Here is a 57,086-nt window from a genome sequence, read left to right as displayed (position 1 = left end):
GGTTGTTGGTAGAGAACAGCATTACATCCAGGTATTCTGCCTGTTCTTCGCGCGGGTTGCCTTTAAGCAACAAATGGGTTAAGCCAATAACAGCGTTCAACGGGGTACGAATCTCGTGCGTCATGGTGCTTAGAAAATCGCTTTTTGCTCTCGAACTTTCTTCTGCAACCTGCTTAGCCACATTTAAATTAAATGATACATGGTAAGATAAGATGAGCGACTGCAGGAAGAAGAAGATCATGTAGCAGCAAAAGCTGATAAATGCCAATGGCGGCAGATAACCCCAGTAGTGACCCAATGATATCGCGAAAACGATCATAAGTACAGATACACTCAGCATGGCATATTGCGAACCCGGACGGCGCCGCTTATACGCTTTGTAGTAGACCCAGGGTGTGTAAATGAGGCAGTAGATCATTACCACCAAAAAAGGGTTAATAAGCTGCGTAAAATAATAAGGAGGTAATACCAGCGCTGCTAAAGTAAAGCCGAAACAGAATGCAGCAATAGCATAAACCACTTTGCGGTTAACATCAAGCGGGTACAGGTGAACGGTGTATAACGCGTATAAGCCAATGCTCGAGAACAGCGTCATGTACTCCAGGCGGATAGTGATGTACCAGCTTAGTGTGGGGAATATAGTGTGCAGCACGTAATTGTCAGACCCCATAATGCGGTAACTATACGTCATGCAAAAAAGCGAGAACAGCAAAATGGTCTTGTCGCGGTGGCCTAACAGGTATAATCCTAAAAAAAAACAGGCCGCCCATAAACAGGCAGCCGGTAAGCAAAAGGTCTATAGCAGTAGTGCGGTAGCGGGCCAGCTCTATCGCTCCTTTTTCGCCAAGTATTAAAGGTTCTGATACGCCCGCTTTGCTATGCACAAAATTGGCGATCTGCAACAAAATGTGCAGCGTATCAGTATTAGGTACGTTAGCCCCATGATATAGCCAGTGCGGTTCAAACTTATCGGCAGTGGTATCGGTTATGCCGTTTATTGCCATTTTCTCTCCGTTGAAGAAAAGGTTGTATGACGTATATACGTCCGGCATGGCCAGCCTTAGCTGAGGTTTGTTCTTTGGCAGCAGTACGATCAGCTCATAAGTGGCATAACCGAAAGATGGCAGCTTCTTGCCATTCAACTTATAGCCGTTCCATTTAAAAGGGAAGTCGACAATGATGGGTTTTTCATTGGGTTTTTCGCCTGGCGCCAGCAGGCGGTGCCAGTAGAATTTCCATTGGCCGTTAAGCGATATCTTGTCTGAAAAAGATTGATTGCGCAGGTCTAAAACGCCATTTATGGCCTCGGGAGAGGGCTTTGAGGTATCGTTAGCTCGGCACGTATGAATGCCAAACAGCAATACAACGAAAGTGCAAAGCAGTCTAAAGTTCATCAAGGGGGGCGTTTACGCAAACATAAATATTTAAGAATTAATTATTTGCAAAATTTTAATTACGATGCGTGTTCAGACATCGAAGACAATAACAGTATAGTTTGTTTGATAATGCATTATAATTTTGGGGCTTAGGCTCGATTTTTGTTGCTGATAATCAACACCTAAACTCATTGTTCAATTTAAATTACATTTATGAAAACTGCTGTTCAGCCAAGTAAAGGCATTTTTAAGAGATATCTTTTGATCATCCCGGTTGCCGCTGCTGTCTTGGTAGCATCAACTGCTAATGCGCAAACATTGCCTGCACCGCCTGCGCCGCCGGCGAACGCGCCTGCCAATGCACCGACACCGCCGCCATCGCCCGGCGAAATGTTCAACAAGATCAATCCGTTTAAAAAGAATAAGAGTGCCAAAAGCACCAAAAAATCATCAAGCTCTTCGGTAACGCCGCCTGCACCGGCAGACGGTCCGCCGGCGCCGCCAGACCCGCTGGGTCTATTCAGGAAAAAGAAGAAGTCATAACGCATTAAACAAGGAAGCCCCGCAATTGCGGGGCTTCTTTACTTCATCATGTCGACAAAATCGTCAAACAAATAGCGGCTGTCATGCGGGCCGGGCGACGACTCGGGGTGGTACTGCACAGAAAACGCCTTTTTGCCTTTAACACGTATACCTTCTATAGACTGGTCATTTAAGTTAACGTGGGTGATCTCCACCTTATCGCTCGCGCGCACAGCTTCCTGCACCACACCAAAGCCATGGTTTTGCGAAGTAACCTCGCAATGGTCTTTTATGATATTTTTCACCGGGTGGTTTAGACCACGGTGGCCGTTGAACATTTTTTTAGTTGGGATTCCGTTGGCCAAAGCCAATAACTGGTGCCCAAGGCAAATACCAAACATCGGTTTTTCCGATTTCAGGATATCTTTTACTGTGTCAATGGCATAGTCCATTGCCGCAGGGTCGCCGGGGCCGTTAGATATAAAGTAGCCATCGGGCGCGATGTCTGCCTCGATGTCTTTAAATGATGTTTTTGCGGGATATACTTTGGCAAAAACGTTACGCTCAGAAAAGTTACGCAAAATGTTCTTCTTCACACCCAGATCGAGCACCGCCACACGGTAAGGCGACTCGGGGTTGCCTATCGTATAAGTTTCTGTGGTAGATACCTGTGATGATAATTCTAAACCATCCATCGATGGCACGGCGGCCAGCTTTTCTTTAAGCTGATCGATGTCCAGTATTTCAGAAGAAATAATGGCGTTCATGGCACCCTTATCCCGGATGTGGCGCACCAGCTCGCGGGTATCTATATCTGATATACTCACCAGGTTTTGCTCCTGAAAGTAATCCTGGATAGATTCATCGGCTTGTTTGCGGCTGTACGCAATGTTATAGTTCTTACAAACCAAACCTGCTATCTGTATTTTTTCAGACTCAACCTCCTCATGCGCGATGCCATAATTGCCGATGTGCGCATTGGTCGTTACCATGATCTGCCCGAAATAAGATGGATCGGTAAAAATTTCCTGGTAACCCGTCATGCCGGTATTGAAGCAAATTTCGCCGGTAGTGGTGCCTATCTTCCCCGCGGCTTTACCATGGTAAACGGTACCATCGGCAAGTAACAAAACGGCCGGTAACTTGGTGTAGTTGGTCATCTGTTTAAAAAAGTAAAATGATTAAATGTGGAGCAGCCGGATTGAAACAAAGCTCCGTGAACATCGGCAGAATGCAAGAAGAGAAATATCCCCTTATTCACGCCGCAAAACTACGATTTTTAAAAATGCCTGCGCAGTAAATTTTCAATAATTTGTTAAATGAGTTTCTACCTTTGTTCACCAATTAAACTTTACCCATGTCTGTAAATAAAGAGGTTAAGCGTATTACTACTCACCAGCTGCAGGAGATGAAAAACCGTGGCGAGAAAATTGCCATGCTCACCGCGTATGATTACTCGATGGCAAAAATCGTAGATGAGGCTGGTATAGACGTGATCCTGGTGGGCGACTCGGCCTCTAACGTTATGGCAGGCCATGAAACCACGCTGCCCATAACCCTCGATCAAATGATCTACCACGCATCATCTGTTGTGCGTGCTGCGGAGCGGTCGTTGGTTGTTGTCGACTTACCTTTTGGTTCATATCAGGGCAACTCTAAAGAAGCATTGGCATCTGCGATACGCATTATGAAGGAAAGCGGCGCGCACGCGGTAAAATTGGAGGGTGGGGTAGAGATCGCTGAATCTATTGGCCGTATTCTAACCGCGGGCATCCCGGTGATGGGGCACCTTGGCCTTACACCGCAGTCTATCTACAAGTTTGGAACATACACAGTTCGCGCAAAGGAGGAAGCCGAAGCGCAGAAACTTAAAAGCGACGCCTTGAAATTGCAAGAATTAGGCTGCTTTGGTGTGGTGCTGGAGAAAATCCCTGCTACGTTGGCCAAAGAAGTAACAGATAGCCTTCAGATACCAACAATTGGTATTGGGGCTGGGCAGCATTGCAGCGGGCAGGTATTGGTAATACATGACATGCTCGGGCTCAACCATGGCTTTAAACCACGTTTCCTCCGGCAATATGCCAACCTTTACGAAGTTATGAATGGTGCGATCAAAGGCTACGTAAGCGATGTAAAGTCAAACGATTTTCCAAACAATAAGGAGCAGTATTGATTTTAGGTTCATGGTTCATAGGTAATAGATTATGGTAAAAACCACGCTATTTGATTTTTTGTTATTTGCCATGAACTATGAACCATCAACTATAAACTAAAAGTGCAATCCATCCCTTCAAACATCACCGATGCCGATGTCCTTTTTGAGGATAATCACCTGATTGTGATCAATAAGCGCGCAGGTGATATTGTGCAGGTAGACGATACCGGCGACGAGCCGCTCGACGAAAAGGTCAAACGCTACCTCGCGGCAAAATACAACAAACCCAACGGCGCATTTTTAGGTGTGGTACACCGTTTGGACAGGCCCGTAAGCGGAGTGATCTTATTTGCCAAGACCAGCAAGGCGCTGGAGCGCATGAACGAGTTGTTCAAGATCCGCCAAATGCGTAAAACCTATTACGCCGTGGTACGCAACCGACCTGAGCCGCCTTTTGGAGATTTAGTACACTGGCTGGTAAAGAACCCCAAAAAGAACGTAACCACGCCGCATAATAAAGAGGTACAAGGCAGCCTGCGGTCGGAGCTGCATTACCGGCTGGCCGGCGAGCTTAATGGTTACTATTTGCTGCAGGTTAACCCCGTGACCGGCCGCCCGCATCAGATAAGGGTGCAATTATCCACGCTTGGTTGCCCTATAGTCGGCGACAATAAATATGGTTACCCCCGTGGCAGTTTGCGTAAAAGCATTTGTTTGCACGCCCGCCGCCTGCAATTTATTCACCCCGTAAAAAAAGAACCTGTAGATGTTATCGCCCCGCTGCCCAAGGACGGTTTCTGGGAAAAATTCGCGCACCTGGTGCAAGAGGGCGATGAGCAGGTGAGACTGAAAACTGAAATTTAACGGTGCAGCACCTTCTCTCATAAAGGGTTTGGAGAGTGGTCACTTTCATATGACAATTGCATGTATCTTCTCATGTAACTTTTCCTTTGAAAATCGGTCTTATATTCAAATACAAACCATAAGTTTGTACTAACCAACTAGACCAAATGAACTCTTTCGAACAATTTACGGTGATCATCGGCCTCCTGGCTGTAGCCTTCGAGGGATGGGATCATGTCAAAGACTTCTTTGCCAAAGCGTTTGCAAAACGCAAAACTGTAAATTAATTTCTGGAAATTTATGGGTATCTTGAAAGCTTATGACAAAAGTTACATTTCTTTTGAGCTTAGTCCTGACGTTTTGCCTTGCTTATAACGTTCAAACGCGGCGGAAAACAGAGTTAAAAGATGTAACCAAAATATTGTTCTATTATTACCAAGGCGGAATTTCAAATAATAGTAGCAGCTATCAGGTTATTTTTGAAAACGGTAAATGGAACGACTACCGTTTAAAGCTTCACAAAAGCGGACTAGGCACCGAGATAAGCGACAGCACACGCACATTCATAAAATCAATAGATCAAGATAAAGTTTCGACACTTTTAAATATCGTAGACAAAAGCGATACCTCTTTAAACATTAGCTTGTTCAAAGTAAATAAAGACGAGATAGTATTTAAGCTGGACAGTTTATACCCTGAAATACAAAAGAGTGAGCGGAAACTCTTGATTAAGACTTTGACAACTGCATGTGGCAGAAGAAAAGCGCTAAGGGAATCACTCAGAAACTTTCCGATGGATGATAAATCCACCTTTCGCATAGTATTGGTGACAAGGTTTGGCTCGTATAGTATTATAGCAAAGAGTTTTGCCAGCTTATATGAAATTCCCTGGGATTTGGAAGGTGCCAAATCTCAAGACCCCCGCTTGGGTTTGTTTTTCCATTATATTATGGATGAAACAAAATATGAAAATCAAGAAAAAATCTTTTTATACGACCGCATGATACGCGAAGCTTACCATGACATATTTAAAACGTACCTACCGGTAAAGAGAATAACTAATTATTAAATCAGGGTTTATACATCGCTATCCTTCCATCGTTCCCTGCTAACAACACCAGTTTGCCTTTCTTGGCTTTACGGCATACGTTGAAGCTATTATCATCGAATTTAGACCAGGTTATTCCGTCATCAAAACTAATATTTGACCCTGAAGTGCCTGTCGAAAGCAAAGTTTTGTTGCTCAAGTATTCCACACAAGATTGATAACCCGCAGGCAAAGTTTTAGATAAGTGCCAGGTTTTTCCAAAATCATCAGAGTAGCACGCCGTCGAGTCGTTGTTTTTGTCGTCCTTATAATCCCCACCAACTGCTACCCGACGCCGGCCATTTATGGTTATAGAAAAAGCACCCTTGCTAGGTTGCCCGCTGCTTAGCGGAAGTTGTTGATGTACCCAATCACCGTTTACCGCCAACGTTATCAGCTCCGCAACTGATCCTCCGGTAACAATCCCAACCTTTTCATTACCCAACAAACGTAAACATGTCCCGCTTGCGGCAAAGGACGCTTGCCCTTTTAACGCAACCGGCTTATTAGCATATTCGGCCCAGGTATTGCCGCCGTCTTTGGTTTCCAAGATCAGGAATTTATCGTTGATCGGGTCGCCAAGAATAAAGCCGTGCTTGTCATTCACAAAGGCGATGGCATCAAAAAAGTATGCGCTGTCGATGCTCTTGTATTTTAGTTGCCATGTTACCCCGCCATCAACTGTTTTAAGTATAACAGCAGGTGTGCCCGAACTCATGATCACCGCTTCATCCTTTGAAAATGCTTCAATTCCTCTAAAATCAGACGCTTCATAGCCCTTTACTTGTTGCCACGCCCAGGTTTGGCCGCCATCTTTTGTAAGCGCCACATAACCTTTACTGCCGCTTATCCAGGCAACCTTATCGTCCACTACCGATAGTCCTCTTATACTCGTCGGTTTATTTTGTTGTAACAGGGTAATGTGCTGCGCTCCCGATCGGGTCGAGATCAGCAAAAGCATCACTAGCAATGCGGCTGAAAGTTGTTTTAACATTTTTGTGTGTTATCGCGTCCGATAAGCAAGTTACAAACCACTATCAAACTATCCTTAATCTTATCTGTCTTTTTCAACATGGCAAAAACGCTCCGGCTTATTCTTGGCGATCAGTTAAACAGTACCCACCGTTGGTATAAAGACAAAAACACCGACATGATCTATGTGCTGATGGAAGTAATGCAGGAGCAGGAGTACGTGATGCACCATGTGCAGAAGATCCTGGCCTTTTTTGCTGCGATGCGCAATTTCGCTCACCAATTGACCAAAGCAGGTCACCATGTGGTTTACATTAAACTGGACGACGAAGACAATGCGCAAAGCTTTGATAACAACCTGCAATCGATCATAAAAAAATATAAGATCACCCGCTTTGAATATCAACTGCCCGACGAATTCCGTCTGGACGAACAACTAAAAAACTTTTGTAATAAGTTGAGCATCGATCACGGTGTGGCAGATACAGCGCATTTTTTGAATACGCGGTATGAGGTGCGCGATTTCTTTGGCGACAAGAAAAGCTACCTTATGGAAAGCTTTTACCGGGCTATGCGTAAGCGGTTAAACATTTTAATGCAGGGCGACGATCCTACAGGCGGGCAATGGAATTTTGATCATGATAATCGCAAAAAGTACGATTTTAAAGTCCCGTTAAAAGATCCTATGACTTTTAAACACGACCTATCCGCTCTAAAGGAAATGATAGATGCCAAGGGTGTAAAGTACTTTGGTAATGTTGATGCCGGGAATTTTGGCTGGCCGTTGTCGCGTAAAGAAGCCTTGCAGTCGCTGCACTTTTTTTGTGATGAGTTGCTGCCGCACTTCGGAACGTATGAGGATGCCATGCTTAACGAGCACATCAGCCTTTTTCACTCACGTATTTCTTTTGCGCAAAATGTAAAGATGATTGCCCCGGCCGAAATCGTTAGCGCGGTGATTGCTGCCTGGCATAAGAACAAGGAAAACATTTCCCTGGCACAGGTAGAAGGTTACATACGCCAGGTAATTGGCTGGCGCGAATTTATGCGCGGCGTTTACTGGGCAAAGATGCCGGAATTTGAAAACTTAAATTTTTTAAACAACGCCAACCATTTACCTAAGTGGTATTGGAATGGCGAAACGAAGATGAACTGCCTTAACAAATGCGTAGGGCAGTCGCTTAACCATGCCTGGGCGCACCATATCCAGCGGCTAATGGTCATTGGTAATTTCGCGCTGCTGTCGGGCTCGCACCCTGATGAGGTAGACGACTGGTACCTGGGGGTTTACATTGATGCGCTGCAATGGGTAGAGATCACTAACACCCGCGGCATGAGCCAATTTGCAGATGGCGGTATCATTGGTTCTAAACCGTATGTAGCCTCTGCCGCGTACATCAATAAAATGAGCGACTACTGCAAACGCTGCCATTACGATTTTAAAAAACGCCATGGCGAAAAAGCCTGTCCGTATAATAGCCTGTACTGGAACTTTTTTGACCGTAACCGCAAACAATTAGAGAACAATCCCCGCATAGGTATGGCTTACCGTCTCTGGGATAAAATGGCTGCCGGTGAAAAAGAAAAAACGTTACAGCAGGCGGCGGAGTATTTAGATAGGGTGGATGAGTTGTGATTGAGAGCAATAGCAGTAAGGAGGATGTAAAAGTAGCAGTTGCAGTAGCAGCGGCAATAGCCCATCTTTTCATTGCGAGTGAACCGCGGCAATCGCAAACAAGCAAAGCCCCCGGGTTACTTGATATTACAGTATACAGGCCGCGTTAGGGACAGGAGCGGCATCCTGCGAAGCAGATACAGCGAATGGCCCGGCCCGCGAAGCGGGTAACGCCCAAAGTCATTTTTCAAAGGCTCCCGTGCTATTGCTACATTATCCATTTCCTATGTTCGAAGTTTGAATAATATAAGATCTTACCCCATTCATATCAGACAATAGCAAGGATGGAGTTTAATAGCGCATAAGATTCTTCACTGCGTTCAGAATGACAAAAAATGTTGATTTTAAAAAGACTCTATCGCGCTCAGCTACGTTGACATTTCCCAAGAACCGGTAATTTTTTCTAACTCTCAATTAAACCAATAACCCGTCTTAAAATCAATTAAAACGCACGGAAATACCATGTATTTGTCTTAGTTTTGTACCGTTTTCCAATTTAGTTTAATATGGATCGTTTTACATACCTCAATAACGAAAACTCTGCCTACATAGACTCTTTATATGAAGCCTACAAACAAGACCCCACGTCTGTAGACTTTGGCTGGCAAAAGTTTTTTGAGGGTTTTGATTTTGGCCGCGATGGCCAGTCGGGAACCGCACCTGTTGCAGGTACTGCCGGTACAGATGCTACGCCGCAGCACGTTTTAAAAGAAATAAACGTGCTTAACATGATCAACGGTTACCGTACACGCGGCCACCTTTTTACAAAAACTAACCCGGTGCGCGAGCGCCGTCATTATTTTCCGGGCAAAGAGCTGGAAACTTTTGGTTTAAGCGATGCCGATCTTGATACTGTTTTCAACGCCGGTGTTGAGGTAGGCTTAGGCCCAACATCTCTTCGTAACATCCGCGACCTGTTAGAAGAAACCTATTGCGAAAGCATTGGTGCCGAATATAAATACATCCGCAACCCGCTCAAGACCAAGTGGTTTGAAGAGCGTATGGAGAAAACCCGAAACCAACCTTCTTTCTCGAAAGAAGAAAAAAAACGCATTCTTAATAAACTAAACCAGGCGGTTGGCTTCGAAAACTTTTTAGGTACCAAATTTTTAGGCCAAAAGCGCTTTTCGTTAGAAGGGGCAGAAGCATTGATCCCTGCGCTTGATTCTGTGATAGAAAAAGGCGCGCAATTGGGTATCAAAGAGTTTACCATTGGTATGGCGCACCGCGGCCGTTTAAACGTGCTGGCCAACATTATGGGTAAAACCTACAAGGAGATTTTTTCTGAGTTTGAAGGTAAAAACTATGATAAGGACACCGTATATGGTGGCGACGTGAAATATCACCTGGGTTTTTCTACAGATATACAAACCAGCGGCGGCCAGAGCGTGCACCTGAGCTTATGCCCTAACCCCTCGCACCTGGAAGCTGTTGACCCGGTTGTTGAAGGCCAGACCCGTGCCAAGATCGACTTTAAATATGAAGGTAATAACGACCTTATAGCACCGATATTGATCCACGGCGACGCATCTATCGCGGCGCAAGGCATTATCTATGAGGTGCTGCAAATGGAGCGCCTGGAAGGTTATCAGACAGGCGGCACCGTCCACCTGGTGATCAATAATCAGATAGGTTTCACTACCAACTATAAAGATGCCCGTTCAAGCACATATTGTACAGATATTGCCAAAACGGTGCTTTCGCCGGTGTTCCACGTGAATGGTGACGATGCAGAGGCATTGGTTTATACCATTAACCTGGCTATGGAGTATCGCCAGGAATTTAATGAAGATGTTTTTATAGACATTTTATGTTACCGCCGATTTGGCCATAACGAGTCGGATGAACCTAAGTTTACCCAGCCATTGCTATACAAGGCCATCGAAGCGCACCCAAATCCGCGCGAGGTTTATTTGCAAAAGCTGTTGGCGCAACGGGATATAGACGAGGCTACTGCAAAGCAAATGGAAAAAGATTTCCGTGCCGAGCTGCAGAAAAGCCTTGACGAAAGCAAAGCCGAAGAGCGCTTTACAGGCAGCAAGCCCATGTTTGCCGGTGCATGGCAAGGCCTGCACCTGGCTACAGAAAAAGAAGCTGCAAGCGGTGTAACTACAGCAGTACCGCAAGAAGAACTACTTAAGATAGGCAAGGCGCTGACCACTTTACCGCAAGGCAAACAGTTTTTCAAAAAGATAGAAAAGCTATTTGAAGACCGTGCAAAAATGGTGAACGATACCCATGTGTTCGATTGGGCAATGGGTGAATTGATGGCTTACGGTTCGTTATTAGCAGAAGGGCATCCCGTTCGCTTAAGCGGTGAAGATGTTAAACGAGGCACCTTTTCGCACCGCCACGCTGTGTTAACGCTAGCCGATTCTGAAGAAGAATACACGCCGCTTTCGACTATCGAGACAGAGGCGCCTTTTTATATTTATAACTCATTGTTGTCAGAATACGGTGTATTGGGTTTCGAGTATGGGTATGCTTTGGCTAACCCGCATGCGTTAACTATTTGGGAAGCGCAGTTTGGCGACTTCTTTAACGGTGCCCAGATCATTGTAGACCAGTACGTTGCCAGCTCTGAAACTAAATGGCAGCGCGGTAACGGTTTGGTAATGTTATTGCCTCACGGTTATGAAGGCCAGGGCCCAGAGCATTCATCAGCGCGTATAGAGCGTTTCATGGAGCTTTGTGCAGACAACAACATACAGGTTGCCAATTGTACCACACCTGCAAACTTCTTCCATGTATTGCGCCGCCAGTTGCACCGCGATTTCCGCAAGCCGCTCATCGTATTTACACCCAAAAGTTTATTAAGATCGCCGGTTTGTGTGTCGCCGCTTGAAGAGTTTACCAACGGTCAGTTCCGCGAGGTGATAGACGACAACTTTGTTGAGGCAAAAAAAGTAAAGCGCGTATTGTTCTGTTCAGGCAAGGTTTATTATGATCTGTTAGAGAAACAACAGACAGATAAACGCAAAGATGTCGCGATCGTTCGGATCGAACAATTGTACCCAACGCCTGCTGCGCAGATGTTAAAGCTAAAAGCTAAATATAGCAAGGCCGAGGAATTTATCTGGGTACAGGAAGAGCCTGAGAATATGGGCGCGTGGCCATACATGTGCCGCCATTTCCGCAAAGGCGATTTGCAATTAGATGTAATATCCCGTAACGAAAGTGCAAGTACCGCTACCGGGTATGCTAAACAGCACGCTTCGCAGCAATTATACATTGTGGGCAAAGCGTTTGAAAGCGCGCCGGGCAAAGCGGTTGAAAAAACAGTAAAAAAAGCAGCTCAAAAAGTTGCTGAGTTTAGCGCTGATTGAGAAATCTAATAGATATATCAACCTGAAAAATTATACATTAGTAAGCGCAGAGCTTAAATAAATTTAACCTTTACTGCTTACTATTCACAAATAAACCATAACATGAGTTTAGAAATTAAAGTCCCGCCGGTTGGCGAATCAATTACAGAAGTTACCCTGTCGCGTTGGTTGAAAAAGAATGGCGACGCGGTGGAGATGGATGAAGTGATAGCAGAATTAGAATCGGACAAAGCAACGTTCGAACTGACTGCGGAAAAAGCAGGGACTTTAAATACAAAAGTTAATGAAGGCGACACGCTGCCAATTGGCGCGGTAGTAGCCAGCATCGAAGAAGGATCTTCGGCCCCTCATGGTGGCTCGGCAACTGAGACCCCGACCCAGGAAGAAGAGCAAGAAAAAGAAGCAACATCACCTGCGCCCCCGGCACAAGCCGATAAAGCGCCTGCGGCACCTGTTGCAGCAGCTGCGGGTGGTTCTATAGAAATTAAGGTTCCGCCGGTTGGCGAATCTATTACAGAAGTAACCTTGTCGCGCTGGATCAAAAAAGACGGCGACACCGTTGAAATGGATGAAGCCATTGCCGAATTAGAATCCGACAAGGCAACATTTGAATTGACTGCAGAAAAGCCAGGTGTTTTACAGACCCAGGCTAAAGAGGGAGATACCCTTGCTATTGGTGCTGTGGTTTGCTCTGTTGCCGTTGGCGCTGCTCCACACCCGGTAGCAGCAAATAGCGGCAGTGGCACTCAGCCGTCTGCCGAAACTGCAACTGCTCCTACCACTGCTACTAAAACTTACGCAAGCGGTACACCGTCACCAGCGGCTGCCAAAATACTGGCGGAAAAAGGTGTCGATCCAAAATCTGTTACCGGTAACGGTGTAGGCGGCCGCATTACTAAAGAAGACGCCCTTAAAGCTGATGAAAGTCCGCAAGGGGGTGCCAAGCAAGCAGCGCAGGCTGCTAAACCGCAAGCTGCTCCGGCGGCCGCATCACCAGCTCCTAAAGTTGCCGGTGCACGTAATGAGCGCCGCGAAAAGATGTCGTCTCTGCGTAAAACCATTGCTAAGCGCCTGGTTTCTGTAAAGAACGAAACCGCCATGCTAACTACTTTTAACGAGGTTGACATGCAACCTATAATGGACATCCGCGCTAAATACAAGGATAAATTCAAAGAAAAGCATGGCGTAGGTTTAGGCTTTATGTCTTTCTTCACCAAAGCTGTGTGCGAAGCGTTGAGCGAATGGCCGGCCGTTGGCGCCCGCATCGAGAACGACGAAATTGTTTACAGCGACTATGTAGATGTTTCTATCGCTGTATCCGCGCCGCGTGGTTTAGTGGTTCCGGTGATCCGCAATGCAGATCAAATGGGACTAGCTGATATTGAGAAAGAAGTAGTTAACCTGGCTACAAAAGCCCGTGAAAACAAGCTGACCATTGAAGAAATGACCGGCGGAACATTTACCATTACTAATGGTGGTGTGTTCGGTTCCATGATGTCTACACCTATCATCAATTCTCCGCAGTCGGCTATTTTAGGTATGCATAATATTATTGAGCGCCCGGTTGCCGTTAACGGGCAGGTTGTTATCCGCCCGATGATGTATATCGCATTATCATACGATCACCGCGTGATAGACGGCCGCGAGTCGGTAAGCTTTCTGGTAAGAGTAAAACAATTATTGGAAGACCCAACGAGGTTATTATTAGGGGTATAACCCACCGAAATCTTCCCTTAAAGGGGAGGACTTAAAAGCAAATGTCATGCTGAGGCACTCGAAGCAACATTTGCTTTTTTATTTTACACCCTGCGCGCCATGCTTCGAGAGCCTCAGCATGACATCTTAAAAATTGATTCTAAATGAGCAAGCAAACCAAACCCACCATATTAGTAGTAAATGACGACGGCGTAACCGCGCCGGGTATAAAAGCCCTGATGGGTGTAATGAAAGAACTGGGTAGGGTAGTGGTAGTAGCGCCGGACAGTCCGCAATCCGGTATGGGGCATGCCATCACGATAGGCAAACCTTTGCGCCTGGATAAAGTGAATGTATATGAGGGTATAGAAGCTTACGCCTGCTCAGGTACGCCTGTAGATTGCGTTAAACTTGCTGTTAATACAATCTTAAAAGGCAAGAAGCCAGACTTGTGCGTTTCCGGGATTAACCATGGATTGAATAACAGCATCAACGTTTTATATTCCGGAACTATGTCGGCTGCGGTTGAAGGCGGGATTGAAAAGATTCCGTCGATCGGTTTCTCATTGGATGATTATACCATGCAAGCCGATTTTAGCCATTGCTTAAAATGGGTTAAACAGCTAGCGCAACAAGTATTAAAAAATGGCTTGCCTTTAGGAACGGTGCTTAACGTGAATTTTCCAAGTGGTAATGGTATAAAAGGCATAAAGATCTGCCGTCAGGCTGATGCCAAATGGGCCGAAGAATTTGAGCAGCGCATAGATCCGTATAAAAGACCTTATTACTGGTCTTCAGGGGTATTTGAACTGAATGAAACAGGAGAGGATACAGATTGCTGGGCTTTAGCAAATGGCTACGCTTCCGTTGTACCTGTGCAGTTTGACATGACCGCGCATCACGCCATTCCGCTGTTGAATAGTTGGGAGTTTTGATCCCCCAAATAAGAAGTCATCCCGAACTTGATTCGGGATCTCACTTGCAAGTTGTAAACCTACTTTTGGGATGCCGAAACAAGTTCGGCATGACATGAAATTTTGTTCGCGTGGCTACTCCTTTACCCCCGTTAGCTCCAGATCAATGCCCTGCGGACTGCCTGTCAAGCGGCATATCAATGGGAAAGCCGGGTATTCAATATCCACAATTTGGTTTTGCCTTTATCATCCACCGCGTAGAAGACATCGGCAACTTTGTCATTTATCTTAAAGTCGGTATTGTCCTGTGTAACTGTGAAATTGCGACCATTTAACGTGAAGGATTTCTTTTCTGTCAGGTCTTTAAAAACGGTTTTAGATACAGTTACTAAAGTCTCATTGTCCTTAAGTTTCGTAATCTCGTCCGGCTCCGGTTGCTTGAAACCAATCTTGTTTGCGCTTTGTATCGCGCTTGCTGCTATTACAAACTTACCGGTACCATACCCCGCAAGTAGCCATTGCATGGTCAGTGTGCTATCGGCATTAAGAATGGTCAATGTAAATGGTAAACTTTGCCCTAAAGCGTTGGCGTGTGCCTGGTAAGATAGTACCGAGCCCTGTTTTATTTGCGGGATATATTTTTGTGCATTAGCTGTTGTGGTTAACAATAGCGCTATCGTGAAAGCATATAATATCTTCATGCCGTAATGTAATAAAACAAACAAGGATTAAGGTTAGATTAGCCTACTTTTGCGCATATCCTCGTTCATTACGAACTGCTGCGAGGTTGTGCGGCAATCTTTTTAAGGGGGCATTAGCTATGAGATTGCTTCGTGCCTCGCAATGACAATATTGAATAATGTTTAAATTCAACAACTTCTATCTTGGGCTGCTTGTCGGCGCCATTTTCCCGGTGCTGTCATGGCTTACCTTTCATGTTTGGTACAGCACACTGGTTTTTATGAACAAGCCGGTGATCCCTTATTTCACTGCGATTTTGATCAATCTCGTCCTAATCAGGACCTATCATAAGAACGGCGCAGAAAAAACGACGCGCGGAGTTATGCTTGTTAGTTTTATTTTCTTGCTGATGATCTTGTTTATCAACAGGGTATAGTAGACTTCTAGTCAATTTTTTCTATAATTCCGTGATGATGCTCTTTGATAGCCGTTAGCACTTCGGCCCATGTTTTTACGCGTTGGTGATGATTTTGATTTACGTTATGTGCCGAATGGAACATTAGCGGCTTTCCTTTAAAGTTGTCCAGGTTTTTACAATGATCGTCTATCAGGTAATCGGCATCGATAATGCTTTTGTCGCCGCAAAACACAATGTTCTTCCAACTTATAAACGGAAAATGTTGGGCTAGCCAATCATACTTCTCATTCAAGGAATTTGGAAACTCCATCGCTGCTGAAACAATGAAGACATTATAATCTTGCATTAAACTTTTTACGGCTTCCACCGCGCCATCCATTACCGGGAGCGTGCGAAAAAACCCCGGAGTGAATACCATCTTGCGGATAGCGCCCTCTACCGGGAAGGCCTCATATTCGGGTTTTCCCAATAAACTTTCGTAAGGCATGCGTACACCATAATCGCGCTCATACCAGGTTAAAAAATGTTGGTCGGTATCGGCCAAAACGCCATCCATATCAATGGCGATTATCTTACGTTTTTCCATATTGCAATTTTATGCAATTAAAATTTAATATTGCAAATTATTGCAAATTAAATTGCATGTTGTTGCAGGTTAATTTTTTGTTACCTTTGAATATGCTTAAAGAAGAGCGCTTAAACTTAATTATGGAACAGGTTGTTAAGCACAATAAGGTAGTGCTTGACGAGCTAAGCGCCACGCTTAAAGTGTCAACCGACACTGTCCGCAGGGATATTAAAGAGCTGTCTGATAAGGGTTTATTAAAAGCTGTACGGGGCGGAGCGATCCATCAGTCGCCGTTGCCGCCACCATTTAAAGAACGGCAACAAATAGAAATTAAAGAGAAGCAGATCATCGCCCAAAAGTTAGTTGAGTTTATCAAGCCGCATCAGGTTATTCTGATCGACTCGGGCACCACTACCGTTGCCGCGGCGCAAACATTGCCAAAGGATATGCCACTGACGGTGATCACCAACAGTTTTCCGGTGGCGACAGCATTGGAAGATTTCGATAAAATTGAGGTAATGTTCATTGGCGGCAAGCTTGATCACAGAACGGCATCGACACATGGGTATGAAACAATAGAGGCCATCCGTAAAATCAGGGCCGATGTATGTTTGTTAGGCATCTGTAATATTGACTTGACTACAGGAATCACAGGCTTAGATTATGAAGACAGTATGGTGAAGCGGGCCATGATAGAAACTTCGCGATACATTATCGCCTTGTTTACATCGGATAAGATAGGGCAGAGCAATCCGTTCTACATTGCCGCGGCTAATAGTGTTGACGTGTTAATAACCGAAAAGGAACCAACCTCTTACGATCTCACAGCCTTTAAAGAAGCAGGCATTCTTATCAAATAAGTAAATTGCAGCAATGAAATACTACCTGGTGGCCGGTGAGGCATCGGGCGACCTCCACGGCGCCAATCTAATGAAAGAACTGAAGCTGATAGACAGGGAGGCAGAGTTTCGTTTCTTTGGCGGCGACCTGATGCAAGCTCAAGGCGGCATATTGGTGAAACACTACGCTGAAATGGCTTATATGGGCGTGGTGGAAGTAGTCATGAACATTCGCACCATAGCCAAAAACATGGCCGCCTGCAAAAAAGATATTTCAAACTGGCAGCCTGATGTGGTTATCCTTATTGATTTCCCGGGTTTTAATTTGAAGATAGCGGAGTTTGCAAAGAATAACGGTTTGCTTACCTGCTTTTATATATCACCAAAAGTTTGGGCCTGGAACCAAAAACGCGTATTAAAAATTAAACGGGTGGTTGACCACCTGTTTTGCATTCTTCCTTTCGAGGTTGATTTTTACAAAAGCTGGGGAATGGAGGTAGACTATGTGGGCAATCCGTTGTTAGACGCTATCGCCGCTTTTACACCTGATCAAACATTCTTACCAAAATATAAACTTGAAGAAAAACCAATGGTCGCCCTGCTTCCCGGCAGTCGTAAGCAGGAAATAGTAAGGTTGCTCCCGGTAATGCTGTCGGTAGTTGATAAGTTACCCGCTTATCAATTTGTTGTGGCAGGCGCTCCATCTTTTGATGCAGCGTATTACGATCAGTTTTTCAGCGTCACTAAGCTACCCATTATATTTAATGCTACTTATGATCTGCTGGTTAATGCGCAGGCGGCTATCGTAGCCTCTGGTACGGCAACGCTGGAGACAGCATTGTTTGATGTTCCGCAGGTGGTGGTCTATAAAGCCAGTCCGTTGTTCATCGGCTTAGCGCGCATTTTTGTAAAGTTGAATTATATATCCCTGGTGAATCTTATTATGGATAAGTTGGTCGTAAAGGAACTTATTCAGGAAGATTGCGATACAATCCATATTTCTGCCGAACTAGATCGTTTACTGAAAGATCAAACTTACCGTTCAGCCATGCTGGCAAATTATGACGAACTTGATCTGAAAATGGGAGAGCCGGGTGCATCCGCTAAGACTGCCGGGTTAATAGTTAAGTATGTAAATAATTCTTCATCGATAAAATGATCGTTATTGGGTAACGCAAACTCGAGGTAATCTTAAAGCTATTCAACGCTATGGAGATCGGAGATTGCTTCGTCATGGCATTTCTCGCAGTGACGGGACAGCTATAAAAATAAAGCCTCGCGGAAACCGCGGGGCTTTATCGTTTTTCACAGATTGATGTTGTAGAATATATATAGGTAGATGATGTGCTTAAGCTACTGATAGGCGGTTAACCGCAACGCTGTTGGTTATTTTGTCCAATACCTGATTTTTAGTGCGGTTGATAGCTTTAAGATCTTGAAGGATCAGTTTTTTTAATTCGTTGTCGAAACGAGACACTAATTTGCTAACGGTTTTTGTGTTTTGAGTTGTCATAACTGTAATTTCTTAAGGTTGAATATTTTTTAATTTTTTTGTTCTTTGTCTATGTGATCGGTCTCGGTCAGGTTGTCTTTTCTTCTTTTAGCTTCTTCGTGTTGCCTGGCCAGTTGTTCTTCTTCGCGATGGTCTTCAGGCTGCTCGGGGTTTTGCGGGTTCTCCCACTCTTGCTGTTCGTCCGGGTTTGTATTGCCTGAAAGTATCATCTTAACTTATTTGATAGAGGTTATGCCAATACAATGCCAAAAAATTAATTGGTGTCGCAATTAACTATTTAGCATGGTGTCATGAAGGTTCGAAAACACTGATACGAGCATCAGAAACCCATTTTAGTGTGTATGAAGAAATTTTAAAAAAATTCCGGTTAAGCTGATACGAAAGGAAATGGTGGTTAGGCCGTCTGCATTTTTTTGCGGTTAACCAGATGTACAAAAAGTACGATAACAGACAGTATTGTACCAATACCGCACACACCCGCCCAGCCGAAACCTCCCCATACCAGGCTTGCGGCAAATGTACCTGCAGATCCGCCTACGAAATAAGACACCATGTAGATAGTGTTGATACGGTTCCGTGCATCGGGGTTTAAAGCGAAAATTATGGCCTGGTTGGAAATGTGTGTGGCCTGAACGCCGATGTCCATTAATATCACACCTATAATAAGCCCTGCAATGCTGGCCGATGAAAAATAATATACAATGAAAGAAACGGTAACCATCAGTATAGTAAATGCAGATAGCTTGAACGCATCGACCTTATCGCTTAGGCGCCCCATTAACCCTGCGGCAAGTGCACCAAAAGCTCCTACCAAACCAAACGCGCCGGCTACGGCGCTTCCCTGGTTTAAGGGAGGCTGTTTCAAAAGAAATACAAGTGTTGACCAAAACGCGCTGAAAGCAGCAAACAATAGAGCTCCGCGAAACGAAGCCAGCCTGAGTTTGGGCTCGGCGATAAACAAGTCTTTAAGCGATTTCATTAAGTCACTATAGGTGCCTGCATAAGTAGGGGCAACCTCTGGCAGTTTCCAATATATGAGCAGCCAGATAATGACCATCATTACAGCGGCAGCGTAAAAGATTGCGCGCCAGCCAAAATGTTCGCCCACAAAACCGCTTAAAGTTCGCGACAGCAAAATACCGATCAGCAATCCGCTCATGATAAAGCCTATCTTTTTACCACGCTCTTCGGGTTTGGCCAAATGTGCTACCATTGGTATAAGTAACTGCGGAATTACGGTGGTAAGGCCTACTAAAAAGCTTGTGATAAACAAAACGTAAATATTGGTCGCTGTAGCCACGCCAATAAGCGATACGGTAACAACAGCCAGATCGATAAGCATTAGCCGTTTCCGCCTGAACATATCACCAAGCGGGATGATAAATAATAAACCGGTGGCATAACCGATCTGCGTAAACATGGATACCTGGCCGGCCTTGCTGTTATTTATATGCAGGTCTTTAGCAATATCGCCGAGCAATGGCTGACTATAGTAAATGTTGCCGACCACAATAGCCGTTGTGATGGTCATTAGCCATAAAAGAAAAGGCGTGAGTTCGGGCTTATGGGAGTTATTGTTAGTAGGCATTAATAGAAGTGCTATTGTGTAAGTGTTAAAGTTGTGTTAAAATTTTGGACGGATAAATGTTTTAACATCCACTTTAAATGGTAAAAGTTGCATTATAGGCAATTAAACGCAATAAACGTTTTTAGGATGGCAACATTTACTGTAGCGCATTGAAAATATTTTACAAAAAAATTTTGCAGTATTGAAACTTAGTGTTACTTTTACACCATCGGAAACGATAACGAAATAGTCTTCTCATAATTTAGGTTTATAATTGGTTAGTAAAGGCCTCCTGCCCATCAGGAGGCTTTACTGTTTTTAGGAGTTTGGTAAACCAAACATACTTGCATAAAAAATCCCGCACCTATGTGCAGGATTAAAAAAATTTCAGGTTATTTAACGCAACCGGTCTGCAGAGCGCACTAAGGCATCATCTTTCCTGATGGCCTTCATGGCCATAATAAGCAGAAAAATGCTTATACAGCTTAGAAATATACCAATGCCAAGGTTATTGGTGCCTAACACGATATCGCCAACAACGTTTTTCACCGTTTGTGCTGTCCAAAAGCTGTATCCAATTATAATTGCCATTGCCAGGTAGCAGAAATTTGCCTGGCGTTTGCGGTTCCTGAATAAGAAAATGATCACAATCGGCACTAAAGCTACTACAGCGGTTGCAATGGTAAGCGCTGTAAAACTTTGTGTTTGCATTTGCTGGCTGCCGTTATCCTGGTAAATGCCCGTAACCTTTATCATTGACGGTACGTTGTTTACGTACACGTGGTGAGCTAACGGGAAAAAGAAAAGCGCGAATATTAATAAGCCTGCAAAAAACAGGTAAACGGTTTGTATTCTTTGTATCATAGTGCTTTATAAATGCCGTAAAGATAATATTGTTTACGTAAAGCGTACTCTGTGTTTAGTACATTTGCCCGGCTGTGGAAACCTTGCAACGATATTTTATTGAACTGGCTTATGATGGTACCAATTACCACGGTTGGCAAGTGCAAGAGAATGCCATAAGTATTCAGGAAATATTAAATAAAGCTTTAAGCACTTACCTAAGACAGCCGATTGAAACCACCGGCGCCGGCAGAACAGATACGGGTGTACACGCAAAACAGCTTTATGCGCATTTCGACTATAAACCTCAACCCAGTAAACGGGTTGAAGAAAATTTTGTTAACGGAAGCGGGCGTGAAGACCGAGTCTCCCCCTTTAGGGGGCGGGGGGGTGACAGTATCAATGCTTTACTCCCGTATGATATCGCCGTTAAAGGCATTTTGCCTGTTCATGCGAATGCTCATGCCCGGTTTGATGCAACGCAACGGTCTTACGAATATCATGTGCATTTTAAAAAGGATCCGTTCAAAACAAGGTACTCGTGGCTGCTTAAGTCGAGGCCTGATGTTGATTTAATGAATAAGGGAGCGGAGATAATTAAGCAGTACACTGACTTTAGCTGTTTTAGCAAATCAAATACGCAAGTGTTCACAAATAATTGTAAGATTACCCGGGCTGAGTGGCTTGAAAACGAAAACGGGATTGTTTTTCATATCTCTGCAGACAGATTTCTGCGTAATATGGTACGTGCAATTGTCGGCACTTTGATAATGGTTGGCAAAAAGGAAATAGAGCCGGAAGCGATAAGACAGATCATTGAGAGCAAAAACCGCAGTAATGCCGGTACATCTGTACCTGCCTGCGGATTGTATTTAACAGAGGTGAAATACCCGTATCCCTTAACCCCCTGAAGGGGACAAAATTATTAGCTTTGATGGACGATATTTTAATATACACAATTAAGAAATCCCCCCTTTAGGGGGTCAAGGGGGTATGGCAGTAACAGGTAACGCGATAGATTGGGGTTTGATGCGGCGCGTAATGCATTACGTTAAGCCGTATAAATTAACGTTTGGCCTTGCGGCTTTTCTAACGATCTTTCTGGCGGTTGTAGCCCTTATTCAACCAATATTGATTCAGCGTACGCTGGATAATTATATCGTTGTTGGTAATTATAACGGTATGGTTTTTATGGTGTCGCTAATGATAGGGCAACTGGCATTGCAAACAGTAGCTCAGTATTACCAAACCTATATGACAAATGCCTTAGGCCAATCTGTGATCAAAGACCTGCGCATGGATATTTTCAACCACGTAATGAGTCTGCGGTTAAAGTTTTTTGATAAGACACCGATCGGTGTTTTGATCACGCGTACCGTATCTGACCTGGAAACTATCGCCGATATATTTTCTGAAGGATTGATTTCGATCGCGGGTGATATGCTGCTTCTAGTCTCGGTGATCACTTACATGCTGATACAAGACTGGAAGCTAACGCTCATCACACTTGTGCCGCTGCCGTTTTTGATCCTGGCAACTTATGTTTTTAAGGAGGCTATCAAGTCTTCTTTCCAGGAAGTGCGGACGCAGGTGGCGCGCTTAAATACCTTTCTGCAGGAACACATCTCGGGTGTTAGCATCATTCAGTATTTCGCACGCGAAGAGCAGGAGATGCGCAAGTTTAAAGAAGTAAATGAAAAGTATCGCGATGCTAACATCCGCTCAAATTGGTATTACTCTATCTTTTTCCCGGTGGTAGAAATCCTGTTCGCGGTTTGCATGGGGCTATTAGTATGGTATGGTTGCAAGCGAATCTTGTCTGACGGCGAACTGGCATCAATATCAGCTTCAAAAAAAGGAATTACGCCGGGGTTAATTGTTGCGTTCATCTCGTTGCTCAACTTACTGTTCAGGCCGATACGCCAGCTGGCAGATAAATTCAATACGCTGCAAATGGGTATGGTGGGTGCCGACCGTATTTTTAAGGTTCTGGATACCGACGAAGTTGCCATAAATAACGGGCAGATACGTAGTGGCGAACTGCGTGGCGAGATAGAATTTGAAGATGTTTGGTTTGCGTATAACGACGACAACTGGGTACTCAAAGACATTAGCTTCCATGTTAAGCCCGGAGAGACATTAGCTTTGGTTGGCGCGACAGGGGCCGGTAAATCGTCAACTATCAATATTCTGAACCGTTTTTATGAGATCGGTAAAGGCAAAGCGAAGGTTGATGGTGTGGACATCCGCGATTACGATGTAAATTTCTTGCGGTCGAAAATCGCGACGGTGATACAAGATGTGTTCCTTTTCTCAGATACCATCGCCAATAATATCAGCTTAAATAATCCGGATATAAGCTTAGAGGAAATAGTTAAGGCAGCCAAAGATGTGGGTGCGCATGATTTTATTGAACGCTTGCCTGGCGGATACCAATATAATGTAATGGAGCGGGGAGCGACCTTGTCGTCAGGCCAGGCACAATTAATTTCTTTTATAAGGGCATTGGTATATGACCCGTCGATATTGGTCCTGGACGAGGCAACATCATCCGTTGATACCGAAACGGAAGTGCTTATCCAGAATGCCATCAACAAATTGATGGAAGGCAGAACGGCTATTGTCATCGCTCACCGCTTATCAACCATTCAAAAGGCTGATAAGATCATAGTACTGGATCATGGCGAGATCAAAGAGATGGGCAGCCATCAGGATCTGCTACGGATTGAAGATGGCCTTTACCGTAAACTTTACGACCTGCAATTTAACTCGGCGGGGATAGAGCGATAATTAGTGGTGGTGTAAGCGCAGTGCTAACACAAATAGTGCGATCGGTAAAATGATGATCATAAGTGCCGCTAGAACATTCGCAATGCTTTTGCCAATGCCAAATCCCTGGAATACCGTTAAGCCAATAATTGTAAGTATGAAATGACACCAGGCAATAAAGTTGACACTGTATTTAACGGTTTGTATGATAGCGAAGTAGTCGTCCCCCCAAATGTGTTGTTGAACATTATAGTCTGCCACAGAAAAATTTAAAACTCTTAATATAATTATCGCGATCAGCGAGATCATTAATATAAGAATGCCAGGAACTGCAGCATAACTCAACATGTTAAATATTTGTGATTGATCGCCATGTCCTCCAAACCACTTTCCTGTTAAATAGATGAGATAAGAATAAATATAAATGCCAACCCAGCCAATTAGTGCACCAACCAAAATCAGAACAAATTCGCGAGGCCAAAAATTATTATTTATGTCGGACAGTTTTAAAAAGTCACGATGAATGACATTAGTTATGCCGATGAGTATTAGGAAGTAAAATTGGTATTTGTCAAGATCATACCTCTTAATAAGCTTAAACGCTTTCTTTGGCTTGATTAAGAGATTAGATAAAACGGCGCGGTAAAGATTGGTCATAGAGGCTTGCAAGTGCAAGCAATTTATGAAACCAGAATATTAAAACCAATACTAGAGGGTATTGCTAATATTAAATAATTTAACCTGGTACGCAAAGTGCAACTTACGGCTGCACTTTGCCCTCTTCCTGTCCTTTTTGTTCGGTAGGTGGATTTTTTATTGGGTGCACCGGTTCACCATCCTCACGGTACTGCTTGTTAACGTTACCGAAATTGGCATCATCGCCATCGTATTTTTTGTCCCTCTCTTTCAAGACGCTTTTATGCCCTTTGTCGTTTGGGCGGTCAGTTGGTGTATCAGATGGCGATGGTTTATTTGAATTGTTGGCTGGCTTAGTCATTGTATTACAGTTTCTCTTACAACCATAGGTGACCGTAAAATGTTTAGCCGCGACGTTCAATCCGTTAATAAATGTTAAAACTTGTTACGCCGCATCTCGGCAGACGTATTAATAACTTTTAAATTTTACCTTTAAGGCTGTAATTGTATTTTTGCGGTTTACCAGAAAATTTATGGAAGAATTTGAAGCCAGTTCGGCAGCTAAAAAAACCAAAACGATATACATATCTACCGTTTTCGGTATCGCAATGGTGCTGCTGATGGTTGGTTTATTGGGCTTGATATTGGTGCATGCAAACAGGTTGTCGCGTTACGTTAAGGAAAACCTGGTGGTGAACGTATATGTAGACGAAACCGCCCGCGAAACCGATGTGATCCAATTGCAGAAGCAACTGGAAACAAATCTGCAGGTAAAGCAAGCTGTATACGTAACTAAAGAGACAGCGGCCCGGAACTTGCAAAAAGAGCTTGGCGAAGATTTTATTAAATTCCTGGGTGTAAACCCGCTTTCAGAATCTATAGATGTGTATCTAAAGGCAGACTACGCCAACAATGCCAATATAGAACGCTTCAAGGCTCAGTTGATGAAAAACCCGCTGGTTAAAGAGGTGCGTTACCAGGCAAATCTGGTCGACAAGATGAACCAAAACTTGGGTTCTATTACCCTTATCATCTTAGCATTCGCCGGCATTTGGGTAGTTGTCTCAGTAGCGCTCATCAATAATACCATCAGGCTGGCCATTTATTCGCAGCGCTTCCTAATCAAATCTATGCAGCTTGTAGGTGCTACTAAAGCATTTATCCGCAAGCCGTTTTTACTATACGGCATCTGGCATGGATTATTGGGTGCATTGATAGCGATCATCATTTTAGTAGGTACCCTTGCACTGGCCATAAAACAGATTCCCGATCTGGTGATCCTACAGAATTACTACGAATTTGGTATAGTATTTTTGATCGTGGTTGGTTTAGGTATTCTCATTTCAGGATTAAGCACCTTTTTGGCAGTTAACAGATTTTTACGTTTAAAAATATACCAGTTATACAGATAATATGGCACAAAAATATACTCGCCCTGTTGTGGCGCCTAAACCCGAAGAGAAGAAAATGCAGCCTGTACAATTTATTTTCGACAACTCGAACTATAAATTACTGGCTATAAGCGTGGCCATTGTGGTACTAGGCTTTATTCTAATGAGCGGCAACACAGACATTTACAGCAATACCAAAATAGTGATAGCGCCATTAGTAGTGCTTGCAGGTTTTGGTTTAGCATTTTATGCTATTCTTAAAAAGCCGGGGACAAAGGCATGAGCCTGATACATGTGATCATACTGGCCATTATTGAAGGCCTTACGGAGTTTTTGCCCATATCTTCAACCGGGCATATGATCATTGCCGAGTCTGTAATGGGTGACAAGGGCGACTTTGTAAAACTGTTTACCGTAGCCATTCAGTTAGGGGCAATTCTATCTGTAATAGTGCTGTACTACAAACGTTTCTTCCGCGACTTTAATTTTTACATCAAGCTGCTTATCGCGTTTATACCTGCAGCCATATTCGGTTTGCTATTTGCGAAGAAAATTGATGCGTTGTTAGACAGCGCATTAACTGTGGGCATTACTCTCTTTCTTGGCGGCATTATCCTGTTGTTTGTAGACAAGTGGTTTAATAAGCCCGTTGTAACAGAAGAAAAAAATATCAGCAACCTTACGGGGTTCAAGATCGGGTTGTTTCAATGTCTCGCCATGATCCCGGGTACATCCCGTTCTGCTGCAAGTATAGTTGGCGGTATGTCGCAAAAATTGTCGCGTACGGCTGCGGCAGAATTTTCATTCTTTCTGGCGGTGCCGACCATGTTTGCAGCGACTGCAAAAAAGCTTTGGGATTTCCACAAAGAGGGCCATGTTTTTAGCGGCGAGAAAATTAAATTATTGGCGATTGGTAATTTTGTCGCGTTTATCGTGGCATTATTGGCTATCAAAACTTTTATTACCTTTTTAGAGAAAAGAGGCTTCCGGTTGTTCGGTGTTTACCGGATCCTGATTGGCGGATTGATTATTGCCATTTATTTAAGCGGTCATACCTTAGAGGTTATATAACAAGGCCGAGATATCATTAAGAAGACGCAATCATTGCGTCTTTTTTTGTTTATTAATGTTGCTAATTTGAGATAAGAGCGACATGGTCAAATCAGTTCAACCATAACGTTTCATTACCTTTGTACTTTATATCAAAATTTGTCTACTTCAGAAAATACACTACAGAGCTTTGCCGACGGCAAATTGCTCCTAATAAACAAGCCGTACAAATGGACCAGTTTCGATGTGGTGGGAAAGCTACGAAACGCATTCAAGCCATTGAAATTAAAGGTCGGCCATGCGGGTACATTAGATCCGTTGGCTACCGGTTTACTTATTGTTTGCACCGGCAAAATGACCAAGCAAATAGATACGTTCCAAGCCGAAGAGAAAGAGTACACCGGCACCCTTATCCTTGGCGCAACAACGCCGTCTTATGACATGGAAACCGAGGTCGATGAGCGTTTTGATACATCTGGCATCACAGCGGACGACATTGAAAATGTGGCAAAGCAATTTATCGGCGCAATACAACAATATCCGCCTGCTCATTCTGCCATAAAAGTAGGGGGTGAGCGCTTGTATGAAAAAGCCCGCCGTGGCGAAGAAGTCGAACTAAAATCTCGAACGGTTACCATCTCAGAGTTCGAGATCACCAACATTGAGATGCCGGAGGTGCAGTTTAGAGTGATATGCAGTAAAGGAACTTACATCCGCTCGTTGGTCTATGATTTTGGCCGCGCGCTAAATAACGGTGCCTATCTTTCTAAACTTCGCCGCACCCGCAGCGGTAGCTTTAGAATTGAAAACGCGAGGGAGATCATGGAAATGGTTGGAGAGATTCGGGCATTGAAAGAAAAAAATATCAACGCAGGATCATTGCCCCACCTAAGCCCTCCCCGGGAGGGAGGGTTTGAAAATCCGGAAAGTGTTGATGACAAATTGCCCCACCCAAACCCTCCCCCGATGGGAGGGCTTACGCCATCTGATAAGGTTAGTGGTTATAGAGAAAATGCTGATGCGGCAAACTACGAGACCTTAAAAGCTTTTAGCCGTTCAAACAGGCATCAGCCCACTGAAGCCGAAAACGTTTTATGGCAATTATTAAGAGGCAACACCACAGGGTTTAAAATCAGACGGCAACACGTTATTGGAAATTACATTGCTGATTTTGTTTGTTTGCAAAAGATGCTTGTTTTTGAGGTCGATGGGGAGTATCATAAATTCACCTCAGAAGCTGACGATTTAAGAACTGAAATTTTAAGCGATCTTGGGTTCGAAATAGTCCGAATTAAGAACGCAGATGTTCTGATATCTCCTGATAAGGTGTTTAATTTTATAGTGACTAAAATAAATAACACACCTCAAAGAAAAGCCCTCCCATCGGGGGAGGGTTTGGGTGGGGCGGATTTTAATGACGATGCCATTAGTCACAGTGAGGAGGTTCAACCATGAAAACCTATCATAACATCAATGACTTTATCCCTGTAGCAAATGCAATTGTTACCATTGGCACCTTTGATGGGGTCCATCAGGGTCATCGCGAGATTATTAGCAGAATTATAGACCTGGCAAAAGAAACCGGCGGCGAGTCGGTAATTTTAACTTTTTTTCCGCATCCCCGAATGATACTGCGTCCGGAAGATGAAAGTATAAAGCTCATCACCACCATTGCGGAAAAAGCAGCATTACTGGAAGAGCTAGGACTGAATCATTTGATCATAACACCTTTTTCCCGGGATTTTTCTAACCAAACAGCTGAAGAATATATCCGTGATGTTTTGGTGCAGAAGATCGGTACTAAGAATATCGTAATAGGTTATGATCATCGTTTTGGAAAGGACCGTTTAGGCGGGCTTGCCGATCTGCAACGCCTGGCGCCTGTATATGGCTACAATGTTACCGAAATACCGGAACAAGACGTTGATACCGTAGCGGTGAGTTCTACAAGAATAAGGCAGGCCATCTTGCAAGGAGATATAAACCTGGCCAATCAGTGCCTTGGCTATCCGTTTTTTATTAATGGGAAAGTGATCAAAGGCGATCAACTGGGCCGTCAGCTTGGGTACCCTACAGCTAACTTACTTGTCGAGGAGCAATATAAACTTATTCCGGGCGACGGCATTTACGCTGTATTGGTAACTATTAATAACGCGGCTTATAAAGGGATGGCTTACATTGGCCACCGCCCGACAATTAACGGCATGACACGTAACATCGAAGTAAATATATTTGACTTCGATGAAGATATCTATAATCAAACCGTTCGCGTGCAGTTCTTGCATTTTGTCCGCGAGGATATAAAATTCCCTTCATTAGATGAATTAGTTGTACAATTAGGCGAGGACAAAAAAACAGTTATTAAGTTACTGGGTAATTAAGTTATTCATTAGGAGTAAATGTTGTGAGGCAAGGTGTTCTTAGTAAGATTAATGATCAGTAAATAACTAGCGGTGCCTAAACTTAATCTCGATAAACAGGAGAGCGACTTTTTACATAAGGCGATCGGCGTTTGGGAGCGCGACCAACTTATAGATAATATAACGGCCGAAAAACTCCGTAACTCTTACGAGGTAAAAGGATTCGACTGGATGCGCCTTGCGAAATATTCGTTTTGGGTTGCGCTTATCTGTGGCGGTGCTTCATTTGCCTATCTCATTGTTAATGATGCTGTAATCAATCTGCTAAAGAAGCTGTATTACACGCCCGACATCATGATCAGCATTTTGTCGGCTGTCGCCGCTGCCGCGTTGTTTTACTGGGGGCGTCGGTTAGAGAAAACGAAACCAGAGCGGGTTTTCAGCAATGAGGCGGTTATATTCACGGGTGTGTTATTCACAGCTTGCTGTATAGCTTATCTGGGTAAAACCTTCGATGAGCGTTATGGTCACTACTCATTACTGTTTCTTCTTAGTGTTTTCGTTTATGGAGTTTTAGGGAAAAGGCTCAATTCGAGGCTGATATGGCTTTTCGCATTGATATCTTTGGGGAGCTGGTTTGGAACGGAAACCGGCTATCAAACGCATTGGAGCGATTATTTTCTGGGGATGAATTATCCCTTACGGTTTGTAGCCTTCGGAATAATATTAGTCACAGCCTGCCGCTTATTGCGGGGCAGTAAATGGTTCTCTTACTTCTATGAGCTAACGTACGTTTGCGGATTACTTTATCTGTTTATTTCTTTATGGCTGCTAAGCATTTTTGGTAACTATGGCAACATCAACGCCTGGTGGCCGGTTAAACAGATCACTTTATTTTATTGGGGGATAATCTCAGGCGTGGTAGCCGGACTATTCCTGTTGTACGGCTTGCAAAAGAAAGATGTAATAGCCCGCGAATTTGGTATTACCTTTTTTATCATTTTCATCTACACAAAATACTTCGAATACTTTTGGGACCACACCAATAAAGCGCTATTCTTCGCCATATTGGCTTTATCGTTCTGGCTTATTGGCCGCAAGGCAGAAAAAATATGGAACGTGCGCAGTAAGCCTAATGGTGGTGCTTAAAGAAGGTGATATAAACCAGCTTAAACACGTGGTAGGCCGCGAAAGAAAAGAACAGTATCGCAATGGCTACATTGATGACTTTAGTACTCAAATCAAATTTGCTTTGAATGTATTTGGCAAACTCGGCATAGATAAGTAAACATAAAAACGCGCCTCCGGCAGAGCCTAAGCTAAAGATAAACAAGCCCAAACGTGTTGGCTCTATCCATTCGTGGCTGATAACATAAGTGCCCGCAATCAACCAAAAAGGTATCTGCATAGGATTTAAAAAACCCAGTAAAATGCCATACTTGATGCTTGCGGTTTCAGAATATTCTTTTTTGGCAGGCTTGTTACGGTTTATCCAGGTGATGGTACCTAAAACACCAAATAGCCCAATCATTACAAAATCTATTATTGTGTCTAAATGCATCTGGCTGCTTAGCCAGTCGGCAGCATGCATAATAAAGTAGGTAAAAAAGAATTCTATGAATGAAAACGCGCCGATAAACTGAAGCGCCTGCTTCATGCCGCGGTTTATGGTGAGCTGTACCAGCGTAAGGTTGATGTTACCCGGCGGGATGTACCCAATAAAGTTTGCAATGAGGCCGATAAAGAAGGTTAAGAAGAGCATCGGAACCAAAGATATAACAGCATTTTAAACTTAATGTAAACATTATTCTTTGGGAAATGATTTTGCCGTTTTCTTTGCATCAATTATGGTAAGTGGCGGACAAGAGATAATGGACTTGGCGATACAGGGGCTTTCTGAAGAGGATGCCAACCCCCGGTTTATAGAAGAGTTGCAGGATAGGGTAGATATTGTGCAACACAAGCTTAAGTTCATTGAAAGGAAGCCATCAGTCGCGTTTATCAACACATTAGATTTTACAGAACATGCAGGTAATAGCCTTCTTAGGTTAATAAGTGCAGCCGGTGGAATGATGGTTAATACCAACCTATATTCGGGCTCTGCTTGGGAAAGTCTGATTGAAACCAACCCGGAGATCATTGTCGTAGCGCCCCAAAATAACACGATAGAGGATACGATGAAGCAAATGACTTCCTTATTAGATCAAAAAGGCTTTAGTGAACTTGCGGCGGTGAAAAACAACCGTGTATATATTGCAGACGGCAATCAATATTTCTACCAGCCGAGGGCGCGGATTGTGGATTCACTTGAAATCCTGGCAGAGATCATCAACCCTAAACAATTTATTTTTGGTTACGAAGGACAGGGCTGGGTGAGGTTCGATATGTAAACGGAAAATTTAGAACCTCACGTTAACGCCAATAAAATAATTTCGCAACGGCGCCGCGTTATAGTAACGGTTGCCAACGGCATTAAGGTCGTTACCCAAACTGTATTTTTGGTTTAATAAGTTATCGGCCCCAATATCAACCTCTAGCGCATTCCTTGTAGATAATTTATAAGTCCAGGACGCTTTTGCCTGCAATAGATTGTAATGGTCAGCATAAACAGAATTCGCATCATTCAATGGCAAGCCGGAAGTGTAATTGTGCTGTACATAAACACTAATCTCTTTAGGCAATAATAGCTGCAAGTCCGTGATGCTTACTTGCTTTGGGACGCCGGTAAGCGCATTGCCGCTATAATTAACCCCGGCTACGTTGTAATTAGCGAAAGTAAAATCGCTAAGCGTGAGGGACTCACTTATTTGAAGCCCCCTTACAATGTGCTCTGTGTTTTGCCTGATGATCCAAGCCGTGCTGTAAAATTCAAATCCGGGTTGTTTGGTACCTCCCGCGTTAATATAATATTCCGTTTCGTCGGTATTTAACTGGCGAACTATGGCATTATTCAATCGATAATAAAAAACGGATGCATCCACCATGAACCTGTCAAACTTATCGCGCAGGCGAAACCCTGTTTCATAGTTTACTCCAAATTGCGCGTTTAGTGATCTGTTGATAATGTTATTCGTCGGGCGGATCTCTGCTGTCGTTGGTGTAGAGTAGCCACGGCTTATAGATGCGCGCCACGTAAAGTTATCGGTTATCTGATAAGACAATGCCAACCTTGGCATTAGCTGCGGGGAAAAGTTGCGCGGTATAAAACTTTGTTGGTTGAGCGGGTATATATTTTTGAATTGATAACTGTAATAGTTGAGGCTAAGTGCCGCTTCGGTGTGAAGCCTCTTAAAAAAGTCTGTGGCGTAGCGCGTAAAAAAGAAATGCTGATTTGTATTTATCCGGTCGGCAGTTTGAGTGGTGTCTTTCATGCCACCGTGGTTGCCATAATTATTAATGTCAGCGTTGGTTTGAGACCATTCTAGACCAAGATCGATGTTCCAGTTATAATTCGGTTTTTTAATACCGCTGTATTCAAAATAAGTTCGTACGCCAAATGTGTTCTCATTGCGCTCCTCATAATTAGTGATGAAAGGATTGGAAAAATAGGTGTGGTTACCAAAGATGGCCGCCACGTTTCTCAATCGGGTATTAAGACGTGTTTCATTCACCAATCCACCAAAAAGCAGTCTGGTAGTGACGCCAATATTCTGCGCAATAGCCGAAGGTAGGGTAGGAGTAGCCTGCCGCGATAACGCAGGGTTTGCATTGTATTGTACAAGCGTTAACCCGCCTGGTGTCTGATAATTTAGGTCGCTATAAAAGCCAAGTACTTTTAAACTGTTACTAGTAGCGTATTGCCATTTGTTTGCGGCCTGGATGTAGTGCCGCTGCATGTAGCTGTGTTCGCGGTAGCCTCGATAAGTTTGATAAGCCTGATTAAAGCTAAACTGGTTATTGATCGAACCACTGCTAACGCTTGCATGCTCATGTACCAATGCATAAGATCCCGCATTAATGCCAACTTCGCCAGTTGTTCCCTTGCTGTTGTAACTTGCGGGATTTATAATGACCACCCCGCCCGAGTTGGCGCCAAACAAACTGCCGTCGGGGCCCTTTAGCACCTCAATACCTTTAACAGAGTTAAAATCTATTGCGTTTAAGTAGGTGTTTCCGCCGGCATCTGTCAGCGGTAATTCGTCGTAATAAACTTTAACATCGCGTACACCGAAAGGCGATCGCAACAAACTGCCGCGAATAGACAAACGGTAACTGCCGGGTGTACGCTCTTCCATTCGTACTCCCGGAACAGTATTTATGGTGCTAACCAGCGAATTTTCTTGCTGTAATTTGATCTGCGCCTGGCCTATCACGCTTACCGATGCAGGAACGCTAATGGCGGGCTGCGCAGATAAATAGCCCCGGACTAAAACTTCTTTGAGCTTATGGGTAGTATTTGTTTTAAGGGTGTCCTTTTTGAATTGTGCGTTGGCACAGGTTGTTGCCAACAATAAAAACAACAGAGTATAGACCGTAGCCATCGGTTTTTTATTAGGATGTCATGCTGAGGCTCTCGAAGCATGGTGCGATGGCCTTACCATAAAATGTAAATGTTGCTTCGAGAGCCTCAGCATGACATTTACTTTTTCTGCAAGTTAGCAAACTACAATTCTTTGATCTTAATGTCCCTAAAATAAACCAAGTCGTTATGATCCTGTAAAGTAATCTTCCCTTTAGTGAACTTGCCGAAATCCGGGTAAAATTTCATGTTGCCCTTTTGAATGGCTTCCTTCCAGCTTTCGGCGTTCATATCGGCTTCTAGTGTCTTTTTCCCATTGAGCCAAAAAGTAAGCTTGCCGTTCTTTTGCTCAAACTTTGACTGGTTCCATTGGCCAAAGGGTACAGGTTTTGCAGCGCCATTGGTAGGGATAACATTGTATAAAGCGCCTGCTATCTGATACGGGTTTCCTTTATGCACTGCCGAGTTCTCGTCGTCCAGCATCTGGTACTCGGGCCCCGTCATGAAAGTTGCCGGATATTTGGCATCTTCCTGCACATCGAAGATCACACCGCTATTACCACCTTTACCTACTTTCCATTCAAAGCTCATTTCAAAATTCTCATATGTGTTATCAGTGGTCAGGTCGGCGCGGGTTTTATTTTTGGTGGATGTATTACACCATAGCTCGCCATCTTTAACTTCCCATGCGGCCGGAACATTGCCTTTATTGTAAATATGCCAACCTTTTAAACTTTCGCCGTCAAACAACAAATGCCAGCCATCTTTTTTTTCTGCATTGGTTAACGTATTATGCTGAGGTTGTTGCGTACACGAAGAAATTCCGATAACCGCGGGAGCGATCAGCGCAGCTAATAATTTAAAAGGTTTCATAATTGCAAAGTTGATACCGTGGTTTTGCGGCAAGGCAAGATAATCATTGCGTTTATGAATTAAAATTAGTTTGGCGAATCGCTATTCATAAAATTGTTCATTAAATTTATGTCGATGAAGTATACAGAATGGTCTCGAACGGCCGAGGAATGGTTAATGTTAACAACACCGGTTGCGCTTCTTATGTATTACATCTTAAGTAAGTTAAGTCGAAAAATTTTTCAACTGCAGAGAGAGCAAATTGTATTTAGTTTGGTAGCTACAATAGTTATTGCTCCCGCTCTCACCGTTGGACTTTTTTTTGCCGCCCTCGGACTGACGTTCTACGAGCCTCAAAAAGAGTTTGACCAAAAAGCATGGTCTAAAGACGCGTTACACAGATTTAGGATGGCAGACGATCTGGTAGAAAAAAAGACAATTGAAGGTGTAGACACAACTCAACTTAAAACTATCATTGGTGGGAAACCAATAACTAAGACGGATACGCTTTGGATATACTATATCGGAACGGGTGGTGGGGTTTTTTTAGATCATTTTTTAAATATCAAAATCAAAGGCGCAAAAACAGGAAGCGTTAGCCATACCGCTCATGAAGGATAACTAACGCTTCTGATATATGTTACCTGGCAACACTCACGCGCCATATTCGGTTACTGGCATCATCAGCAACTAACAGCGAGCCGTCTTTAGCAACCGCCACACCAACAGGTCGCCCATGAACTTTTTTAGCATCGCCGGGAACGGTAAAGCCTGTCAAGAAATCTTCGGGCTTGCCGGGTTTGGTATTAGCAAACGGTACAAAGACCACTTTATAACCAACCAGCTTAGAACTATTCCATGAACCATGCTGACCTATGAAAGCGCCATTCTTGTATCTTGCAGGGAAGGTGCTGCCGGTATAAAATGCCAAACCTAACGAAGCAGTATGCGACCCAAGATCGACATCCGGTACGATCGCTTTTTTCACCATTTCAGGGTTTTTGCCTTTCAACCGTGGTTCTTCGTGCTGGCCCCAATATGCATAAGGCCATCCGTAGAATCCTCCCTTTTTAACGCTGGTTAAATAGTCGGGCACAAGCTTGTCGCCTAATTCGTCGCGTTCATTTACGGCGGCATACAAGACATTTGTGCCTGGCTGAAACGCAAGCCCGGCTGGGTTACGCAGGCCGCTGGCGTATACTTGTTCATTTTTACCTTCGAGGTCAACCACCAAAACATCGGCACGGCGTATTTCGTTTTCGGGCCCATGCTCGCCTACATTACTGCCGCTGCCAACGCCAATATAAATATGTGTGCTGTCTTTATCCGTGCGGATGTTGCGTGTCCAATGGTTATTGTATCCGCCAGCGGGCAGGCTAACGATCATTTTACCCGGAGCGGTGATACTTGTTTGGCCGGGTGTGTAAGGGTATTTCAAAACGCCATCGGTATTGGCTACGTAGAAGTTGTGCCCAATGATGAGCATACCGAAAGGCTGGTTAAGATTCTTTAAGAATACAGTTTTGGTATCCGGTACGCCATCACCGTTGGTATCTCTCAATAGTGTTATGCGATTGGCACTGGTCCCTAAATTTTCAGATTTATTTCTGCCAACAATTATATTTTCTGCCTTCTTTTTTACGCCCTTTGCTTCGGTGTTGGCTTCAGAAACAAAGATGTCGCCATTTTGCGCCACGTAGATATTACGCGGGTTCTGTAAACCGTCAGCAAACAAGTTCACCTTAAACCCGGCCGGTGCGACAGGCATTTCGCCTTGTTTCCAGCCAATTACATCACTAAAGTTGTAGGCAGATTTAGTTTCATACGGCGCAGGCAGGTTAACTGCTTGGCCATCTTTATCTGTAACCGTGTCGGCTTTGCTGCGGTCGGGCTTGGGTTGCGAACAGGCAGTTATTAAGACGACAAATGCTATTATGCTGATTGGCTTTGAAAATTCCATAAGGGTAACTTCTTTTAAGTCTAACCCTTAAAACACCATGATGTTTGCGTCTAATACTCTACCAGCTTATCTATTTGTTCAGCGGTATATTTAATAGTATCTGCCTGGTGCAATTGGCCATCCGCATCAAGTTCTTGCCTCACATTCGTAATGTGGATCTTTAACGGGTGCACGTGCAGGTGCAGGTAATTGCATACCCCGGTAAAATGATCTATGCCTCTTATGTTGCCATATTTACCAGACGATAATCCAACGAGGCCCGCTTTTTTGTTATAAAAGCTGCCGGGAAAATCGCAGGCGTCCATAAAAACTTTTAAAACGCCAGGAAAGCTGCCGTTGTATTCGGGGATAATAAAGATGAACTTATCGGTAGCGGTAACAATATCTTGAATGGGCTTAAATTCGTCACTTCGCTTCCCATAAAGATCAGTTGAGATGATCGATGGCGGCAAATCCTGCAGCGATAAAATCCCGGCCTCTACACCACGCTGCTTCAATTGCTCCTGGTAATACTTAGCCAGTTTAAGCGTTGAACTATTAGGCCTGTTTGTCCCTGAAATTATAGTGATCATTTGCAGATTGTTTGTAAGTTGTGGGAAAAACGGGTTAACTGGTACCGTTTATAATTTTGTATCTTTAACCCCCGTTGGTACCGCAGCTAAATTATGAATTCTGCTGTGTTGAGCGGCTCTTTTTATTGTAAACATTGATAACAGCGCATGAGTAAAATTATAGCATTGGCCAATCAAAAAGGCGGGGTAGGCAAAACAACTTCGTCTATCAATCTTGCAGCAAGCTTAGCCGTGCTGGAGTATAAAACTTTATTGGTTGATGCAGACCCGCAAGCCAACTCAACATCGGGTATTGGCTTTGACCCGCGGACGGTTAAAAACAGCATATATGAGTGTATCATTAACCAGATAGACCCGCGCGAAGCCATTCAAAAAACACAAACGCCTAATCTGGACCTGTTGCCTGCCCATATAGACCTTGTAGGTGCAGAGATAGAGATGATCAATCTTGATCAGCGCGAATACCGCATGAAAGAGGTATTAGGTCGTGTTGCGGACGATTACGATTTCATAATCATAGACTGCTCGCCATCACTGGGTTTGATCACCATCAACGCTTTAACTGCAGCTAACTCTGTAATTATACCGGTACAGTGCGAATATTTCGCGTTAGAGGGATTGGGCAAATTGCTAAACACCATTAAAATAGTTCAAAACAGGTTAAACCCTAACCTGGATATTGAAGGCATTTTATTGACCATGTATGATGTTCGCCTCCGCCTGTCTAACCAGGTTGTTGAAGAGGTACGCACGCATTTCGAAAACCTGGTTTTTGATACCATCATTCAGCGTAACACCCGCTTAAGCGAAGCACCAAGTTTTGGTGTGTCAGTAATTATGCACGACGCTAATTGCAAAGGGGCAATAAATTATTTGAACCTGGCGCGCGAGATCATTAAAAAGAACGGCATCAAGAAAAAAGACGCGGTACTAACTTCAGAAACCGTTTAAGTAAAGCATGAGTGCAGATAAGAAAAGAGCTTTAGGAAAAGGATTAAGTGCCTTACTGGATGATACCGATGTTGTACAGGTAAAACAGCAGCACAACGGCAGCTTTGAAAATAACTACAGTGGTGCAGGGTCTATCAACGAGATCAATCTTAACGAGATAGAAGTAAACCCGTATCAGCCCCGTACAGAGTTTGATCACATCGCCCTGCAAGAACTGGCAGACTCTATAAAACTACAAGGCCTTATACAACCTATCACCGTCCGCAGGGTAAGCAGTCATCACTATCAGCTTATATCAGGCGAGCGCCGTTTACGTGCTTCTAAATTAGCGGGATTAAAACATATCCCGGCATACGTACGCTCTGCCAACGATCAGCAAATGCTGGAGATGGCTTTGATAGAAAACATCCAGCGAGAAAACCTGAATGCCATAGAAGTAGCTCTAAGCTTTCAGCGGATGCTAGACGAGTGTAACCTGAAACAAGAAGAATTGGGTGATCGTGTAAGCAAAAACCGGTCTACGGTTACTAATTACTTGCGCTTATTGAAACTGCCGCCTGCCATTCAGGCCTCTATCCGCGATGGCGAGATCAGCATGGGGCATGCCAAGGCACTGATCACCATTGCAGACCCGGTTAAACAAATTTACATACACAGGCAGATAGTAGATAACGGCTTATCGGTACGGCGTGCCGAAGAGCTGGCGCGCGATGTGCAAAAAATTCCAGCTGCTAAGGCTAAGTCTAAATCAGACGGCGCGTTGTCTTTTCAGATGCAAAAGATACAAGATGATCTGGCATCGAAGTTTAGCACACGCGTTCAATTAAAGATCAATGAAAAAGGTACGGGTGCTATTGAGATCCCATTCTTATCTTCAGATGATTTGAACCGCATTCTTGAAATGCTCGATTGGTAACATGCGTTTCTGGCTATCCCTCATAACCACAACGCTGTTTAGCATCAACGCGTTTGCTCAAAGGCCTGATTCAGCCGCCACCCGTAGCCGCACAGATAGCCTAACGCGCGTTAAGGATTCCATAAGTTCAAAACCGTTTAAGCCAAAAGCCAAAACCAATAAGATTTACACTCCGGATAGTTTGCATGACCCGCACAAGGCAGTAATGCGTTCGCTCATATTACCCGGATGGGGGCAGGTCTACAACCACCGCATCTGGAAGGTGCCCATCATTTATGGCGGTTTTGGTGCTCTGGGTTTAGCCATTCAATACAATCTGCATTATTATAACCTGTATATCAAAGAAGCCAAGCTGCGCCGCGATACAGGTAAACCCTCGGCAGAATTAGCGCAATATTCCGGCGGATATCAGCAGTTTTTTGACGCTGCCGCCTCTAACCAGCGTAATTTTCAACTATCAATACTTGGTGTCGTTGGTGTGTGGGGCATTAACTGTATAGATGCCTATATAGATGCTAAGTTCAGGCATTCCTATACTGTTGACAACAACCTTAGTTTTAATGTAGTGCCGACAGTTATCACTCCGCCACTTTATGCGGCCAACCTTACCGGTTCAGTTCCGGGTGTAAAACTTACCTTTACCTTGAAATAATTTATACCAGAATGAAGATCGCATTATCAGGCTATGGCAAAATGGGCAAGATCATCGAAAAAATCGCCCTTGACCGTAAGCACGAGATCGTTTTGATCATAGACCAGCATAACCGGGCCGAAATTATCGATGAAGACCTGCAGCAGGCTGACGTGGTTATAGAGTTTAGCACACCTGAGTCAGCGCTGGAAAATATTCGCCAATGTATAAAGGCAGTTGTGCCTGTTGTAATAGGCACAACCGGCTGGTATGACCATATTGACGAGATTAAGCAGGAGGTGGCTGATAGCGATGGCGCATTGTTGTATGCGTCAAACTTTAGCGTTGGTGTAAATGTGTTCTTCCATGTAAACAAAGTATTGGCTAAGCTGATGAATAATTACCCGTACTATGAAGTGCAGGTAGAAGAGATACATCATACGCAAAAACTGGATGCGCCGAGTGGTACCGCTATTACCATTGCAGAAGGTATCATCAATGGCCTGGATGCCAAACAGGAGTGGAAAAATGTGCTGACTGATGGCACGACCGTTGTTGATGATACTGTGAAAAATAACCAGTTGCTTATAGAATCGCTGCGTATAGAAAATGTACCCGGCACCCATACTGTAATGTATGACTCTGAGGTGGATAGCATTGAATTTAAGCACACAGCCCACAACCGAAACGGTTTCGCCTTGGGAGCGGTGCTTGCTGCCGAGTGGTTACACGGGAAAACCGGTTTCTACACCGTACAAGACATGTTTAACTTTGGCGCGTAATAATTAACTTGCCCGCCACAACCCCTTTAAAATGAATTGGAAATTCTGGAATAAAAGAAAACCAAAAGACCCTGCTAAGAAGAAAAAAAGCGCTGCCCGCGAATGGACAGACGCTATCATATTTGCCGTTGTAGCCGCAACGCTTATCCGCACATTGTTTATTGAAGCTTACACCATCCCTACGCCCTCTATGGAGAGCTCATTGCTGGTTGGAGATTTCTTGTTTGTAAGCAAAGTAAATTACGGTGCGCGTACGCCTATGACGCCTATCGCTTTTCCTTTTGCGCATCATACCATGCCAATTTTGGGCACAAAAGCTTACTGGGATGGTATTAAGTTGCCATACTATCGCCTGCCTGGATTGAGCGAAGTAAAAAAAGGCGATGTGGTAGTGTTTAATTATCCGATGGATGCCGACACGCCTCTGTCGCGGCCTGTTGATAAGCGCGAAAATTACATCAAACGCTGTCAGGGTACTCCCGGCGATACGCTAAGTTTGGTTGACGACCAGGTTTTTGTAAACGGAAAAGCCGCGCCAACGGCGCCGAAAGGGGAGATGGGTTACCATGTTGTTACAGATGGTTCTGAAATAAACCCGCAGCTGATAGATGACCTGCACATACAGGATGTACAATTGGTAAGCAACACAGAATTTGTAGCGAACATGACTGCCGAAGCTGCTAAAACGTTAAGCGGAATAACAACCATTAAAAGCGTAAAGCCTGATGTTATGGCTAAAGGCATTTATGACCCGTCCATCTATCCGCATGATCCGCATTATCATTGGAACGTTGACAACTACGGACCGATCATTATCCCGAAAAAAGGTTGGAGTGTAAAGTTAGACAGTTTGACGTTCCCTATATATCGCCGCGCCATAGAGATTTATGAGGGCAATAAAGTTGAAGTTAGAGGTGCTGATATTTTTATAAACGGAACTAAAGCGGATAGATACACCTTTAAAATGAACTATTACTGGATGATGGGTGACAATCGTCATAATTCTGCCGATTCGCGGTTTTGGGGTTTTGTGCCGGAAGACCACATAGTTGGCAAAGCGCTTTTCATTTGGATGAGCTGGGACGACAAAGCCAACTTCTTTAACGGGATACGCTGGAGCAGGATATTCAGAGGGATACACTAAGCTGGTTTTTGCCAGGCTTCAGATCTTATAAAATCGCCGTAGAATGTTTTACAGGCGATTTTTTTGTATCCGTATTTTTCAAACACAGGTTGCATATCAGTGGTACGCTTGTTATTCACTGCGCCGAATAATTTAAAAAATAGAAGCATGGATTTAAGTAGTACCACCTGCCACCATTTGCCTGTAAGCTGAAAATCTGTATTGAGCCACAAGGCGTTTTCAGAAGTCATACTGTCTATATGTCTAAATATCTTTTCTGCGTATTCACCATCAAAGTTGTCAAATAAAAAAGGAGTGATGGCCACGTCAATATTGGCCAGCGCCATATCTTCTACAGGTTGGTTATAAAAGACGACTGAACTTTTTCCGGCACTTCGTTTAATGGATTTTGACAGCATTTTCTCGGACACTTCGGCGTAAAAAATTGTCAGCCCGGCCGGATGCACTTTTGCAACTTCTTCTAAAATCTTACCTGTGCCGCCACCGACAATCAATACACGTGAGTGAGGCGGAATCAGATTTAGAAATTCTTTTTGTGCCTTTATGATATTCTTTCCATACACCAACGTAGCGAGCGTATCATAAAACCAAACGGTATTATCGTAATTGGCGGTCATCAGGCAAATCTGGAAATACCGTCGAAAATTATCAGCAATACATATTGCAGGATCAAAACACCATCCATATAAAAGAAATAATACAACTCATTCTTGTCCCATTTAGAGCGGAAGATGAGCCAGCCGGTTAGTATAGCTACTAAGGCTAAGGCGAGAAAGTCCATATTAAAACCATTGTTCCTAAACAGGAAAAGCAATACCAGATATCCGCCTAAAAGAAGCTGGCATAAGTTATACGCATTTTTTTCGCCTAACGTGACAGGTATTGTTTTTAGACTGGCCGCCTTGTCGTCATCCATATCGCGGATATCATAGGGTATGGTCAAAGCCGCGATAAACAAGAAGCGTTTTGCAAATAAGATGGCTATATCACGAAGATTAATGGTGGTTAAATGCTGATCGGCAGCTTCTAAGACCGGAACCAAAACACCGCTCATACTCCAAACCAAAGTGATTAGAAAAGGCTTTAAACCGGGGATTTGCCTGAGCCCAAACTTTTTGTCGCCAATCTTGAATAAAGGCAAACCGTAACCGATAGATAGCACTGTCATGAACATCAGCAGCAGCTTTGAGCCCAGCGATACCAGAAAGAACAGGGGAAATAAAGACGCGAACGCAATAACAGTAAGCACCAGGTTTAACTTGTAATGCGTGTAAAACCACCTTACCCGGTAATGTTTAGACGACGTCGGATTTTTAGGCCGCGTAATTAAAGTGCTGAAGTTATATACCCCAAGCGTGGCCATAAAAAGGATGATCAATGGCGGGTAAATTGGCGCAGAGCCGATGAGGTGAAAAGTAACCAATCCCTGCGCGACAGCGCATAAAGACATGAAAATGTTGCCGAAGAAAATGAAGTCTGTGAGCTGCTTAAGGATTTTTTTTCATCTAAATGAACCATCGCACAATAATACCAAATCATGCCGTCATGCCGAACTTGTTTCGGCATCTCACACGCAATTTGGTTATGCATATCTTTTCTTTGGGATGCCGATTCGGGCTCTGTATGACGTGATATATTAAAAGTCTGGTTCTAGTGAAGATCTCAACTCAAATATCGTCACTTCGGGCAAAATACCTACACGGCCGGGATAGCCTAAAAAGCCGTATCCAACGTTAACGTAAAGTTGTTGGGCGCCTTTTTTATACAATCCCGCCCACTCTTCGTAAACGTATTCTATTGGGCTCCATTGAATTTCTTTAGTGCGTACGCCAAACTGCATGCCGTGCGTGTGGCCGGCAAATGTTACATCTATGTTGCCGTATTTCGGCCGTATCTCTGCGTCCCAATGCGATGGATCGTGCGATAGGAGGAGCTTTACCGGCAGGTCGGCTGTATCTTTGGTTGTCAGGTCCATTCGCCCATATTTAGGGAAGCGGCTCAACGTGCCCCAGTTCTCACAGCCCAAAATACCTATCTCTTCACCACCTACTTTGATCCGGCGGTTCTCATTTTGCAATAAGTTCCAACCCATGTTTTTGTGAGTTTGTATCAGGTCGGCATGATTTTTCTCCTTGGCGCCCGGCAACCAGCGGTAAGAGTAGTCGCCATAATCATGGTTGCCTAAACTCGAAAATACACCTAAAGGGGCTTTAACTTTAGAGAATATATCCTGGTAACCGTACATCTCATATGCTCGGTCATTAACCAAATCACCAGTGAAAAATATCAGATCAGGTTTCTCGCGCATTAACAGTTCCACGCCCACTGCAACAGCTTTATGGTCAGAAAAACTACCGGCATGGATATCTGATAACTGCCCTAAAGTTAACCCGTCGAATTGTTTAGGCAGGTTGGGCAGGTATAGCACTTGTTTACGTAAGCGGTAGTCATAAACGCCCTTAAGTGTGCCATAAGCCAGGGTAGCAATTGGCAAAGAACCTGCCAGTAACCCGGCTTTAACCAAAAACTCCGACCTCGGGATCGCCGTAAACGTTGGCGAAGATTTCTCCGCAATCTCAACGGCTGCTTTCGTCCGTGTTCTCCATACAAATAGCCGGCGAATATCGTCACCAAATAAAAATGGTAGAAACAGCACCTTCCCAGCAAACGTAAGGAAGAATGCCATCAGAATGGCAGCCCTTATCCCCACGGATAACTTTACAAAAATGCTAAGAAACAAACCCGCGATCAGGAAAAAAGAAAAACACCAAAAGAAAAAGCCAAACGCCTTTACGGAGCCTTTTCTTAATCGCAAGCCTTTGATTATTCCGCTGTAGATATAATAGTCAAGTACTAAAAGTACAATGGCAATAAGGATAAACAGCGGAATATGGTCGGTCATTTTATCTAGTAGCGGTCTTCGTTCAGGTCGTCATCATCATCGTCGCCCTGCAAGTTAAACAAGCTATCAAACATATCCGAGAAGGCAAAGCCTTTATCTAAAAATCCTTTGCTAAGTTGTGAGAATTCTGCCAGGCCATGCAACACAAACTCCATCAACAATAACTGCTGATTTTCTGACAACCGTGGGTGAAACTGCTTAACCAGATCACCTAAACCTTTAACGGAATTTAACAGATTTTTATACTCTATTAAAGATAGGTCATCTATCAGGGCTACTGTATTGCCCTCGCTAAACCAGTTGATGATCTCTTCATATGGATTGCCTTTCTTGGTTTTCTTAGCCTTCTCAGGGTCAGGGAAAAACTGCAGCAGTAGTGAACGGACAGATTTTCCAACCAAGATGTTAGCCACTTTTGCCGGGCCTTCCAATTCACCTTCGTAAACCAGTTCAATTTTTCCTGTAATGGCCGGGATAACGCCCAAAAAGTCTGAAATACGCACGAATGTGCTTTTCTCGCCATTGATCAGCATCCTGCGTTCTGCATTGCTTATAAGGTTTTCATAAGCTGATATTGTCAAACGTGCCGACACGCCTGATTTTTTGTCGATATATTCCGAGTCGCGCGCCTCGAAGGCGATCTGTTCTATCAAGTCTTTTACCAAACCATCGGCTTCGATGTTTGCTACCTGCGAAGGTGTTAGCTTTGCTTCCTGCTGCGTAATGCGTCGCGAAATATCAAGCGAACGCGGGTAGTGGGTTAATATCTGGCTCTCGATACGGTCTTTGAGCGGCGTTACTATGGAGCCACGGTTGGTGTAGTCTTCCGGATTTGCTGTAAATACAAATTGGATATCCAGCGGCAAACGCAGTTTAAACCCGCGTATCTGGATGTCTTTCTCTTGCAGTATATTGAACAAAGAAACCTGTATACGTGCCTGTAAGTCGGGCAACTCGTTAATTACAAATATACCCCGATGCGCACGCGGAATCAACCCGAAGTGGATCACACGTTCATCAGCGTAAGTCAATTTCAGGGTCGCCGCTTTTATGGGGTCAACATCACCGATAAGGTCGGCCACAGTAACATCAGGCGTAGCCAATTTTTCTGTATAACGCTCAGAGCGGTGCACCCAGGCTACAGCGGTATCATCGCCGTTTTGTTCAATAATATTACGCCCAAACCAGGATATGGGGTCCAACGGATCATCATATAGTTCGGAACCTTCTATGTAGGGAATGTACTCGTCCAGCAGGTTGACCAGCAATCTTGCTATACGAGTTTTAGCTTGCCCGCGCAAACCTAGAAGTAAAGTGTTATGGCGGGATAAGATAGCGGTTTGTAAGTCGGGAATAACGGTATCCTCATAACCAATAATTCCCTCAAAGCCGCCTTCCTTTTTTTGCAGCTGGATGATTAAGTTTTCTCTTAATTCTTCTTTAACAGACCTGCTTTTGTAATTAGATTTTTTTAGCTGGCCGAGTGTTTTTATACTATTATGGTCGTATGTCATTTAACCCCTCCCAACCCTCCCCTAAAGGGGCGGGCTTTGGTTTTTAATTTATGATTAGTGTGTAAATTTCTCCTCCCCTTCAGGGGAGGTTGGGTGGGGTACTACCTCACCGTTCTTCTTCTGTTCTTTATATAGTCTTCAAAAATGTATTCGCCTAACCCGTTAAGCGAACTGTAGAACGCCTTTCCGCCGTTAGTCTCCGTAAACTTGCGCACAAACTGCTGCAGGTATGGGTCCTTAGCTATCATAAACGTGGTGATAGGTATTTTAAGCCGCTTGCACTGCGCAGCCATGTTCAGTGTTTTGTTGACCACCTTACGGTCAAGGCCTATGCTGTTTTTATAATACCGGGTGCCTTCTTTTAAGCAAGTTGGCTTACCATCGGTGATCATAAATATCTGTTTATTGTGGGTCTTACGGCGGCGCAGCAGGTCTGTCGCCAGCTCTAAGCCAGCATAAGTATTTGTGTGGTACGGGCCAACCTGTAAATAGGGCAGGTCTTTGAGTGTTATCGGCCACGCATCGTTGCCAAAAACCACAATGTCTAAAGTGTCTTTTGGGTATTTGGTACGGATCAGTTCTGCCAATGCCATCGCCACCTTTTTAGCAGGGGTTATACGGTCTTCGCCATAAAGGATCATGGAGTGCGAAATATCTATCATCAGCACGGTAGAAGTAAGGGTCTTATAATCCATTTCCTCTACTTCCAAATCGCGTTCGGTCATTATAAAATCGCCGATGCCGTGGTTCACCTGCGCGTTGTGGATAGATTGTGTAACGTCTATCTGGTCCAGGCTATCACCAAACTCAAACTCGCGGCGTTCAGCATTTTTTTCGTCACCCTGGCCTGATTGCGGCGTACGGTGATTACCCTTGCCCGACTTCTTGAGCTTGCCAAAGATCTCTTCAAGGGATGATTGCCTTATGCTTTGCTCTGTTTTAGCCGTGATAGCAAATCCACCGTTATCGTTATCATCGGTCAGGTAGCGTTTTTGCTTTAACTCGTCGATAAAATCACCCATACCATACTCGTCGTTGGTAATGTTGTATTGCTTGTCCAGTTCGTTTAACCACGATAGGGCTTCGCCGGCATCACCAGACGTATAGTTCAGTAATTCTAAAAATAGTTTAAGCAGTTCGTCAAACCCGCCTTTGGGAATTTCGCGGGGTATAAATTTCGAGAACCCAAATCCTCGCATAGTATTGCCTTTCTGAAAGTAAATTAACGGAGAAATATCCGTAAAGTTTATGCGGTAAGCATAGTGAAGAACTTTTGTTAGCTGAATATGACAAAGGCAATTCCTTTAATTCTAAGGAGTAGAGTTAAAGTCTTTATAAAAATTTATGGTAGGTAGATTTATTTGTGCTGATAAGTGCCCTGAATTTCGAGGGCGTTACTCTAGTTTCACTCGGGTCCTCTCCCGATATACATCGGGATGCGGGCTTTTGCTTCAATCGCTAACGCAAGAACCATCAAGGTTAAATATTAAACCAGGTCTTTTGGATAAACCGGCGTCGCGCCACGCTGCCCGGCTACAAAAGCACCCACTTTGCAAGCGCGGTCTAACACTTCGTTAGGGTCATTATTGCTAAGCAGGCCTACGACTAAAGTTGCGAGGAAGGAATCGCCGGCACCTACGGTATCTACAACATTAGCGGGGTAACCGGCATGCTCGTAAAATTCGTCGTTGTGGAATAACAGCGCGCCCTTATCGCCGCGTGTTACGCAAACTGTTTTGGGGTGATAGGCCTTTTGAAATTCAATGATCTTGCTTTTTAAATCACCGCGGCCACGGATCAACAATTCGGCCTCATCATCATTCATCTTGATGAAGCTCGACTTCGCTGCAAGCGTTTGAATAGTGTCCAGGTTGTAGTGCGGAGCACGAAGGTTTACGTCAAAAACACGCATTTTACTGGTGTCGTCTAAAAGACCAACTAACGTTTCGCGCGTACGTTTGCCACGGCAAGCCAGACTACCAAATATGATCGCGGAAGCATTTGCCGCTGCCTTTTTTAATTCTGATGTTGCACGGATATTGTCCCAGGAAACCGGTTCGGGAATAATGTAGGTGGCATGCTGGTTAGCATCTAATTGTACGGTAACCTCGCAGGTCGGCAACTCGTCGCGCTGAATTAACGGCGAGTCTAAATCGCTTTTTTCAAGAAAGGCAAAAAGCTCATCACCCGACGCGTCTTTACCCAGGCTGCTGGCAAACTGCACATCTGCGCCTTGCTGTTTTAAATGCCAGGCCACATTCATTGGGGCACCGCCCGCTTTTTTACCATCGCCAAAGGCGTCCCACAACACTTCGCCAAAACACAATACCTTTTGGTTCATCCTACAGTTTAATTAGCTTTAAAAAGTGGTGCAATATTAATGCTATTTTTAAAGCTATGAAGAAATTTATTTTGGCAGCGGCGTTGCTAGTTAGCAGTTTTACTATTCGCGCGCAGGACAAACAGCAAATCTTAAACGTGTTGCATCGCCAGCAAATCAGCTGGAATAAGGGCGACATTGACGGATTTATGCAAAGCTATTGGAAGTCGGACTCGCTGCTATTTGTCGGTAAAAACGGGCCGGATTATGGCTGGCAAACAACGCTGGATCATTACAAAAAAAGTTATCCGGACAAAGCCGCCATGGGTACGCTGGATTTTAATATCCTTAAAGTGAACATACTTGACCCAACCAACGCGTTCGTTTTAGGCGCCTGGAAAGTAACGCGTACCAAAGACAGCATCGGGGGGTATTTCACTTTATGGTTTCGTAAATTAAAAAATGGCTGGAAGATAGTAGCCGACCATACCAGTTGATTAGATAGATTTCACAGATTTATATGCGTGATTACACAGATGGCTGGGTAACAGTGGATTGATTTGGCGGATTATAATTTAGATAACAAGCCACATCCGTTATGTGACGACAGTGAACTACGGGGAAAATAATCCTATCGATGGGGAAGTAATGGGGCAAGGTTAAGGTCAGTACAGGTTTCGAAATTGCGTTTTAAGCGAAATAACGGCACATGGCATTATGTTTGCCCTAACGCTTATCCGGCAAAAATTAGAAACCGTTACTATGATCTACTATCCGAAAGAATACAGTAAGTGGAAAATAGATTTTTCAAAAACTGCGCTATCGCAAGGTCCTAACTTTATGATATTTTATGTACTGTCTATGATATTGCTTATGGCAGCATCATTGGGCGTTACAATGGCGCTTGGCGCATCATAATCAGCACAGTACAAAAGTATATAATCCCTTTCTGCTAATTGCGGTAAAGGGATTTTTTTATTCACATTGCAAGGTAAAAGATATCCACATTTTTAAACTGCCGTTCTATATTGAGGTATCTTAGCATAATAAGATCCCCTAAATATTTAAGAGATGGCTACAGAAGTTAAATGCCCCAGTTGTGGTTATGGATTCCCTATAGAAGAGGTAATGGCCGAAGAATATAAGCAAAAGCTTCGGTCTGATATGCAGGCATTTAAACAGCAAAAAGAGAGCGAGTTTAAACGTAAGGAAGAAGAGTTTGCCGCCAGGCAGCAGCAGCAACAACAGGCCTTTGATCAGCGTTTGGTTGACGAAAAAAAGCAGTTGCAGCAAGCCCTTGAAGAAAATCTGCGCAAAACCATCAGTGCCGACTTTGAAAACCGTGTGCAACTATTAAATAATTCTGTAAAAGAGTCTGAAGAGAAATTAAAGGCCAGCCGGCAAAAAGAACTGGAGTTTATGCAGCGCGAAGCATCCCTCAAACAAAAGGAAGAGGAGATGGCGCTGGAGGTTGAGCGTAAATTGTTGGCACAGCGCCAGGACATTACAGAGCAGATACGTAAACAAGAGGCCGATAAGAACGCCCTTAAGGATAACGCGCATCAATTACGGGTTAAAGAACTTGAGATGCAGTTGGAACAGCAGAAAAAACTCGCCGACGAGATGAAGCGCAAAGCGGAACAAGGTTCCATGCAATTGCAAGGCGAAGCACAGGAATTAGTGCTTGAAGAATTGCTGCGTACACATTTCCCATTCGATCTGATAGGCGAAGTAGGAAAGGGCGTGCGCGGAGCCGACTGTACGCAAACAGTACGCAACCAGTTTGGGCAGGAGTGCGGTACCATTATATACGAGAGCAAGCGTACCAATGCCTTTGGCGGCGACTGGATAGAGAAGCTTAAAAAAGATATGCGCAGCACGGGTGCACACATCGCTGTCATTGTAACCCAATGCTACCCTAAGGACATGGACTGCTTTGGCGAGAAAGAGGGGGTATGGATCTGCTCTTTTGACGAGGTAAAGCCGGTGGCTTACATTTTACGCGACTTTCTAGTGAAAATGGCTGCCGAGGCGCGCAAGCATGACAATAAGGGTGACAAAATGCATCTGCTTTATGATTTCCTCACCAGCAGCGAGTTTTCTGAACAATGGAAAGCCATACGCGAAGGCTTTATGAGTATGCGCATGTCTATCCTTAAAGAGCGCGAAGCCATGGAAAAACTTTGGAAAAGCCGTGAGAAACAATTAGAAAAAGTTTTGCTGAGCGCGGCACATATCAAAGGCTCCATTGAAGGCATTGCCGGTAACGATAGCATTCAGCTTAGCCTAACCGACGATGATGATATGATGTTGATAGATTAAGGGATAAAATTTTTAACCTTTTTGAAATTTTTCCATTGTGCAGAACTCATCCGGCCGAAATAGTCGCTTTCAATCTGAGTGACAAAATTGATATTTTCACCAAATTTTTCTTCTATAAAACGCGACATTTCCTTTGGATTCATACTCGTTTTTACAAATATTGTATTTGGAAAAGAATAAAACCAAGTATCAATTTTACCATTTATTTCGAGAGCTTTAATGACAGCTTCTCTATCATATGTCGTGGATAATAAAATTAGTAATACATTATCCATTTTTATTTTCTCCTATTTCTTTTGTGGGTACCGATAAATCAACCGGATTAAACTCTATAGGTTTTCCTTTTGATGCAATAATGTCTAATTTCTTGTCTTCAATCCTGTAGTGCTCAGATTGTAAAAGTTTTGGATCCATGGCTAATAACACGACATACATCACAATTGCAAAAATAACCACTATTACTATTAAACCAAGGAACACATATTGAATTATCGGATTGGAAAAATAAAACATCCCACCCATGCCAGCAACCATTACAACTCCACATAACCAAATTAGAGGGGCATACGCATTTGTCTTGGAACCTGTTTTCATCAGATTCGCTAATTGTGCCATAATTTGGTCGTAAGACATCTCTGAAGTTTTTAGATTATTGTGAAGTTTTGTTCCGCGTTTGAACTTTAATAATTTTTATAATTTAAAAGTAATTCAAAAGAAAGGTTCTTGCAAGACAAGAACCTTTCTTTTTCAAACAATCAACTTTCATGGAGCGGATCAATACATTCAGTTTAGTTAGTTATAATGTGTCAACCCAACACAATAGTAATTATAAAAAACTAAACTGCAAAATTATACGTGTAAACACCTATCAATTTATTGCTGAGGTGTACCCGCCGGAGTGGCGCTGTTTTGCTGTTGCAACTTTTTCTGTTCTTCCTGCTGCTTGGCACGTTTTTTAAAAAAACCTTTTAAAAAGAAGTTATGCTGTGCTGCTTCCAGGTCGTCGTTAAGTTTTACAGAACCTTCCTGCAGGTTGTTAATGCTGCTTTGTACTTGCGTAGCACTTTTTTTGTCGTTTAGCAAAACCCCCAAAACATTGTCTGTACTGTTTAGCTTCTCGCTTGCTTTATTTAGGTTTTGCGTAAAGGTATTAGCGGCTTTAGTGGTTTGTCTTAGCTGCTCAACCGCTGCTTCGAATTTCTTGAATGTTGCCGTATCGGTAACCAGTTTATTAGCCAGACCATCTTTGCTATTCAGCTTAACGCCGTAAGCTTGCAATTGATGCGCCATAGACGCTGTGCTGTTGCTGGTCTCGTCAAGTTTAGTAACCATATTGCGGAAACGCATAGCCACTGTAGAGTCTGTCATCAATTGGCCAACCATGCCTTTGCCTTCAATAATCTTACGGGTAAGTGCCTTAAAATCAGATGTGATAGCTAATAAGTTAAGGTTATTTTTTTGCAGCGTTTTGGTGATATCGTCTGTCGACATTGTTGGTACAGCATTAAGCCTGTCGCCATCTTCTATAACCGGCGCACTGGGGCTGCCACCTTCTATAACTATGAGTTTGTTTCCAATAAAACCTTCGGCACTAACACGCACACCGGCATTACGGCGGATATACTGCTGCGCGTTTTTATCGATGTTCATGGTTACGTACACCTGCGATACACCCGTAAATTTAATGTCTTTTATGGTGCCGACTTTAACACCTGAGAACCAGACATTATTGCCCTTAGTCAGGCCGTTCACATCATTAAAAACGGCGCTGATATGCAACCCGTTACTAAAAGTTTTACGCTCGTTGCCAAATGTTAGCACACCCACTATAAAAATAGCGATGCCTATTGCGATAAAAACGCCAACCCAAATGGCTTTTTTGTTATCTGCGTTATTCATTTAATCTGTAAAATTATAATCGTAAAATGCTTTAACACGTTCATCATTCGTGTCAAAAACCTCTTCAAAACTACCCTGGCGCTCAAACCGCCCATCAAGCAGCATTACTATACGGTCGCCTGTGGTTTTAGCACAGGTAAGGTCGTGCGTTATAATGATTGAAGATGTATTATATATCTGCTGAACTTCGTTGATCAGCTCGTTGATGTCAAGGCAAGTTATAGGATCCAGGCCGGCTGTAGGCTCGTCATACAGCATGATCTTTGGCTTTAGTACAAGTGTCCGGGCAATACCAATACGCTTGCGCTGTCCACCCGATAATTCTGACGGCATCTGGTTAATGGTTTGCAGCAAGCCTACATTATCCAAAACCTCTTCTACCTGCCGGTTAATCTCTGCACGTGTAAGCTTGGGGCTGTTTCGCACCAATGGGAACTCTATATTTTGGCGCACGGTCATACTATCGTACAAAGCACTACCCTGAAAAGAAAAACCTACATCTACACGTAGGTCGCGCAGTTCTTTACTGTCAATGTTATTAAGGTCTTTACCTAAAACTTTTACGCTGCCGGTATCAGCAGTGAGCAGGCCGGAGATGATTTTGATTAAAACGGATTTACCGGTACCCGATCTACCCAACACTACCAGGTTTTCGCCCTGGAATAGATCTAAATCTACCCCACGTAAAACGTGATTGTCTTCGAACGATTTTTTCAGTCCGCGAATGGCGATAACCGCGTTATTATGGTCTATATGTGATTTCGGTTTTTCCATTATCTATACCAACCGATAATTTGAACCAATAACATCTCTTCGATAAATACCAAAAACATGGCCGTAACCACAGCGCTGTTCGCTGCTTTACCCACGCCTTCTGTACCCCGCGAAGAGTTATATCCTTTATAAGTTCCTACTACGCCAATCGTAAAACCAAAAACCAGTGATTTTATCAATGCTGAAGTGAAATCGATGTACGCCAGAGGTGAAAATGTTTGCTCAATAAAAGTGGCAAAGCTGGTGCCCTCATTTTGATGGACGTTAAGGTAACTGCCAATGATGGCTACGCATCCCGAGAAGGTTGCAAGTATCGGTACCGAAATGGATGTTGCTATGATACGGATGCAAACCAAAAATTTAAAAGGGTTGGTGCCTGACACTTCCATAGCGTCTATCTGCTCGGTAACGCGCATGGATCCGATTTCTGCACCAATGCTGGATCCAACCCGTCCGGCGGTGATCAGCGCGGTTACCAAAGGCGCCAGCGCCCTAAATATGGCGATAGCCGTAAGCGAGGGTATCCATGATTGGGCGCCAAAATTAGCCAGTGATGGCCGCGACTGCTTGGTAAAGATTAGCCCTACAATAAAGCCCGTAAGTGTAATAAGCGCAAGTGACCTTACACCAATTTCATACAATTGGCGTAACAACTCTTTACCTTCATAAGGCGGCGCGAAAGCTTCTTTAAAGAAACGTGCAATGAATTTCGCTACGTTATACAGGTCTACAAAAACGCCCCCAAGTTTTTGAAAGAAGCCGGGCTTCTTCTTTATCGCCTGATCGGCAGGTTTTTCAATAATCTCCATTAATTACTTGGTAGTAGCTCACTAACCGGAATACGTTACAAAGCTAAACCATTTTTGTTTGATTAGCCGCCGATGACTGATAAAGATGGCTAATTTAGAACGCGTTTAACTTTTCTATGACGTAAGATACCTGCTCTTGCGTGTGCCACCTTGAGCATGGGAGGCTAAGTGTAGTACGGTGAATCTCTTCTGCGATAGGGAATTGCTTGTTTGCAAAAATATTTTTGAGTGCCTGTTGCTGATTTGGTGCCACCGGATAGTGTATCTCTGTATCGATGCCATTATCGAAAAGGTATTGCTTTAACTCATTGCGTTTTGGGTGGCGGACGTTAAAGATGTGATATACATCGTTATAGTCGGTATCCGTTACAGGCAGAATATAATCGGACTTTAAATTTTCCAGATACAATGCTGCCAGTTTCTGTTTATGGGCGTTAATCTCATCGAGGTATCTCAACTTGACACTCAGGAATGCCGCCTGTACTTCGTCCAGTCTTGAATTAGCGCCAACGTATTCGTTGTAATACTTTTTCTGCGAGCCGTAATTGCGCAGCATTGCTATTTTTTGGGCAAGGCCGGTATCGTCTGTCAGGACGGCACCGCCATCGCCCAACGCTCCCAGATTTTTAGTGGGGTAAAAACTAAATGCACTAAACTCGCCAAAAGTTCCTGCCTTTTTCCCTTTGTAAGTTGCGCCATGCGCCTGTGCGCAATCTTCAATAAGTACCAGGTTATATTTTCGTTTGATAGCCATAACGGCATCCATGTCGCAGCATTTGCCATATAGATGCACTATCATCAATGCCTTGGTTTTTGGCGTAATGTGCTGCTCAATTAATGCGTGGTCTATATTGTAGGTTTGGATGTCAGGTTCGACCAATACCGGCACTAACCCATTGTTGAGAATAGACAGTATTGTGGCGATGTATGTATTTGATGGTACAATTACTTCGCTACCTGGTTCAAAATCAAAAGCCTTCAGGCTAAGGGTTAGCGCATCAAGTCCGTTAGCGACGCCTATACATTGTTTAGATGTATTCCACGCGGCGAATTCCTGCTCAAACTGCGACAGCATCTTGCCCATAATGTACCAGCCATTCTGCAGGAAATTATCAAACTGGGTTTTAAACTCATCATGAAACGGCTTATTCAGTTCGAAAAGGTTTTCGTAAGCGATCATGATTTTTCCGGGTATGGGTCAAATATATAATCGGTTGGGTCAAATGGAGTAGAGGCAAGCACCAACAGAATAGCATCAGTGCTAAAATTTTTCATGATATGCCAGTCGCGTGGTTCCAGGATAAGGCATTTACCCGGCGAGTCCATTTTAAAGGATGTGAAATTGTCGCCGTCGTGGTTGTCAATGGTGCAGCTTCCTTTTATACATATTGCAGCCTGGTAAGTTTTATGATGGCGGTGACCACCACGTGCAGATGCATCTACATCATAGATATAAAATAGCCTGCGGATGGCAAACGGAACCTGATCATCCAGTACGGTGAGGCGGCCTCTGTCGTCGCTAAAGGTGGCGATATCTAAAAAATAAGCCATACAGATTAGTTAAGACTGTCGAGTGTGTCCATAAACTCGTCGCTCATGTTCTCGTCAAACTTGCGGGCAAAAAGGTCGTTACTGGCTTTTATTTTTGGCAGATCTGCTTCTGTCAAAATTTTTGGGTGGGCGCCGCCCTGGCTCCAGTCTATGTACCGAAAATCATTGTTTACAACACTATCCTTATAGTGTGAATTCATCAGCACGGTCTGGAAGGCAAATTCGTCGCTGCCCCACGTAAACAAAAAGAAACGCGCCAATTCTTTATGCTCGCGGAAGAAATCGACCACATATAACGCGCAATCCATCGTTAGCATCCAGAACATTGATTTGCCATATGGTTTCAGGTTATCGGGCAGTTCGCGTTTGGGTAAAAAGAAGTTAATAATCTTTTCTAACCTGTACCGCCCCCTGAATGTAAAGTTGGCAAAATGATAGTTAGTGATCCGTGGCAAGGCTTCTATCCACTGGTCTTCTATACTGGCATATTCTATAAACTGTTTGCCTTTGTTCTTTTTGAAAAACTCGAGCATATACTTGCCGGATTTGATAGGATAATCCTGCCCGCTGATGAAGTTGATATAATCATACTTAACCTCAGTCGCTGCGATTTCCTGTATACATTTAAAAGTTGCTTTAATAGTATTGAAACCTGCCCAGCGTACATCTTCGCGGTTGTGGATCAGGAACACGTTGGTGTACTTACGGAGATATAAGTAAGGTTCTATGCTTAGCTTTTTATCAACGTGCACGTAGAACGTAAATTCGGGCTGGTTGAGCCGTTTTATAAGCCGCTCTGTTAATTTGGGATTGGTATACGTTAATATAAGATGTGCAACTTTCATTTAGTGATAGGCACTGCAACGTTTGGTTGAGCGCAGGTAGCGTTTACAGTATCTTAAAAGGGGCAACAGCCGAAATTATCATTTTAACGCCGCATTTCAAACTGCTTAAACATGCGGGCTCCTTAAAAGTTTACCAAAAAGCCTTTACATCATTGTAATTTACAGGTTGATATACACAATTAACTTATTGGTGTCTATAAAATTGTAAAGGCAGGCTATTTGTCAAAACTTTTTTAAGTGGTTGAACATTTATTAACTAAAGCTAAAATTAAATGAAAGCCTACCAACAGAAATGGATAGATGTATTATCGCAGACCAATATACCGGGTTGGAAATTTGAAGCATTGGATAACGACGTGGTAATTGATGTGCCCACCGGACGCAGTATTAAAGAGATTGCCGATAACCTGGAAACCGTGATAGCCGAACTGTCGCTGGATATTAACCTGCCAAAAGAGCGCATGCGTTTTGTGATTACTAATGGCAGGGAAGAACTTGATTATGTACTGAACCCCGAAGAGACCGATCTGACAACCGAAGACGACAAATAGCCCGGAATTTTGTAACATTGGCCTTTGATGATAGCAGACCAGATCAAAGCCGTAATAAGGGATATTCCCGACTTCCCGAAACCGGGTATCATATTTAAAGACATTACACCTATATTAAAGGAACCTAAACTT

At 43.8% G+C, this 57,086-nt stretch carries 62 protein-coding genes and 1 pseudogene (2 of these 63 cut by a window edge); 31 read left to right on the top strand and 32 right to left on the bottom strand.

Features of this window, described 5'->3' with window-relative positions:
• The 4 genes from GO620_RS09075 to carA all read right to left on the bottom strand — a co-directional run.
• Positions 1-715 carry the start of an ATP-binding protein gene (locus GO620_RS09075; RefSeq protein ID WP_244139490.1) on the bottom strand. Its footprint begins 974 nt before the window's first position, so only the first 715 of its 1,689 coding nucleotides appear in the window; it begins with the start codon at positions 713-715; the stop codon falls past the left edge of the window.
• Complete coding sequence (locus GO620_RS17225; protein ID WP_244139389.1) at positions 681-1,394, bottom strand: hypothetical protein; 714 nt, start codon at positions 1,392-1,394, stop codon at positions 681-683. The genes GO620_RS09075 and GO620_RS17225 overlap by 35 nt, the downstream gene beginning before the upstream one ends.
• 209 nt (positions 1,395-1,603) lie before the next feature.
• Positions 1,604-1,924, bottom strand: a complete 321-nt coding sequence (locus GO620_RS09070; protein WP_157525921.1) for a hypothetical protein — start codon at positions 1,922-1,924, stop codon at positions 1,604-1,606.
• A 33-nt stretch (positions 1,925-1,957) separates the two neighbouring features.
• Positions 1,958-3,058 (bottom strand): glutamine-hydrolyzing carbamoyl-phosphate synthase small subunit, encoded by a 1,101-nt coding sequence (carA, locus tag GO620_RS09065; RefSeq protein ID WP_157525919.1) that lies wholly within the window; start codon positions 3,056-3,058, stop codon positions 1,958-1,960.
• Between the two features lie 197 nt (positions 3,059-3,255).
• Here carA and panB point away from each other — a divergent pair, with 197 nt between their 5' ends.
• From panB to GO620_RS09050, 3 genes are all read left to right on the top strand, one after another.
• A complete protein-coding gene (gene panB / locus GO620_RS09060; RefSeq protein WP_157525912.1) occupies positions 3,256-4,071 on the top strand; it encodes a 3-methyl-2-oxobutanoate hydroxymethyltransferase in 816 nt (271 codons plus the stop codon).
• A 111-nt stretch (positions 4,072-4,182) separates the two neighbouring features.
• Positions 4,183-4,917 (top strand): RluA family pseudouridine synthase, encoded by a 735-nt coding sequence (locus GO620_RS09055; RefSeq protein WP_200231104.1) that lies wholly within the window; start codon positions 4,183-4,185, stop codon positions 4,915-4,917.
• A gap of 298 nt (positions 4,918-5,215) precedes the next feature.
• Complete coding sequence (locus tag GO620_RS09050) at positions 5,216-5,965, top strand: hypothetical protein (protein WP_157525911.1); 750 nt, start codon at positions 5,216-5,218, stop codon at positions 5,963-5,965.
• Position 5,966: 1 nt separating this feature from the next.
• Here the strand turns inward: GO620_RS09050 and GO620_RS09045 are convergent, their stop codons facing one another.
• Positions 5,967-6,977 carry a YCF48-related protein gene (locus GO620_RS09045; protein WP_157525909.1) on the bottom strand — a complete coding sequence of 337 codons (1,011 nt, stop codon included), beginning with the start codon at positions 6,975-6,977 and terminating at the stop codon, positions 5,967-5,969.
• Between the two features lie 78 nt (positions 6,978-7,055).
• Here GO620_RS09045 and GO620_RS09040 point away from each other — a divergent pair, with 78 nt between their 5' ends.
• The 4 genes from GO620_RS09040 to surE all read left to right on the top strand — a co-directional run bounded on the left by GO620_RS09040 (position 7,056) and on the right by surE (position 14,586).
• Entirely contained in the window at positions 7,056-8,591 is a 1,536-nt protein-coding gene (locus GO620_RS09040; RefSeq protein ID WP_157525907.1) for a cryptochrome/photolyase family protein, read from the top strand.
• Between the two features lie 545 nt (positions 8,592-9,136).
• The gene (locus tag GO620_RS09035; RefSeq protein WP_157525905.1) at positions 9,137-11,956 is read left to right on the top strand and encodes a 2-oxoglutarate dehydrogenase E1 component; all 2,820 of its coding nucleotides are present in this window, start codon (positions 9,137-9,139) and stop codon (positions 11,954-11,956) included.
• Between the two features lie 102 nt (positions 11,957-12,058).
• Complete coding sequence (gene odhB / locus GO620_RS09030; protein WP_157525903.1) at positions 12,059-13,672, top strand: 2-oxoglutarate dehydrogenase complex dihydrolipoyllysine-residue succinyltransferase; 1,614 nt, start codon at positions 12,059-12,061, stop codon at positions 13,670-13,672.
• A 143-nt stretch (positions 13,673-13,815) separates the two neighbouring features.
• A complete protein-coding gene (gene surE, locus GO620_RS09025) occupies positions 13,816-14,586 on the top strand; it encodes a 5'/3'-nucleotidase SurE (protein WP_157525902.1) in 771 nt (256 codons plus the stop codon).
• 176 nt (positions 14,587-14,762) lie between these two features.
• Here surE and GO620_RS09020 read toward each other — a convergent pair whose 3' ends face one another.
• Positions 14,763-15,266: a hypothetical protein gene (locus GO620_RS09020; protein WP_157525901.1), complete on the bottom strand. Its 504-nt coding sequence runs from the start codon at positions 15,264-15,266 to the stop codon at positions 14,763-14,765.
• Between the two features lie 158 nt (positions 15,267-15,424).
• On the opposite strand from GO620_RS09020, the gene GO620_RS09015 reads away from it, so the two are divergent.
• Complete coding sequence (locus GO620_RS09015) at positions 15,425-15,682, top strand: hypothetical protein (RefSeq protein WP_157525900.1); 258 nt, start codon at positions 15,425-15,427, stop codon at positions 15,680-15,682.
• Positions 15,683-15,689: 7 nt separating this feature from the next.
• Here GO620_RS09015 and GO620_RS09010 read toward each other — a convergent pair whose 3' ends face one another.
• On the bottom strand, positions 15,690-16,250 hold the full coding sequence (locus GO620_RS09010) for a 5' nucleotidase, NT5C type (protein WP_157525899.1): 561 nt from the start codon (positions 16,248-16,250) through the stop codon (positions 15,690-15,692).
• A 92-nt stretch (positions 16,251-16,342) separates the two neighbouring features.
• Here GO620_RS09010 and GO620_RS09005 point away from each other — a divergent pair, with 92 nt between their 5' ends.
• The gene (locus GO620_RS09005) at positions 16,343-17,092 is read left to right on the top strand and encodes a DeoR/GlpR family DNA-binding transcription regulator (protein ID WP_157525898.1); all 750 of its coding nucleotides are present in this window, start codon (positions 16,343-16,345) and stop codon (positions 17,090-17,092) included.
• A 13-nt stretch (positions 17,093-17,105) separates the two neighbouring features.
• Entirely contained in the window at positions 17,106-18,230 is a 1,125-nt protein-coding gene (lpxB, locus tag GO620_RS09000) for a lipid-A-disaccharide synthase (protein ID WP_157525897.1), read from the top strand.
• 189 nt (positions 18,231-18,419) lie between these two features.
• Here the strand turns inward: lpxB and GO620_RS08995 are convergent, their stop codons facing one another.
• The 4 genes from GO620_RS08995 to GO620_RS08980 all read right to left on the bottom strand — a co-directional run bounded on the left by GO620_RS08995 (position 18,420) and on the right by GO620_RS08980 (position 21,015).
• Positions 18,420-18,584 (bottom strand): hypothetical protein, encoded by a 165-nt coding sequence (locus tag GO620_RS08995; protein ID WP_157525896.1) that lies wholly within the window; start codon positions 18,582-18,584, stop codon positions 18,420-18,422.
• Between the two features lie 29 nt (positions 18,585-18,613).
• Positions 18,614-18,793, bottom strand: coding sequence for a hypothetical protein (locus GO620_RS08990; RefSeq protein ID WP_157525895.1), 180 nt, complete (start codon positions 18,791-18,793; stop codon positions 18,614-18,616).
• A gap of 185 nt (positions 18,794-18,978) precedes the next feature.
• On the bottom strand, positions 18,979-20,172 hold the full coding sequence (locus GO620_RS08985; RefSeq protein WP_198173587.1) for an MFS transporter: 1,194 nt from the start codon (positions 20,170-20,172) through the stop codon (positions 18,979-18,981).
• Between the two features lie 375 nt (positions 20,173-20,547).
• Entirely contained in the window at positions 20,548-21,015 is a 468-nt protein-coding gene (locus tag GO620_RS08980; RefSeq protein ID WP_157525894.1) for a DUF4293 domain-containing protein, read from the bottom strand.
• 74 nt (positions 21,016-21,089) lie between these two features.
• On the opposite strand from GO620_RS08980, the gene truA reads away from it, so the two are divergent.
• Positions 21,090-21,905, top strand: coding sequence for a tRNA pseudouridine(38-40) synthase TruA (gene truA, locus GO620_RS08975; protein WP_200229812.1), 816 nt, complete (start codon positions 21,090-21,092; stop codon positions 21,903-21,905).
• A gap of 82 nt (positions 21,906-21,987) precedes the next feature.
• On the top strand, positions 21,988-23,784 hold the full coding sequence (locus GO620_RS08970; RefSeq protein WP_157525893.1) for an ABC transporter ATP-binding protein: 1,797 nt from the start codon (positions 21,988-21,990) through the stop codon (positions 23,782-23,784).
• Here GO620_RS08970 and GO620_RS08965 read toward each other — a convergent pair whose 3' ends face one another.
• Both GO620_RS08965 and GO620_RS08960 read right to left on the bottom strand, forming a co-directional pair.
• Positions 23,785-24,420 (bottom strand): YIP1 family protein, encoded by a 636-nt coding sequence (locus GO620_RS08965; RefSeq protein WP_157525891.1) that lies wholly within the window; start codon positions 24,418-24,420, stop codon positions 23,785-23,787.
• Positions 24,421-24,523: 103 nt separating this feature from the next.
• Positions 24,524-24,760, bottom strand: a complete 237-nt coding sequence (locus tag GO620_RS08960) for a hypothetical protein (RefSeq protein WP_157525889.1) — start codon at positions 24,758-24,760, stop codon at positions 24,524-24,526.
• Positions 24,761-24,932: 172 nt separating this feature from the next.
• Between GO620_RS08960 and GO620_RS08955 the strand changes: the two genes are divergently transcribed.
• The 7 genes and pseudogenes from GO620_RS08955 (at position 24,933) to GO620_RS08930 (ending at position 30,349) form a co-directional block, all read left to right on the top strand.
• Positions 24,933-25,811, top strand: coding sequence for a cell division protein FtsX (locus GO620_RS08955; protein ID WP_157525887.1), 879 nt, complete (start codon positions 24,933-24,935; stop codon positions 25,809-25,811).
• A gap of 1 nt (position 25,812) precedes the next feature.
• On the top strand, positions 25,813-26,073 hold the full coding sequence (locus GO620_RS08950; protein WP_317198301.1) for a DUF3098 domain-containing protein: 261 nt from the start codon (positions 25,813-25,815) through the stop codon (positions 26,071-26,073).
• On the top strand, positions 26,070-26,861 hold the full coding sequence (locus GO620_RS08945; protein ID WP_157525885.1) for an undecaprenyl-diphosphate phosphatase: 792 nt from the start codon (positions 26,070-26,072) through the stop codon (positions 26,859-26,861). The genes GO620_RS08950 and GO620_RS08945 overlap by 4 nt, the downstream gene beginning before the upstream one ends.
• A gap of 138 nt (positions 26,862-26,999) precedes the next feature.
• Positions 27,000-27,698, top strand: a pseudogene (gene truB / locus GO620_RS17220) (tRNA pseudouridine(55) synthase TruB); the annotation flags it as partial.
• 108 nt (positions 27,699-27,806) lie between these two features.
• Positions 27,807-28,295, top strand: a complete 489-nt coding sequence (locus GO620_RS17215; protein ID WP_244139489.1) for an endonuclease domain-containing protein — start codon at positions 27,807-27,809, stop codon at positions 28,293-28,295.
• Positions 28,292-29,221: a bifunctional riboflavin kinase/FAD synthetase gene (locus GO620_RS08935; RefSeq protein WP_157525881.1), complete on the top strand. Its 930-nt coding sequence runs from the start codon at positions 28,292-28,294 to the stop codon at positions 29,219-29,221. Before GO620_RS17215 ends, GO620_RS08935 begins: the two co-directional genes overlap by 4 nt.
• A 72-nt stretch (positions 29,222-29,293) precedes the next feature.
• Positions 29,294-30,349, top strand: coding sequence for a DUF2157 domain-containing protein (locus GO620_RS08930; protein ID WP_200229809.1), 1,056 nt, complete (start codon positions 29,294-29,296; stop codon positions 30,347-30,349).
• Here the strand turns inward: GO620_RS08930 and GO620_RS08925 are convergent.
• A complete protein-coding gene (locus GO620_RS08925) occupies positions 30,333-30,962 on the bottom strand; it encodes a LysE family transporter (RefSeq protein WP_157525879.1) in 630 nt (209 codons plus the stop codon). The genes GO620_RS08930 and GO620_RS08925 overlap by 17 nt on opposite strands.
• Before the next feature lie 49 nt (positions 30,963-31,011).
• Here GO620_RS08925 and GO620_RS08920 point away from each other — a divergent pair, with 49 nt between their 5' ends.
• Complete coding sequence (locus GO620_RS08920; protein ID WP_157525877.1) at positions 31,012-31,590, top strand: ABC transporter substrate-binding protein; 579 nt, start codon at positions 31,012-31,014, stop codon at positions 31,588-31,590.
• A gap of 9 nt (positions 31,591-31,599) precedes the next feature.
• Here GO620_RS08920 and GO620_RS08915 read toward each other — a convergent pair whose 3' ends face one another.
• On the bottom strand, positions 31,600-33,681 hold the full coding sequence (locus GO620_RS08915) for a TonB-dependent receptor (protein WP_157525875.1): 2,082 nt from the start codon (positions 33,679-33,681) through the stop codon (positions 31,600-31,602).
• 122 nt (positions 33,682-33,803) lie between these two features.
• On the bottom strand, positions 33,804-34,532 hold the full coding sequence (locus tag GO620_RS08910; RefSeq protein WP_157525873.1) for a 3-keto-disaccharide hydrolase: 729 nt from the start codon (positions 34,530-34,532) through the stop codon (positions 33,804-33,806).
• A 114-nt stretch (positions 34,533-34,646) separates the two neighbouring features.
• On the opposite strand from GO620_RS08910, the gene GO620_RS08905 reads away from it, so the two are divergent.
• Positions 34,647-35,132: a hypothetical protein gene (locus GO620_RS08905; protein WP_157525871.1), complete on the top strand. Its 486-nt coding sequence runs from the start codon at positions 34,647-34,649 to the stop codon at positions 35,130-35,132.
• Between the two features lie 19 nt (positions 35,133-35,151).
• Here the strand turns inward: GO620_RS08905 and GO620_RS08900 are convergent, their stop codons facing one another.
• The gene (locus GO620_RS08900; RefSeq protein ID WP_157525869.1) at positions 35,152-36,471 is read right to left on the bottom strand and encodes a PQQ-dependent sugar dehydrogenase; all 1,320 of its coding nucleotides are present in this window, start codon (positions 36,469-36,471) and stop codon (positions 35,152-35,154) included.
• Positions 36,472-36,521: 50 nt separating this feature from the next.
• Positions 36,522-37,043, bottom strand: coding sequence for an NADPH-dependent FMN reductase (locus GO620_RS08895; RefSeq protein ID WP_157525867.1), 522 nt, complete (start codon positions 37,041-37,043; stop codon positions 36,522-36,524).
• Between the two features lie 147 nt (positions 37,044-37,190).
• Here GO620_RS08895 and GO620_RS08890 point away from each other — a divergent pair, with 147 nt between their 5' ends.
• From GO620_RS08890 to lepB, 5 genes are read left to right on the top strand one after another with little or no spacing between them, the layout of a single operon-like run.
• A complete protein-coding gene (locus GO620_RS08890) occupies positions 37,191-37,994 on the top strand; it encodes a ParA family protein (RefSeq protein WP_157525865.1) in 804 nt (267 codons plus the stop codon).
• A gap of 7 nt (positions 37,995-38,001) precedes the next feature.
• Positions 38,002-38,910, top strand: coding sequence for a ParB/RepB/Spo0J family partition protein (locus tag GO620_RS08885; protein WP_157525863.1), 909 nt, complete (start codon positions 38,002-38,004; stop codon positions 38,908-38,910).
• A 1-nt stretch (position 38,911) separates the two neighbouring features.
• A complete protein-coding gene (locus tag GO620_RS08880) occupies positions 38,912-39,562 on the top strand; it encodes a DUF5683 domain-containing protein (RefSeq protein ID WP_157525861.1) in 651 nt (216 codons plus the stop codon).
• 11 nt (positions 39,563-39,573) lie between these two features.
• A complete protein-coding gene (dapB, locus tag GO620_RS08875; RefSeq protein WP_157525859.1) occupies positions 39,574-40,323 on the top strand; it encodes a 4-hydroxy-tetrahydrodipicolinate reductase in 750 nt (249 codons plus the stop codon).
• A gap of 31 nt (positions 40,324-40,354) precedes the next feature.
• Entirely contained in the window at positions 40,355-41,467 is a 1,113-nt protein-coding gene (gene lepB, locus GO620_RS08870) for a signal peptidase I (RefSeq protein WP_157525857.1), read from the top strand.
• Here the strand turns inward: lepB and GO620_RS08865 are convergent.
• The 6 genes from GO620_RS08865 to GO620_RS08840 all read right to left on the bottom strand — a co-directional run bounded on the left by GO620_RS08865 (position 41,464) and on the right by GO620_RS08840 (position 48,224).
• The gene (locus GO620_RS08865) at positions 41,464-42,084 is read right to left on the bottom strand and encodes a class I SAM-dependent methyltransferase (protein WP_157525855.1); all 621 of its coding nucleotides are present in this window, start codon (positions 42,082-42,084) and stop codon (positions 41,464-41,466) included. The genes lepB and GO620_RS08865 overlap by 4 nt on opposite strands.
• A complete protein-coding gene (locus GO620_RS08860; RefSeq protein ID WP_157526270.1) occupies positions 42,084-42,917 on the bottom strand; it encodes a UbiA family prenyltransferase in 834 nt (277 codons plus the stop codon). Before GO620_RS08860 ends, GO620_RS08865 begins: the two co-directional genes overlap by 1 nt.
• A gap of 186 nt (positions 42,918-43,103) precedes the next feature.
• Complete coding sequence (locus GO620_RS08855; RefSeq protein ID WP_198173585.1) at positions 43,104-44,369, bottom strand: metallophosphoesterase; 1,266 nt, start codon at positions 44,367-44,369, stop codon at positions 43,104-43,106.
• 5 nt (positions 44,370-44,374) lie between these two features.
• The gene (locus GO620_RS08850; protein ID WP_157525853.1) at positions 44,375-45,883 is read right to left on the bottom strand and encodes a sigma 54-interacting transcriptional regulator; all 1,509 of its coding nucleotides are present in this window, start codon (positions 45,881-45,883) and stop codon (positions 44,375-44,377) included.
• A gap of 101 nt (positions 45,884-45,984) precedes the next feature.
• On the bottom strand, positions 45,985-47,082 hold the full coding sequence (locus GO620_RS08845; protein ID WP_157525851.1) for a vWA domain-containing protein: 1,098 nt from the start codon (positions 47,080-47,082) through the stop codon (positions 45,985-45,987).
• A 287-nt stretch (positions 47,083-47,369) separates the two neighbouring features.
• Positions 47,370-48,224, bottom strand: a complete 855-nt coding sequence (locus GO620_RS08840; protein WP_157525849.1) for a carbohydrate kinase family protein — start codon at positions 48,222-48,224, stop codon at positions 47,370-47,372.
• A gap of 56 nt (positions 48,225-48,280) precedes the next feature.
• Here GO620_RS08840 and GO620_RS08835 point away from each other — a divergent pair, with 56 nt between their 5' ends.
• The 3 genes from GO620_RS08835 (at position 48,281) to GO620_RS08825 (ending at position 50,525) form a co-directional block, all read left to right on the top strand.
• Positions 48,281-48,700 (top strand): YybH family protein, encoded by a 420-nt coding sequence (locus GO620_RS08835; protein ID WP_157525847.1) that lies wholly within the window; start codon positions 48,281-48,283, stop codon positions 48,698-48,700.
• 220 nt (positions 48,701-48,920) lie between these two features.
• On the top strand, positions 48,921-49,121 hold the full coding sequence (locus GO620_RS08830; protein WP_157525845.1) for a hypothetical protein: 201 nt from the start codon (positions 48,921-48,923) through the stop codon (positions 49,119-49,121).
• Between the two features lie 153 nt (positions 49,122-49,274).
• Positions 49,275-50,525: a DUF2130 domain-containing protein gene (locus GO620_RS08825; protein ID WP_244139388.1), complete on the top strand. Its 1,251-nt coding sequence runs from the start codon at positions 49,275-49,277 to the stop codon at positions 50,523-50,525.
• On the opposite strand, the gene GO620_RS08820 is transcribed toward GO620_RS08825, so the two are convergent.
• From GO620_RS08820 to GO620_RS08785, 8 genes are all read right to left on the bottom strand, one after another.
• Entirely contained in the window at positions 50,522-50,800 is a 279-nt protein-coding gene (locus tag GO620_RS08820) for a hypothetical protein (protein ID WP_157525843.1), read from the bottom strand. The two genes, GO620_RS08825 and GO620_RS08820, sit on opposite strands and share 4 nt — an antisense overlap.
• Positions 50,793-51,158 (bottom strand): hypothetical protein, encoded by a 366-nt coding sequence (locus tag GO620_RS08815; protein ID WP_157525841.1) that lies wholly within the window; start codon positions 51,156-51,158, stop codon positions 50,793-50,795. Before GO620_RS08815 ends, GO620_RS08820 begins: the two co-directional genes overlap by 8 nt.
• Before the next feature lie 240 nt (positions 51,159-51,398).
• Positions 51,399-52,424 carry an MlaD family protein gene (locus GO620_RS08810; protein ID WP_157525839.1) on the bottom strand — a complete coding sequence of 342 codons (1,026 nt, stop codon included), beginning with the start codon at positions 52,422-52,424 and terminating at the stop codon, positions 51,399-51,401.
• Positions 52,425-53,198: an ABC transporter ATP-binding protein gene (locus GO620_RS08805; protein WP_157525837.1), complete on the bottom strand. Its 774-nt coding sequence runs from the start codon at positions 53,196-53,198 to the stop codon at positions 52,425-52,427.
• Positions 53,198-54,007 carry an MlaE family ABC transporter permease gene (locus GO620_RS08800; RefSeq protein ID WP_157525835.1) on the bottom strand — a complete coding sequence of 270 codons (810 nt, stop codon included), beginning with the start codon at positions 54,005-54,007 and terminating at the stop codon, positions 53,198-53,200. Before GO620_RS08800 ends, GO620_RS08805 begins: the two co-directional genes overlap by 1 nt.
• 94 nt (positions 54,008-54,101) lie before the next feature.
• Positions 54,102-55,187, bottom strand: coding sequence for a DegT/DnrJ/EryC1/StrS family aminotransferase (locus GO620_RS08795; RefSeq protein WP_157525833.1), 1,086 nt, complete (start codon positions 55,185-55,187; stop codon positions 54,102-54,104).
• Positions 55,184-55,558, bottom strand: coding sequence for a sugar 3,4-ketoisomerase (locus tag GO620_RS08790; protein WP_157525831.1), 375 nt, complete (start codon positions 55,556-55,558; stop codon positions 55,184-55,186). The genes GO620_RS08795 and GO620_RS08790 overlap by 4 nt, the downstream gene beginning before the upstream one ends.
• Positions 55,559-55,563: 5 nt before the next feature.
• Positions 55,564-56,403: a beta-1,6-N-acetylglucosaminyltransferase gene (locus GO620_RS08785; RefSeq protein ID WP_157525829.1), complete on the bottom strand. Its 840-nt coding sequence runs from the start codon at positions 56,401-56,403 to the stop codon at positions 55,564-55,566.
• 272 nt (positions 56,404-56,675) lie between these two features.
• Here GO620_RS08785 and GO620_RS08780 point away from each other — a divergent pair, with 272 nt between their 5' ends.
• Together GO620_RS08780 and GO620_RS08775 are read left to right on the top strand one after the other, a co-directional pair.
• Positions 56,676-56,954, top strand: a complete 279-nt coding sequence (locus tag GO620_RS08780) for a hypothetical protein (protein WP_157525827.1) — start codon at positions 56,676-56,678, stop codon at positions 56,952-56,954.
• 27 nt (positions 56,955-56,981) lie between these two features.
• Positions 56,982-57,086 carry the start of an adenine phosphoribosyltransferase gene (locus tag GO620_RS08775; protein WP_157525825.1) on the top strand. Its footprint extends 423 nt past the window's final position, so only the first 105 of its 528 coding nucleotides appear in the window; the start codon lies at positions 56,982-56,984; its stop codon lies off the right edge, out of view.

Source organism: Mucilaginibacter ginkgonis, assembly GCF_009754905.2.
GTDB classification, from domain to species: domain Bacteria; phylum Bacteroidota; class Bacteroidia; order Sphingobacteriales; family Sphingobacteriaceae; genus Mucilaginibacter; species Mucilaginibacter ginkgonis.
Note: the sequence above shows the minus strand (reverse complement) of the source record. Positions and strands in the feature narration are given on the sequence as shown.

Coding starts and splice junctions, on each gene's coding strand:
- GO620_RS17225 (WP_244139389.1), bottom strand. CDS start 1,394: ATGAACTTTAGACTGCTTTGCACTTTCGTTGTATTGCTGTTTGGCATT.
- GO620_RS09070 (WP_157525921.1), bottom strand. CDS start 1,924: ATGCGTTATGACTTCTTCTTTTTCCTGAATAGACCCAGCGGGTCTGGC.
- carA (WP_157525919.1), bottom strand. CDS start 3,058: ATGACCAACTACACCAAGTTACCGGCCGTTTTGTTACTTGCCGATGGT.
- panB (WP_157525912.1), top strand. CDS start 3,256: ATGTCTGTAAATAAAGAGGTTAAGCGTATTACTACTCACCAGCTGCAG.
- GO620_RS09050 (WP_157525911.1), top strand. CDS start 5,216: ATGACAAAAGTTACATTTCTTTTGAGCTTAGTCCTGACGTTTTGCCTT.
- GO620_RS09045 (WP_157525909.1), bottom strand. CDS start 6,977: ATGTTAAAACAACTTTCAGCCGCATTGCTAGTGATGCTTTTGCTGATC.
- GO620_RS09040 (WP_157525907.1), top strand. CDS start 7,056: ATGGCAAAAACGCTCCGGCTTATTCTTGGCGATCAGTTAAACAGTACC.
- GO620_RS09035 (WP_157525905.1), top strand. CDS start 9,137: ATGGATCGTTTTACATACCTCAATAACGAAAACTCTGCCTACATAGAC.
- odhB (WP_157525903.1), top strand. CDS start 12,059: ATGAGTTTAGAAATTAAAGTCCCGCCGGTTGGCGAATCAATTACAGAA.
- surE (WP_157525902.1), top strand. CDS start 13,816: ATGAGCAAGCAAACCAAACCCACCATATTAGTAGTAAATGACGACGGC.
- GO620_RS09020 (WP_157525901.1), bottom strand. CDS start 15,266: ATGAAGATATTATATGCTTTCACGATAGCGCTATTGTTAACCACAACA.
- GO620_RS09015 (WP_157525900.1), top strand. CDS start 15,425: ATGTTTAAATTCAACAACTTCTATCTTGGGCTGCTTGTCGGCGCCATT.
- GO620_RS09010 (WP_157525899.1), bottom strand. CDS start 16,250: ATGGAAAAACGTAAGATAATCGCCATTGATATGGATGGCGTTTTGGCC.
- GO620_RS09005 (WP_157525898.1), top strand. CDS start 16,343: ATGCTTAAAGAAGAGCGCTTAAACTTAATTATGGAACAGGTTGTTAAG.
- lpxB (WP_157525897.1), top strand. CDS start 17,106: ATGAAATACTACCTGGTGGCCGGTGAGGCATCGGGCGACCTCCACGGC.
- GO620_RS08995 (WP_157525896.1), bottom strand. CDS start 18,584: ATGACAACTCAAAACACAAAAACCGTTAGCAAATTAGTGTCTCGTTTC.
- GO620_RS08990 (WP_157525895.1), bottom strand. CDS start 18,793: ATGATACTTTCAGGCAATACAAACCCGGACGAACAGCAAGAGTGGGAG.
- GO620_RS08985 (WP_198173587.1), bottom strand. CDS start 20,172: ATGCCTACTAACAATAACTCCCATAAGCCCGAACTCACGCCTTTTCTT.
- GO620_RS08980 (WP_157525894.1), bottom strand. CDS start 21,015: ATGATACAAAGAATACAAACCGTTTACCTGTTTTTTGCAGGCTTATTA.
- GO620_RS08970 (WP_157525893.1), top strand. CDS start 21,988: ATGGCAGTAACAGGTAACGCGATAGATTGGGGTTTGATGCGGCGCGTA.
- GO620_RS08965 (WP_157525891.1), bottom strand. CDS start 24,420: ATGACCAATCTTTACCGCGCCGTTTTATCTAATCTCTTAATCAAGCCA.
- GO620_RS08960 (WP_157525889.1), bottom strand. CDS start 24,760: ATGACTAAGCCAGCCAACAATTCAAATAAACCATCGCCATCTGATACA.
- GO620_RS08955 (WP_157525887.1), top strand. CDS start 24,933: ATGGAAGAATTTGAAGCCAGTTCGGCAGCTAAAAAAACCAAAACGATA.
- GO620_RS08950 (WP_317198301.1), top strand. CDS start 25,813: ATGGCACAAAAATATACTCGCCCTGTTGTGGCGCCTAAACCCGAAGAG.
- GO620_RS08945 (WP_157525885.1), top strand. CDS start 26,070: ATGAGCCTGATACATGTGATCATACTGGCCATTATTGAAGGCCTTACG.
- GO620_RS17215 (WP_244139489.1), top strand. CDS start 27,807: ATGGGAGGGCTTACGCCATCTGATAAGGTTAGTGGTTATAGAGAAAAT.
- GO620_RS08935 (WP_157525881.1), top strand. CDS start 28,292: ATGAAAACCTATCATAACATCAATGACTTTATCCCTGTAGCAAATGCA.
- GO620_RS08925 (WP_157525879.1), bottom strand. CDS start 30,962: ATGCTCTTCTTAACCTTCTTTATCGGCCTCATTGCAAACTTTATTGGG.
- GO620_RS08915 (WP_157525875.1), bottom strand. CDS start 33,681: ATGGCTACGGTCTATACTCTGTTGTTTTTATTGTTGGCAACAACCTGT.
- GO620_RS08910 (WP_157525873.1), bottom strand. CDS start 34,532: ATGAAACCTTTTAAATTATTAGCTGCGCTGATCGCTCCCGCGGTTATC.
- GO620_RS08905 (WP_157525871.1), top strand. CDS start 34,647: ATGAAGTATACAGAATGGTCTCGAACGGCCGAGGAATGGTTAATGTTA.
- GO620_RS08900 (WP_157525869.1), bottom strand. CDS start 36,471: ATGGAATTTTCAAAGCCAATCAGCATAATAGCATTTGTCGTCTTAATA.
- GO620_RS08895 (WP_157525867.1), bottom strand. CDS start 37,043: ATGATCACTATAATTTCAGGGACAAACAGGCCTAATAGTTCAACGCTT.
- GO620_RS08890 (WP_157525865.1), top strand. CDS start 37,191: ATGAGTAAAATTATAGCATTGGCCAATCAAAAAGGCGGGGTAGGCAAA.
- GO620_RS08885 (WP_157525863.1), top strand. CDS start 38,002: ATGAGTGCAGATAAGAAAAGAGCTTTAGGAAAAGGATTAAGTGCCTTA.
- GO620_RS08880 (WP_157525861.1), top strand. CDS start 38,912: ATGCGTTTCTGGCTATCCCTCATAACCACAACGCTGTTTAGCATCAAC.
- dapB (WP_157525859.1), top strand. CDS start 39,574: ATGAAGATCGCATTATCAGGCTATGGCAAAATGGGCAAGATCATCGAA.
- lepB (WP_157525857.1), top strand. CDS start 40,355: ATGAATTGGAAATTCTGGAATAAAAGAAAACCAAAAGACCCTGCTAAG.
- GO620_RS08865 (WP_157525855.1), bottom strand. CDS start 42,084: ATGACCGCCAATTACGATAATACCGTTTGGTTTTATGATACGCTCGCT.
- GO620_RS08860 (WP_157526270.1), bottom strand. CDS start 42,917: ATGTCTTTATGCGCTGTCGCGCAGGGATTGGTTACTTTTCACCTCATC.
- GO620_RS08855 (WP_198173585.1), bottom strand. CDS start 44,369: ATGACCGACCATATTCCGCTGTTTATCCTTATTGCCATTGTACTTTTA.
- GO620_RS08850 (WP_157525853.1), bottom strand. CDS start 45,883: ATGACATACGACCATAATAGTATAAAAACACTCGGCCAGCTAAAAAAA.
- GO620_RS08845 (WP_157525851.1), bottom strand. CDS start 47,082: ATGCGAGGATTTGGGTTCTCGAAATTTATACCCCGCGAAATTCCCAAA.
- GO620_RS08840 (WP_157525849.1), bottom strand. CDS start 48,224: ATGAACCAAAAGGTATTGTGTTTTGGCGAAGTGTTGTGGGACGCCTTT.
- GO620_RS08835 (WP_157525847.1), top strand. CDS start 48,281: ATGAAGAAATTTATTTTGGCAGCGGCGTTGCTAGTTAGCAGTTTTACT.
- GO620_RS08830 (WP_157525845.1), top strand. CDS start 48,921: ATGTTTGCCCTAACGCTTATCCGGCAAAAATTAGAAACCGTTACTATG.
- GO620_RS08825 (WP_244139388.1), top strand. CDS start 49,275: ATGGCTACAGAAGTTAAATGCCCCAGTTGTGGTTATGGATTCCCTATA.
- GO620_RS08820 (WP_157525843.1), bottom strand. CDS start 50,800: ATGGATAATGTATTACTAATTTTATTATCCACGACATATGATAGAGAA.
- GO620_RS08815 (WP_157525841.1), bottom strand. CDS start 51,158: ATGTCTTACGACCAAATTATGGCACAATTAGCGAATCTGATGAAAACA.
- GO620_RS08810 (WP_157525839.1), bottom strand. CDS start 52,424: ATGAATAACGCAGATAACAAAAAAGCCATTTGGGTTGGCGTTTTTATC.
- GO620_RS08805 (WP_157525837.1), bottom strand. CDS start 53,198: ATGGAAAAACCGAAATCACATATAGACCATAATAACGCGGTTATCGCC.
- GO620_RS08800 (WP_157525835.1), bottom strand. CDS start 54,007: ATGGAGATTATTGAAAAACCTGCCGATCAGGCGATAAAGAAGAAGCCC.
- GO620_RS08795 (WP_157525833.1), bottom strand. CDS start 55,187: ATGATCGCTTACGAAAACCTTTTCGAACTGAATAAGCCGTTTCATGAT.
- GO620_RS08790 (WP_157525831.1), bottom strand. CDS start 55,558: ATGGCTTATTTTTTAGATATCGCCACCTTTAGCGACGACAGAGGCCGC.
- GO620_RS08785 (WP_157525829.1), bottom strand. CDS start 56,403: ATGAAAGTTGCACATCTTATATTAACGTATACCAATCCCAAATTAACA.
- GO620_RS08780 (WP_157525827.1), top strand. CDS start 56,676: ATGAAAGCCTACCAACAGAAATGGATAGATGTATTATCGCAGACCAAT.